Genomic DNA, 57457 nt, shown 5'->3' with positions numbered 1-57457 from the left:
AAAGGTGTTGATCTGGTCGACAGCAGTATTTGCTGTATTTACCTTATGTACCGTCTGGGTGAATAGCTTTAACAGCTTGCTGGCAGTGCGTTTTCTGGCCGGGGCCGGTCTGGGCGGCGCGATGCCAATTCTGATTACACTCGCTTCTGAAGCTGTCTCTCCACAAAACCGTGGCCGTGCAGTCGGCTTGATGTACTGCGGCATGCCAGTCGGCGCAGCAATTTTATCTTTAATTGCGGCGACTGAATTTGGTGCCAACTGGAAGAATGTTTTTTATCTCGGTGGTCTGTTACCGATTTTTGCCATTCCGCTGATGATGCTATTTTTGCCTGAGTCGAAGGAATACCTGAAAGCACAGAACAAAACTGCAGCAGAACTTGCCGTTACACCGAAGGGTTCATTCAAGGACCTGTTTAATTCGGACAACCTGTTGCGTACGCTATGTATCTGGGTGAGCTACTTCTTTACCTTGATGGTGGTTTACATCATGTTGAGCTGGCTGCCATCATTATTTATGGAACTTGGCTTTACCCGTAAGGATGGTTCAACCGCACAGTTCTACTTCATGGTTACAGCGACGATTGGTACGATTATTCTGGGTATGCTGACCGATCGCTGGAAGAAAGCCTATGTGATCCTGTTGATGTACGGTGGTATCCTGGCAGGTCTACTGGCGCTGAATGGTGCAAGCTCGCTGAACCAGATGTATATGGCAGCCGCATTGGCCGGGGCTTTTGTCATTGGTTGTCAGGGTGTACTGTATGCCTTTGGCAGTATCGTGTATCCGACAGAAGTGCGTGGGACCGGTGTCGGTGTGGCATCGGCCGTTGGTCGTATTGGTGCCATGCTGGGTCCAGTCATTGCCGGTCAGTTACTGACGGCTGGTTTTGGGGCTGCGGGAGTCATTACCGCTGCGATCCCATGTATCATTATCTCTGCATTATGTATGCTGTTTTTAGTGAACCGCACCAAAGTATAATGTTCAAAGATTTAAAAAAGCCTGCAATGAGCAGGCTTTTTTATTTTTGGAATTTAAGAACGAGCCAGGGCTATATGATTAAAAATCCGGATGCCTTATCTGCGACAATCTAGAATTCATTTTTGTACAGGTCTAGATCGGTACACATCCGCAACTCATCCCATATTTTCAAAAAGAAGAAGTCTCTCGATCTGCTTCTATGAGAGCATTCAGAATGCACAGTCATGCCATTTTTAACCGTAGGGCTAAAAATCCTAGAGTATTTTGCGCTATGCTTGGGTATAAATCGAGATTTCAATGGATGAAAACAGATGCAGAATAATATCGCTTTACTGGTCGTGGACGTACAGAGAGGATTTACCCCAGGAGGTAATCTGGCTGTAGCCAATGCTGACCAGATTATTCCAAATATCAATCAATTGGGACAGCATTTTAAGCATATTATCCTGACTCAGGACTGGCATCCGGACAATCATATTTCTTTTGCAGATAACCATCCTGGCAAAGCAGCCTATGACAGTATTCAGCTGGATTATGGCACTCAGGTCTTATGGCCAAAACATTGTGTGCAAGGGACACTCGATGCCGAACTGCATCCGGATTTGAATTTACCGCAAGCACAACTCATCATTCGCAAGGGTTTTCATGAGCAGATCGACAGTTACTCGGCCTTTATGGAAGCTGACCGGAAAACCATGACGGGTCTTGCTGGCTATCTGCGTGAGCGTGGGATTGATACCGTATTTGTGGTCGGGATTGCCACGGACTTTTGTGTGGCCTGGACTGCCATTGATGCCTGCAAACTGGGCTTTAAAACCTATGTGATTGCCGATGCCACCAAGGGCATTGATCTGAATGGTTCCCTGCAACATGCCTGGCAGGATATGCTGTCGCATGGAGTGAAACGGATTTATGTCAAAGATATCGTCCAGACAGTTTAAAAGCTTACAAGAATAGGCTTTAGATATCTCGTTAATTGTCTTTGTATTTAAATCTATAAACTCAGGTATCAAGAGATACCTGTTTTATTTAATCTCCCTTGATATCATACCTGGATGAAACCCATGTCAGCCTTGCTCCAGTTTAGCCAATTTATCCAAAAAACCTTTGCGCTATGGGTCGTGCTCTTTTCTGGCATTGCCTTGCTGGTTCCTGAAGCTTTTGTCTGGTTGAGGGCTTATATTCCGTGGATGTTGGGCATCATCATGTTCGGCATGGGTATGACCATGACGGTAGGCGATTTTAAAAGTGTGCTGCAAAGTCCGAAAGCTGTGGCAATTGGTGTCGTCGCCCAGTTTGTGGCGATGCCAGGCTTGGCTTATCTGCTGTGCAAACTGTTTCAGCTACCGCCAGAGATTGCAATCGGGGTGATATTGGTGGGTTGCTGTCCGGGCGGAACGGCATCCAATGTGATTACCTATATGGCCAAGGGCAATACCGCCTTGTCTGTCGCCTGTACCTCGGTTTCGACTTTACTGGCGCCCATTTTTACTCCGGCCATTTTCTATGTGTTGGCCAGTCAGTGGATTGAGATCAATGCCTTCTCCATGCTGGTATCAATCTTACAGGTGGTGTTATTTCCGATTGTTCTGGGCTTAATGGTACGAGCGCTACTCAAGCAAAAAGTCAGCACCTATATTCAGGTCATGCCCTTGATTTCTGTAATTGCGATTGTGGCAATTGTCGCGGCGATTATTGCCGGCAGCAAAACCCAGATTTTACAATCGGGGCTAATAATTCTGGGGATTGTAGCCTTACATAATGGCTTGGGCTATCTGCTGGGTTATTGGGCCAGTCGCATGTTCAAGCTGGCAGAAATAGACTGTCGTGCAGTATCGATTGAAGTGGGGATGCAAAACTCTGGTCTGGGTGTGGCCTTGGCGGCAACTCATTTTGCTGCTTCTCCATTGACGGCTTTACCAAGTGCCATTTTCAGTCTGTGGCACAATATTTCAGGTCCTGCATTAGCCACTTACTGGGCTGCCAAAAGTAAAGACAGTGCCTCAGTGCCAAAGCAGAATCTGGATACAGACCGCTAGAATTTTAAAAAAGTTCATGTCTAAATTCTGCTGAGAAGCTAAAAGCAACATCCAGCCAGTGAAAATTTGCAGAACCAAGCTATAAAAAAGCCCGATTCAATATCGGGCTTTTTAATTTAAAAAATTTATGAAGCTTTGGACTGTTTGGATTTTAAAATCTCGGTTCTAAAAGTCTGTGCCAGCTCTGCCGTTTCTGCATCCATTCCGTTCACCACAAAGGCATGACGGGTCAGGACATTGGTTGGATTAGGCATACTCACCAGCTGGAAGTGATCACTTACATCTTTTAGCAAATGATTCGGTACATGCAGGGCACTTTCTTTCGAGACCAGATGCTGTGTCAGACGCTCAGAGGCTTGTACTGAGCTGAGCTGCATCTCCTCGACTTTAGAGGCAATTGCGCTGCGGGTTTGCAGCACAAAACGTTTTTCTTCCCGGTAACGTTTATACAGTACTTCGGACAGCAACTGGAACACGGCACTGATCATGGTCAGGCAAGCCAGGGCATTTGGTTTATCTGCTGCAATACTGATCGTGGCCCCTTTTTCATCAAATTTATGTACGGTACAAATATCAGAACTATTCAATTTATAACGTTGTACACAGAGTTCAGTGGCTTTGTTCAGAAAAATCTGACAGAGATTGAAATAAGGTACCGAAACGGTTTTATTGACGCTATCCAGTAACTGTTTTGGATCATAGAACTGGATATTTAAGCTCAGGCTATCCTGCTCCAGGACCGCCGGCTTATGTTCTTTTTCTTTGGCTTTGTTTTTCACTGCCTGTTGAGCCTGGGCAATGGCCAGTGCTGCATTATGCTTTTCCTGCTCCAGTGCCTGGGTCAGGGTCTGAATCTCAAATTTTAGCCGCGATTCGTTATTGATGCGCGCCAGATATTCGGTGCGGCTTGGACGTGCCACAGCACGATAAGCAACCCAGAGCAGGGCATGAATGATGAATGAGAACAGAATCGCCAGCCATTGCGTTCGTAGAATTTCACCAATACTAGGCTCAATCAGCGTAATTTCAATCACACCGACTTTTTTCTCGTTTTGCAGGGCATCACGGACAAAAACTTCACCTTCCCGGGTTTTGGTCAGTCCACCTGTGGCTAAAACCTGACCTTTCGCATCCAGGATCCGAATTGAAGCTACGCTTGGATTGGTGGCGTAACGATTTGCCAGTAAAGCCAGAGATACACGGTTAGGCGGTTCAAGCTCGGACAGGCTGTCTGTCACCAGCTGAGTGGTCATCAGCTGTCCCTGATTGGCACGGTTTTCATTCAGTTGGTGAGTGGTTGCCAATACCAGTAAAAAGGTATGCAGAGCAAAACTTATAATCAATAGGCTAGCAAATAGCCCTTGTCTAGGCGCATTCAACGTAAACTTCCAAGGCAATTCTGTTCAATTTCGATTATGATTCTAACAATAGTTGTAGCTCAGACCCGAGTCAATTCATGCGAGAAATCATTCTTATATCATTCTTAGGACCTGACCAGCCTAATCAATTTACACGATTAATGCAGGTTTTGTCCGCCCATTCCCTACAGATTTTAGATGTAGGGCAAGCGGTTATTCATAATCAGTTAACCTTAGGTATTGTTGTAGCCTCTGAAGACCAGACAGCGACAGCATTAGCCATGAAGGAGATCCTGATTCTAGCACATGATATCGGGTTAACTGTGCGCTTTAAACCGATCTCTGCGACTGAATATGATCAGTGGGTCAAAGAGGGTGGACGCACACGTTATATCGTAACGGCATTGGCTCCTGAATTAAATGCCTCTCATCTGCAAGCCGTGACCCAGATTGTCTCGGCTCAGGGTTTTAATATTGAAACCGTGACCCGTCTGTCTGGCCGTCCGGCTCTGGATGGTCACAGCAGCGGGCCGAAACGCGCCTGTGTGGAGTTCGGTTTAAAAGGACAGATGCTCGATGCAGCCGCAATGCGTGCTGCCTGTTTGCGTTTATCCACTGAACTTAATGTCGATGTCGCGGTACAGGAAGACAATGCCTACCGCCGTAACCGTCGTCTGGTGTGTTTCGATATGGACTCGACCCTGATCGAGCAGGAAGTCATTGACGAACTGGCAATTGAAGCCGGTGTCGGTGCACAGGTTGCAGAAATTACCGAACGTGCCATGCAAGGCGAGCTGGACTTCCAGCAAAGTTTCCGTGCGCGTGTCGCCTTGTTAAAAGGAATGGACGCATCGGTACTTCCAAAAATTGCCGAGCGCCTGACCATTACAGAAGGTGCCGAACGTCTGATTTCAACTTTAAAAGCATTGGGTTACCGTACCGCAATCCTTTCCGGCGGTTTCCAGTATTTTGCTGAATACTTGCAAAGCAAACTGGATATTGATGAAGTACATGCCAATGCGCTCGATGTTCAGGATGGGGTCGTTACCGGTGAAGTCAAAGGTCATATCGTTGATGGCGCGCGTAAAGCATTCTTGCTCGGTGAGATTGCTCAGGAGATGGGAATTTCTCTGGAACAGACTATTGCGGTCGGTGATGGTGCCAATGACTTGCCCATGTTATCCATTGCAGGACTGGGGGTGGCTTTCCGGGCCAAGCCACTGGTTCGCCAAAATGCCAATCAGGCGATTTCTAGCGTCGGTCTGGACGGAGTGCTATATTTGCTCGGTGTCCATGATAAAGACCTGAACCGTGCATAAATCAAGGCTTTAACAGATTTTAAAGGCGACCTCAGGGTCGCTTTTTTTATCCTGAATGAAATGGCTTAAAGGCGTGAAGGATGAAACTTGACTACAAAAACATCGATCATCTTAAACGGAAAAATAATTTTTTCCCTCAAAAAAAGCACTGATAATTTTGTAATGACACGCCAACATTGGCGCAGTCATTAATCCACAAAAATGTGAAAAGCAAAAATTGTAATGACAATATAATATCGCGACAAAGTATGTCGTTAGGCTGGATGGCAGGACTTTTTTTATGCAAAAAACTCAGCATAATGCAGACATAGAGATACAAATCAACAGATTCCATTTTATTGATGTAACGAAATTCAATAGATAGAAACTTTGCAATATCAGGCGGAAAACTATCTATCTGGATGGAGGGGGTTATATGGTAACAGCGAATTTAACAACGATTGTGGGCTTCAGTTTAGTCGCTGTAGCTGTGCTTGCTGTATTCTTCTCGCCTTATCGTCGCTGGTTAAGCTTTATGGCTGCCGGGATGCTGGTTTGGGGCCTGATCGAGGTGATTCGTATAGGGACTCAGACCTGGTTTGAGCTGCCAATGACGTATAGTTATCTGAGCGCATTAACTGCGGTCATGCTGGTGGTGACCTGCCTGTTATTGCGTGAAGATCGTCGTGCCGAGCGTGCTTTGGCAAAACGTCGCTATATCGAACACACACCAGTCTATGAAGATGACCAGCAGCAGCTTTCTAGCCGTTAAGTTCTCTAATATCAGTGAAATAATGCACCTGCGGGTGCATTTTTCGTTTAGAAATATGATACAAACTGCTGCATCCACCTAACCCGGAACTATGCTAGGATATTTGTCAATTTTCGTACAATTAGAATAGGCATCCTTCATGAAACTGTCCTCCATTCCTGTGTTAAAACTTCCTCTTGTTGATGTAAGTACAGATCCGCTGGACTTACTGGTCGCAGGTTTAGCATTACGTATGAAGCAGTTGGCACGTACCAGCCCAAAATTCATCGAACTGGTACATGGGCGTCAATTCCGCATCCAGATTGGTACGGATGAGGGTATGGCACGTCAGATCATTGTGAATAACGACCATATCGAGACCGTTTCTGGTGATGCTGAAAAAGCAGATTTTGTTTTGCAGTTTGCTGATAGTGAGCAGGGCGTAAAGACTTTAATTAAAGGTGATCCGACCGCATTTATGACCGGCATGCAAAGTGGCACCATCAAAATGGAAGGTGACTTCGGTTTGCTGGTCTGGTTTAACCAGGTGGCGAAGATGATTCCACCAAAACTGCCAAAGCCAGTCAAAGAAAAAGTGAAAATGGTACGCCAGTTTATTAAAGAAAAAACTGGTAAATAAGAAACTTCCGCTTAGTTCCCCCTCCTTTTTAAAGGAGGGGCTAGGGGAGGATTAAATAGAAAAAGCCCTCAAATATGAGGGCTTTTTGAATTCTGAAATAATTAAAACTTATTCAACTTCTAAATTAAATGTCACAGGTCCATCATTGACTAGATGTACTTTCATGTCGGCGGCAAAAATACCGGTTTGCACATGTTCAAACTGGCTTCGGGCATATTCCACCAGCTGCTCATATAAGGCTTTTGCTTCAGCCGGTCGCATGGCCGGACCAAAGTCGGGACGCAAACCTTTCTGGGTTTGTGCCATCAGGGTAAATTGTGAAACCAGCAATATACCACCGCCCACCTGGGCAACGTTCCAGCCCATTTTGCCCTGTTCATCATCAAAAAAGCGGTATTTCAATATCTTATCAATCAGCTTTTTGCCTTTTTCCAGATTATCGTCTTTGCCCAACCCCAGAAAAACCAGAATTCCTTTTTCAATTTCTCCGGTAGTTTCACCCTTGACCACGACTTTAGCTTCTAAAACTCTTTGTAATAAGGCACGCATTTTACATATTGACTGAAAACCACAGATAGACGTGATTGTAGCAAGAAAAAAATCTGGAGCAGTATGAGATGCTGTTTTTATGAACTTTAAATATCTGAAAATCAATTGATTAATTTTTATAAATTCATTAAAGCGATTGAATTTATAAAAATAATCTGTTTTATCTATTTATTGTGCTCGCGTATCTTAGTCTGTGCAGGAAAGGTAATAAATTAAGAGATTTAGAAATGTTTAAGCGTTCATTACTGGTTGCAATGCTTGCAACCGTCACAGCCGCACAAGCTGCTCCTTTAACGAAAGACAATGGCGCGCCAGTGGGCGATAACCAGAACTCGATCACTGCGGGTCCAAATGGTTCTGTACTCCTTCAGGACGTTCAACTGGTACAAAAATTACAACGTTTTGGTCGTGAACGTATTCCTGAGCGCGTGGTACATGCACGTGGTACGGGTGCCTATGGTGAGTTCGTCGCAACCAAAGACCTTTCTGATCTTACCCTTGCTTCATTATTTAAAGCCGGTACTAAAACTCCAGTTTTCTTACGTTTTTCTACCGTAATTCACGGTAAGGGTTCACCCGAAACCCTACGAGATCCGCACGGTTTTGCAGTGAAATTCTACACTCAGGAAGGCAACTGGGACTTGGTCGGTAACCAGACCCCGGTATTCTTTATCCGTGATGCGATCAAATTCCCGGACTTCATTCATGCCATGAAGCCAAGCCCGGTGACGAATGTTCAAGATGCCAACCGCGTGTTTGACTTCCTGTCGAGCCAGCCATGGGCCAGCAACATGCTGACTTATGTGTATGGCAAGCAAGGTGTTCCAACCAGTTACCGCGAACAGGACGGTTTTGGGGTACACGCTTACAAACTGTATAACGACAAAGGCGAATACAAATACGTGAAATTCAACTTCCGTTCAAAACAGGGCGTGAAGGGCTTGAACGTAAAAGAAGCGGCTGAGCAGCAAGGCAAAGATTTCAACCACTTGACCAATGATCTTTATCACAACATCTATGCAGGTAATTTCCCGAAATGGGACCTGTACATTCAGGTGATTGATCCTAAAGACTTGGGCAAGTTTGATTTCGATCCGCTAGATCCAACCAAAATCTGGCCAACCGAGCTGGTGCCGGAAACCAAAGTCGGCACCTTGACCCTGAACCGTATGCCGAAGAACTTCTTCAACGAGACTGAACAGTCGGCATTTGCGCCAGGTAATCTGGTACCAGGTATCGAGCCGTCTGAAGACCGTCTGTTACAAGGTCGAATCTTCTCTTACTCAGATACCCAAATGTACCGTCTGGGTGCGAATCACCAGCAAATTCCGGTAAACCGTCCAGTGGTGAATGTGAACAACAATAACCAGGATGGTTACATGAATATCTCTGAGCGTGACTCGGATGTGAACTATGAGCCAAGCCGTAAAGAGCCAAAAGCTGCTACTGAAAAAGCACGTGCAGTACAAACTCCTTTAACTGGCCATATTCAGCAGATCGGGACCAAAGAGCAGAACTTCAAGCAGGCAGGTGAGCTGTACCGTTCATATACGGCCAAGGAAAAAGATGACCTGATCATGAACCTTGCTGCTGACCTTGGTAATGTCAAAGATTCAGAAACCAAGCACATCATGTTGTCTTATTTCTACAAGGCAGATGCGGACTACGGTACCCGCATGACCAAGGCAGTGAACGGTAACCTGGCGACTGTTAAAGCCAAAGCTGCAAAGTTAAAAGACTGATTTCGATTGGTCTTGAGGAACTGGTGATTAGGGCATAGCGCATCACCTCCGAAAAGTCCTGTAAAACTCCAAACCTTTCCTGCACCCTAGGGGGAGTTTTACAGGCACTTCGTTTTTTATCTCATCTCAGGTGAATATGGTCCTGAGTGACTGAAATTTTCTTTTCGATTTCTGTTGGAGTTCATCATGAACGTTATGCCACACGCATTTTTAGCCAGTATTCTTGCCTTCAGTTCTATATTCGCAACGGCTGTTGAAGTGAAGAATGTCTCCCTTGCAAAAACAGCGGCAAGCATTCAGATGAACTCACAACAGGAATTGGTCAACCTGTTCTTTGCTGCGGCTAAAGTTGGCAATAGTGAAGTTATCAACGAATTTCTGAAACATGGCTTCCCGGTCGATGTACGCAATAAAGACGGTTATACGCCGCTGATGATGGCGACTTATTATGGCCATCAGGAGATTGTCAGCAGTTTGCTTAAACATGGTGCTGACCGCTGTGCCCGGGACAATCGAGGCAATACGGCCTTAATGGGTGCCTTGTTTAAAATGGAATTTGCCATTGCCAAGCAGCTGCATCAGGCTGACTGTGATGCCCAGGCCCAGAAAACCGGGCAAAAGACTACTGCTGAGTTTGCCAATGTGATTGGTCAGGAAAAACAGTTACAGCAATTGATTCAGGAGCAGGAAAAAACCCAGGTCAAAACCCAGAAATAAGCCGGTTTATGTTGGGATACTGTTGTTGAAAATCCGGCCGGCTGTACGTAAATCCTGCAATATTGCATGACTTTTTATGCTTTAATGCAAAGATAAGCACAGCGATATTCCTTTAGTTATGGCTCCAATTATCCATTCTCTGTTAGATACTGACTTGTACAAATTCACCATGTTGCAAGTGGTCTTACACAAGTTTCCACAAACGCATAGTGTCTACCATTTCCGTTGTCGTAATCTGGAAGATACAGTTTATCCCCTGACGGATATTCTGGATGATCTGAACCATCAACTCGATCTGCTGTGCCAGCTTAAATTTAAAGAAGACGAATTACAGTATTTACGCAGTCTACGTTTTATCAAAAGTGACTTTGTTGACTATCTGGAACTGTTCCAGCTGAAACGCCGTTTTATCAAGGCCAGTATTGACAGTCAGGGGCGTCTGGATATTGTGATAGAAGGTCCGATGGTTCAGGCCATGATGTTCGAGATCTTTGTCCTTTCCATTGTCAATGAGCTGTATTTCAGCCGGATTCGTACCCCTGAAGTGCTGGTCGAAGGCGAGCGCCGTTTAAAGGCTAAAGTGGAGCTGTTAAAACAGTATGCTGCCGCACAGGACCCAAATGATCCCCCATTTCTGGTGTCGGACTTCGGTACCCGCCGTCGTTTCAGCTTTGCATGGCAGAAGCATGTGGTTGAAGAATTTAACAAAGCTGCACCTTATGTGTTCCGTGGTACCAGTAATGTACTGCTGGCCAAAGAGTTGGGCATTACTCCAATTGGCACCATGGCGCATGAATTTTTGCAAGCTTTTCAGGCACTGGATGTACGTTTGCGGAATTTCCAGAAAGCCGCACTGGAAACCTGGGTACAGGAATACCGTGGTGACCTGGGAATTGCCCTGACTGATGTGGTGGGAATGGATGCTTTCCTGCGTGACTTTGACCTGTACTTTGCCAAGCTGTTTGATGGCCTGCGTCATGACAGTGGTGATCCTTACGAATGGGGTGATAAAGCCTATGCCCACTATAAAAAGCTGAAAATAGACAGCAAAACCAAGATGCTGACTTTCAGTGATGGCCTGAATCTGGAAAAAGCCTGGAAATTACATCAATACTTTAAAGACCGTTTCCAGGTCAGTTTTGGAATCGGGACCAATCTGACCAATGATATGGGACAGACACCACTGAATATTGTCCTAAAACTGGTGGAATGCAACCGTCAGTCGGTGGCCAAGATTTCAGACAGTCCGGGCAAAACCATGACAGATAATGATACCTTCCTGGCCTATTTACGTCAGGTGTTTAGCGTTACAGAAACTGCTTAACAGGGACACATTCTATTTAAAAACTGCTTCAGTATTGAGGCAGTTTTTTATTTCTGAGTCAGCTTTTTCTACTTTTCCTTAGCTAAAATTATGCTAAGGATCTTGATAAAAATATCATAATTGAAAAAATGAGCTGTGCTAAGATCAGATAGATTTGACCGTGACGACACCTGATAATGATGACAGCTTCAGCCTTGGATTTTGGCCTGCTGATTGAAGCAGAAGACCTGGTTCCGTATCTGGGACATGAGAAACTCAGAATTGTGGATTTAAGCCGGGCTTCGGTCTACGAGCAATTGCATATTCCACATGCCCTACATTTAAAGCCTAAACTTCTGGTGCGCCAGGAAGAAACGGCGATGGGACTATTACCGGATACCGAAGGCTTACAGGCTCTCATCAATTATCTGAATATTTCTCCAGAACATCATGTCGTGGCTTATGATGATGAGGGCGGTGCGTGGGCAGGGCGTCTGCTCTGGAACCTGCATTGTCTCGGCTTTGAAAATACCAGTTTACTCAATGGCGGGATTCATGCCTGGCTTGGTGCCAGTCTGCCTACTTCATCTGATCAGGAAACTGTTCAGCCGGTCGAGCATTTAGTTCAGGTACAACTCGAGCACAAGGCCCAATTCCAGATTGGCTATGAGGAATTAAGACAACAGGTTGAAAATGAAAATATTCAGCTCTGGGATTGTCGTACAGAAGAAGAATATACCGGCCTGCGTCTGGCAGCGCGACGCGGTGGTCACATTCCAGGTGCACGTCATTTTGAGTGGAGTACTGCCCTTAACCGGCAAAATCATTTAAAATTACATCCTTTACCACGTACACAGCAGCGTCTGGAACAACTGGGTTTTGATTTGAATCAACCGGTTGTAGCGTATTGTCAGTCCCATCACCGTTCAGGTCTGGCTTATATTCTGGGCCGGTTATTGGGCTGGAATATCCGGGCCTATGATGGTGCGTGGAGTGAATGGGGCAACCGCCTCGATAGTCCAATCGCTACAGGAGAGGTGCCATCTTGAGCATCACATCGCGTCTAAAACAACAACTGTTTATCCAGGCCCAAAAAGTGGTGCCGCAGCATCGCCTGTCACGTGTGGTAGGAAAAATTGCAGCCAGTGAAAATCCGATTGTAAAAACAGCAGTCATTACAGCATTCAAGACCAAATACGGGATTGATATGTCGATTGCTGAGCAAACTAATGCACTGAAGTTTAATTCATTTAATGACTTCTTTACCCGTGGTCTGAGAACAGGTGTACGTGCGGTAGATGCGGATTCAACTGCGATTGTTTCTCCTGCGGATGGCGCGATTTCCCAACTGGGTAAAATTGAAAATGGCGATGTATTTCAGGCCAAAGGGCAGAAGTTCACTGTTGAAAATCTGATTGCCGATCCGCAACTGGCCGAACCCTTTAAAAATGGTGAATTCGCGACAGTGTATCTGTCACCACGTGACTATCACCGTGTACATATGCCATTTGCCGGAACACTGACTGAAACCCTGTATGTACCGGGTGAACTGTTCTCGGTTAACCAGACGACAGCAGAAAACATTCCGGGCCTGTTTGCCCGTAATGAACGTATGGTCTGCCTGTTTGATACAGAACTCGGCCGTATGGCAGTGGTATTGGTGGGTGCGATGATCGTCGCAGGGATTGAAACGGTTGCTACGGGTAAGGTGAAACCGTCTGGGCGTATCGAACTGAATCAGCATGATTTATTTCTAGAAAAAGGTGCAGAGCTGGGCCGTTTCTACCTCGGTTCAACCGCAATTATCCTGTTTGAAGAAAATAAAATGCATTGGGATGAAAAGTTTAAAGCCAATTCAACTGTATTGATGGGCGAAGCACTCGGGCATACGGTTTAAAAATTTTAGCTTCCCTTTTGAAAAAGGGGAAGGTTGCCTCTCCTTGTAGGAGATGAGCAGCACTGCTGCGCAAGGGAGAGGTTCAAAAAAAAGCGCCATCAGGCGCTTTTTTATTGTTAAGGTTTATCGTTTTACGACGATTGAATCGATTCCGCTATTTTGCAAGGTTTGCTGCGCGAAGATCGCAGCTTCTGCTGAATCGTAAGGACCAGAAACCACGCGATACCAGACTTTGCCATTTTCCACACTGCGTACCACATCGGCAGATAAGCCATTAAGAATAATTTCTGCACGGCGAGCATCCGCCTGATCTGGGTCATCAAAACTGCGCACCTGCAGAATATAACTGGCCGGTGCGGCAACAGGAGCTTCACTGGCTTCCAGGCCAGGCTCAGTTGTGGTCGCCTCAGGTTCAGCCGCTTCAGGGCGGGGGGCTTCTACAATGACTACCGTATCCTGCTTTTTGTTTTCAGGAACTGCCTGTTCAGGAATTGGCGTCACTTGCTGCTGTGGTAACAGGTCATAAAAACGGTAATCTTTGTTGGTGTCTTCTTCTTGGACAGATTCACTGGTTTGAGTCTTCGGTTTGACTGGTTCCCATGGCTTCCAGAGCATGAGTGCCATCAAAAAACTTAACACGATTAAAATGATCACGAGTGTGCCGAGCCAGGTTGGAATAAGTGGCTTTTTAGGCTTATTCGGTCTTTCAGATACACCGCGCTGCGTTTTTCCAAACACTTGGGATTTTCCTCTTATTAATCGGGACATATAGAAAAGGCATAACAGCAGTTATGCCCCTACTATCATTTCATCCTATGTGATCAGAATCTAAAAGTCATCCTCTAGATCACAAATCACACAGAATTTTAATTTATCTGTATCTTCAAGCACATAGCTAAAGTTACAAAATATCTGCTCAGCAGATAAACGGTAAGGCTTTGCTTACATGCTCTCAGGAGCAGACACACCTAAAAGCTCTAAACCATTACGTAATACCTGGCGAACATTCACAGATAACAATAAACGTGCCTGAGTCAACTCAGCATCATCACCCAGAACCTTATTGTCGTTGTACCAGCCATGGAACAGCGCAGCCAGTTCTTTCAGGTAATTGCCAATCTGATGTGGTTCATAACTGTTTGCAGCACGCACCACGATCTCCGGATATGCTGCCAGTTTTGCCAGGATTTCAGTTTCCGCTTCCAGCTCGAGTTTAGCTGCCAGACTGCGAGCGGTCGCTGCATCAAAGTTTACACCGATAGAGGCTGCCTTTTCTAACATACGGCAGATCCGGGCATGTGCATACTGGATGTAATACACTGCGTTGTCCTTACTTTGTGACACGGCAAGATCCAGGTCAAAGTCGATGTGCTGTTCAGACTTGCGCATTACGTAGTAGAAACGTGCTGCATCATTACCGACTTCTTTACGCAGGTCACGCAAGGTCACGAACTGGCCTGAACGGGATGACATTTGTACCATCTCGCCACCGCGCCACAGGCTGACAAACTGAACTAAAAGTACAGTCAGTTTCTTCGAGTCATAACCCAGCGCATCAATGGCCGCTTTGACACGTGAGATATAACCGTGGTGGTCTGAACCCCAGATATCAATAATATCGGTATAGCCACGTTGCAACTTGTTCAGGTGGTAGGCAATGTCAGACGCGAAGTAGGTGGTCTGGCCATTACGGCGTTTCACCACACGGTCTTTTTCATCACCAAATTCAGTCGACTTGAACCAGATGTTGCCATCTTTTTCGTACAGGAAACCGCGCTGATCCAGAGTTTGTAAGGCTTCTTCAATTTTTTCAGTGAGAGAAGCTTCGCTGAACCACTGGTTGAAAGTCACTCCGAACTCACCCAGATCGTCTTTAATGTCATCCAGAATGGCTTTTAAAGCAGCCTGATGGAAAACACGGTAGCCTTCATTTAATAAGGTTTGTGAATTGAAGATCAGGCCATCGATATGCTTTTCTTTATCGCCAGAAACAACGACTTTATTGCCTTCAGCATCGGGCTCTGCAGCATATTGCACATCTTCCGGTACATCTTTATAAACATCTGCAACAGGGCGGACATAGGCATCACCATCCTGGTCAATAATGCTTTGCGCGATTTCTTTAACGTAGTTGCCCTGGTAAGCATTTTTCGGAAAGACCAGTTCCTGACCGGTTAATTCTAAGTAACGCAGGTAAGTAGAAGTCGCCAGAATATCCATCTGACGGCCAGCGTCATTGACATAGTATTCACGGTCGACTTTGGCACCGGTCGCTTCAAGCAGATTCGCCACCGTCATACCATATGCAGCACCACGGCCATGACCCACGTGCAGGCTAGAGGTTGGATTGGCAGATACGAACTCAACCTGGATACGTTTGCCGGCATTGACCTGGGTACGACCATACGTTGCCTGTTGGGCCTGAATTTGATCTAGGACTGCAAAGCGCTGGACGGCATTCAGAAAGAAGTTAATAAAACCGGGGCCGGCAATTTCTGCCTTGCTGATATCTGCCACTTCAGGTAGGGCAGCAAGAATCTTTTCTGCTAAATCACGTGGCTTCATACCTGCAGCTTTCGACGCGATCATGGCAATATTCGACGCAAAGTCACCATGGCTTCGGTCTTTGGTACGCGTCAAATTACTTGTATTATTCCAGTCAGATGGGAGTACGCCTTGTGCCTGTAGAGTGTGCACTGCATGATCGAGAGCTGCTTGTATTGCCGTATTCATAATCAGTCGAAAATAGAGATCGCAGAAAAACAGCAAATATAGCAAATTTCCGGCTGTTTAGGTAAAAGCATTTATAGAGAAGAAAAACTATACAATTAACCGTCATGAATTTTCTAATTAAATCAATAGAGAATAACGGGATAAATCTCATGAAAATTGAATTAATGTCAGGCAAAACTATCTGAATAAAAAAATCACTCAGCCAAGTCTGAAGATTTGGCTTATATTGTTGGTAGTCGAAGAACAAACAAAAAAGAGGCAGTATGGCTTCACTACAACGTCCAACTATTATCGGGAACATTCCTAAACTTCCTGCAAAATGGGCACTGATTATTGTGCCTTTTATCCTGTCCTGCCTGATGAGTGGTATTATTTCCATGATCAATATGCTGCGTACCCTCGGCTGGACTGAAGGATTTATCGCTCTCTGGTTTCATAACTGGATGATTTCCTGGGCGATTGCTTTTCCAATTGTGGTGACCTTATTGCCGTTTGTACGTAGATTTACTGGGCTATTGGTAGACATGTCCGGACCTCAGCCACCCAAATGATCATTTTTAAATTTACTCGGGTGGGGAATGGCTCTCTGACGACTTAAAAGCTGGGCTGTATTGAGCAAACAGCCTCACCTTTAAATTAAATGCTCCACCGCCGCCCGGATGATCCCGAGCACCAGACCGATACAGGCCCCAACTACCACGCCATTGACCCGGATCATATGCAGGTCACCACCGACCTCATTTTCAATCTTGTCAATCATCTCGCTTGAATCCCATTCGTGGATGCGCTCGCTGATAAAACGGATGACTTTTTCACTGTACTGGTCGCTCAGGTCCACCGCGATTCCGCTGAGACGTTTATTCAGCAGCTCACGAACTGAGGCGTTCGAGATAATATTTTCTCCGACCTGCTGGATAGCAATCCTGAGATTTTCCGCAATACCCGAGTCTGGTTTTTGCAAGTCTTCCTTGATTGCATCACATAAAATCACCACGGCACCGCTGATAAAATTCAGCACTTGTGGACTATCCAGTAAGGCATCTTTGGTTTCATTCAGACGCTGGCTGGCTTCACTGTCATTATCCGACAGCTGTAACATCCAGTTATGTCCCATTTCCTCAATTTTAAGTCGCCATGGATGATCTGGATCGGCCAGCATGGCTTCAACCCGCTGAATGACAGAGTCGATACTGCGTTGCTGCACATCAATCCCGATCCAGCTGGCACCTTTGGCCAGTTTCCACACGCCCATTTCCTTAAACAGGTTACGGGTCAGTTCCCGGGTCTGTTCGGGATGAGAGGTCATCCAGGCATGTACCACATCCAGTCCGCGCTGTAGCACATCCTGATGGAAATCATTGTCCAGTACTGCGCGTAGCATTTCACTGGCCAGGGTATTGATCTGGGTGTTTTTGACCCATTGCACGCTATTGCTCTGGATAAATCCGGCAATCTGTTCCTGCCCGACAAATTCAAAGATTTTCGGAGCCATCTGCTGGATGACCTGAGTCACCTGGACATTGTTCTGTGGGTTGGCCAGCCAGCGCCCCGCGGCCAGACTGAGGTCGGTACTCTCCAGACTGCGCTGTACAATTTGTGGAGAAAGAAAGTTTTCCTGGACAAAACGGCCCATCGATTCTGCAATCCGGGCCTTGTTGCGTGGAATAATTTCGGTGTGGTCACGTAAAAACTTGGGAATAGGCAGACGGCCAAAGGGATTGCGGAACAGAACCGTAATCGCATACCAGTCTGCCAGACCACCAACTACCCCCGCTTCTGCCGAAAGCATCAGGATCTGAAGCAGCCAGACATATTCCGGCAGCAGTTTGGCTGCCACCATCAATGCCAACCAGATCAGAACCGCAACCACCAGGGCAATGGTCGCGAAACGTTTACTGCGTTGTAGGCTCGGGGAAATACGCTCTGTCTGCATGAATCATCCTGTCAGGAGGGATTGGCCGGTTGCGGTTGCAGCACTGCACCAGATGGACTTAAACCATATTTAGCGCCAAGTGACTGTAAAATCAAGCGGGCATCAAAAGCATCTTGAGGTGCCTGATTGGCCTTGAAGCATTCAATAGTATAGGCCACCTGGGCAGGATCCAGAGTCACGGTATAAGGACGGTCATAGAATGGGTCAGGCCAGAAACCCGGATAACGGCGGTAATAACCAAACGGATAGTAGCTCGGTGCTGGATAAACCACGGCCTGCCGCGGCGGTTGGGTCCGGTTACTTGGATCATTGAGTACCCTGAAGAACTGAAAGCCATTCTGTACGGTGGTCTGGGCGGCTTTGAGCAGGGTAATTTCTTCCGCTGTACCAAAACTCATATTGGGGCGTGCCTGAAAGCTGATGCGATAGGTATTGGCATTCAATGGCGTGGTGCTGTACTGGCCGAGCTGGTCAAAGGTCAAGGGTTTAGAAGGTGTGGTGGCACAGCCCGTCAGGCTAAGGGCAGCAACTATACCTAATCCCAGTAGTGTATTTTTCATGTTCGGTCTCCTGATGCAATGATCCAGTCCGGACAGCCTGTTAAAAAATCTTAAAAGCTGCTGTCAGGCTGGGTCAGGAAAATAAGTTCTTCATTGGTCGATTCACGGCCCAAGATTTGATTTCTGTGCGGGTAACGTCCAAAGCGGTCAATAATGACCTTGTGCTTTTTCTCGAATTCCAGATTGGTCGGATTACCCAGACGCTGGAAGAGTTTCAAAGCGAATTCATGAATCAGTCTGGATTCACTGTGCATAAACGGCATATAAAGAAAAGCACGCTGTTCCGGACTGAGCTGTTGATCCAGGTTCAGGCTGATGGCTTCCTGAGCCAAAGCCAGTGCCAGACTGTCTTGGGCAAAAGCCTGGGGAGAATCCCGGAATAAATTTCGTGAAAATTGATCCAGAACAATAATTTCAGCCAGACGGCCTTCTGCGGTTTTACGCCAGGCCCAGAGTTCAGCTTGGGTTGCCTGCCGATGGGTGCTCATGAACTGCTGTGCAATACTTTGGTCGAATTCATGACTCTGGCTAAACCATAATGGCTGGCTGTCCGCATGAAACCAGAAGTCTAAAATATCTTGATAATTCATAATATTTACAATTCATTAGCATCTATTTGTTAATAAAATCACAAATTATCCATGTCTTATAGAGGAAGTTTGTGTTAAATATTTGCCAAATTAAAAATCAAAGGTTTGCCTGAAAACTAGGCAGCCTGTCATATGCCGGCATGAAATCGCGTTATACTGATTAAACTGATGATTTTAATTTATTTAATAGTTTAGCCCCCTTAAGCGAGATTGTAATGAGTCAACCTGAATCGACTTCCCTAAATGTGTTACCGACCTGGGTCGAGTCGTCACTCATCAAAGGCATGCTGCGTGGTATTGAGCGTGAAAGCTTACGCATGCAAAGTGATGGATTCCTGTCACAGGCAGCGCATCCTCGTGCCTTGGGTTCAGCCTTGACTCATCCCCATATCACGACGGACTATTCTGAAGCATTGATGGAGTTCATTACTCCGCCACAAGACAGTATTAAAAAAGCGCTAGATTATCTCAGTGATATTCATGCGATTGTGCATCACCATCTGGAAAATGATGAAAAACTCTGGCCCTTGTCGATGCCGTGTATGCTGGACAGCAGTGATGACAGCATTCCGCTGGCACAGTATGGCAGCTCAAACATCGGCCTATTCAAGACCTTGTATCGTCATGGTCTAGGTGTACGTTATGGCCGCCGTATGCAGACGATTTCAGGCGTGCACTATAATCTGTCTTTTCCGGATCATCTGTTCGAGGCCTTACAGCAGCAGGAACAGGACGAATCTCTCAAGGCATTAAGCTTGCAGGATTATCGCAGCCACCGCTATATGGGGCTGATCCGTAACTTTATCCGCCTGACCCCACTGGTCATGTTCCTGATCGGGGCCAGTCCGGCAGTCTGCCAGTGCTTCATGACCGGCCGTGACCATTTCTTGTTGCCATTGGTCAAAGGCACCCTATATTCTCCATATGCGACTGCACTGCGTATGGGGCGTTTTGGTTATCAGAACTCTGCGCAGAAACAGCTCGGTATTCACTACAATAATTTGCAGGACTATCTGGATGGACTGCAAAAAGCCGTCAAAACGCCCTATGAGCCGTTTAGCCGTTTAGGATTGGACGATGCAAATGGTCAGCCGATCCAGATCAATGATCATGTGCTGCAAATCGAAAATGAATATTACAGCTTAGTGCGCCCGAAACAGGTACCGCAAGCGGGCGAAACACCCTCCCAGGCCTTGGAAAATCGCGGAATTGCCTATATCGAGTTGCGTGCAGTCGATGTCAATCCTTATAGTCCGACTGGTATCAATGAAGATACAGCCGGTTTTCTTGAAGTACTGGCCCTGTACTGTCTATTACAGGACAGTCCGGCACTACTCGGTGATGAACAGGACCTCATTGAGCAGAATCAGGCCGAGGTCGTCAACCGTGGCCGTGCACCTAATGCAGCGATTATAGAAAATGGCCAGTCTTATCTGATTGAAGACTGGTGTGGCATGCATTTGCAGCGCATGCTGCCCCTGGCCAAGCTGCTTGATTCGACCTATGACATCACCGTGTATACCGATGCCCTCAAAACCATGATGCTCCGGGTCGATGAAGTTGATGCTACCCTGTCTGCCCTGGTGGTCGGGGATATACGTAAACAGGGCGGTATGTGGCATTTTGGCCAACATCTGGCACAGCAGCACAGCCTGGTCTATGAAGAACATCAGCTCAGTCCCGAAACACTGGCTTATTTTGAAGAAATGTCACAAAAGTCATTGCAGCAGCAACAGCAACTCGAGCAAGATAGCAGCATCAGTTTTGCTGATTATTTAGCCCAATATCGATAAAAAACAAGAGGATTCACCATGCAATGGGGTTATCGCTTCGTGAGTGGGGTGTTGTTTCTGGCTGCTGTCATCGGCATGGCATTTGCCTTATATCTTGAGCATGTACAAGGGCTTGCACCTTGTCCGCTCTGTGTGTTTCAACGTGTCGGATTAATCGGACTGGGGATTATCTCCCTCATTGCATGTCTGCATAACCCTGCATCCAATCTCATGAAACGGTTTTATGCCTTGCTGGGTTCGCTCAGTATTTTGTGGTCTGTGGGGGTGGCGGCGCGGCATGTCTGGCTGCAGAACCTGCCCCCAGATCAGGTGCCGAGCTGTGGTCCCGGTCTGGAATACTGGCTGGAAACCTTGCCGTTGCAGTCTGTATTACAACAGGTGCTCAATGGTTCAGGGGAATGTGCCACGGTTGACTGGACCTTCCTGGGCCAATCCTTGCCTGTCTGGTCCTTGATCTTTTTCAGTATTTTACTGCTGGTCAGTGTATGGCAACTGCTGCGTAAATATAAAACCGTACCGGTTAAACGACTGAGAGACAAATATTAATTCAGTCAGTCATAAAAAAGCCCTTAATCGAGGGCTTTTTTATGTGCTTGAGTTTAGGTCAGGGCAATGCCTTCCAGGCTGTCCAGGTCCATTAGATATTCATGAATCTGATCAAAGGCTTCATCTTCTACACTTGGATAAAACCAGCGTACGATCTGTTCGGCCACCAGTGGATGATACTGAATTTCAAAATGGTTCAGGCCATAGAAAATAGCCTTATGTGCATCCGGGACTTTGAGCTGGAAACGAGGATTAGGGTGCTCGCCCAAAGCACTTTTCAAACTGACCAGATAATCGCCAATCATATGCAAGGTCTTGTTCTTGCGGTGTTCAAACTCAATGGTACCTGCAACCAGATAGGTATCGATATGAGAGGGAATCGGGGCAGGTTTGCGGTGATCATCCATAAGGCCGATACGAAGCGGATTATGCTCCCAGTCATCATCACGAACACTACCATGGCGTAAATCCAGAATCCCGTTACTGCGGATATTGACCAGATGGCCAATTAGCCGGATCAGTGGAAAATGTCCAAGTTTGTCCTGCAGGCTAAAGCCAAAACGTTCCAGTACCGCACCATGATGCGGTGAACCCAGACAAACCAGATTCTCCACCATGTTGACCCAGCCATACATATTTTGCTTGCCATAGAACAGTGCACTGCGTGAAACCAGTCCACCCATACTATGTCCAATCAGGTCAATACTGGTAATTCGCGGATTGCGGGTGACCAGTTCCTGTAAGGTATTTGCCAGACTGCGACCATTGGCAGAAATCCGGCGTCCGGTATTGTAGTTCAGGTAGAGCATGGTATTGCGGCTGCGCTGCGCCAGTAATTTTTCCCCGATTCCTTCATATTTGCGATTTGACCAGTCTAAATGGTTCATGCACAGGCCATGTACAAACAGGGTAATACGGCCGCTCAGCTCACCTTTTTGCAGCGAGCCATAATGGTCATAGATCACCATCGGTAGGGCGAGAGGGTTTTGATATTTCAGCAGGTAGTCCCCGATAATGCCATTTAAGGCACTGACCAGGAAATGCAAGGAAGGGGTCAACGGTTTGTTGTGCAGTTTTGGAAACCGTTCAATGATCTGGCGCAAAGCGGGAGCAATCAGGGTATTGCCATAATGAAACAGCATGTCATAAGACATTTGGTAGAGCCGCACAATCGAAGGAATATTCTGAATTTTCTGTGAATTGTTTTCACTTAAACCAAAAATACTCATTAAAATTTCGCGTTGAAGACTTTTGACCAGCTCCTGGATCACATCATTAAAGCGCATCGTGACCAGCTGCGCCAGACCTTCCAGTACATCGGCCTGACTCGGCGGGGTTCGGTCCCAGCGACAATAGGTTTCATGTAACGGTGTCAAACTTGGCATCTGATCCTGTCCTTTCATTGAGCCGCGTGTAGTACTGTCTTTCTTTTTAAAGAACTTCGCGGTATAAATTCTTTTTCTTGTTGGGTTTCCAGATTTTTAAGAGCCTTCGATTAAAATAACGAGAATGAGAAAAGATTTTGAGCTTTTTTGTCAGACAATTTAAGCAATTAACAGGTTATAAAAAGTAGTGTACTTCACATTTTTAAATTAAATTTTGATGATTGATGGGTTTTTTGTTGATAGTTGATGAATATCATTTATTTGCATGGATTTAAGAGTAATTCGAACTCGATCAAGGGGAAATTGCTGCAACACTACTGTGCACAGTATCCAGAGATCCGGGTACATTTACCTGATTTAAACATGCCACCGAATGCTGCCATTGCACATGTGTCCGCGCTGATTGAGTCAATGCAAAAGGTCGCATTGCTGGGCAGCAGTCTCGGGGGATTTTATGCGACACATCTGGTCGCACAGCATGCTGTGCCTGCTGTACTGATCAATCCGGCAATGCGACCATGGCAACTGTTTCGTGAACTGTTTGATGAGCAGTTACCTTATCAGGTACATCCAAACTGGTGTCTGGATGAAGTAGATCTGACACAACTGCAACAATTGGCCCTGCCGGTTGCACAAGATGCAGACAAAATACTGGTTCTGCTGCAACAAGGTGATGAAGTTTTGGATTATCGTGAAGCACATCGTTATTATAGTGCTGCGCATCCCCCGGCTATGCTGATGACTGAAGCGCATGGCAGTCACGGGATGGATGATTTTGCGGAAAAAATTCCGTTCGTCTTACAGTTTTTATTGGACTGCATAAAAAAGGAAACCGAATAACGTGTCTCAATATACGGCTCAATCTCTCGAAGTTCTGTCTGGTCTGGACCCGGTCCGTCGTCGTCCGGGCATGTATACCGATACTTCTCGTCCCAACCATTTGGCCCAGGAAGTGATTGATAATGCTGTCGATGAGGCACTGGCAGGGCATGCCAATAAAATTACCGTCACGGTCTATAAAGATGGTTCTTTGTCAGTCGAAGACAATGGCCGTGGTATGCCGGTAGATATACACCCGGAATATGGCCAGAGCGGTATTGAAATCATCATGACCAAACTGCATGCCGGCGGCAAGTTCAGTACCGATAACTACCAGTTTTCCGGTGGCTTGCATGGCGTCGGGATCTCGGTGGTGAATGCACTGTCGACCCGTGTTGAAGTTGCGGTACGGCGTCAGGGTAACCTGTATAAAATGGCCTTTGAAAATGGCGAACCGGTTGCACCACTTGAAGTACTGGCAGGTAAGGCACCAAAACGGGTATCCGGGACAACAGTTCACTTCTGGCCAGAAGCTAAATATTTTGATTCGCCTAAATTTGCCTTAAAAGCGTTAAAACATAATCTCAAAGCCAAAGCTGTTCTGGCCGCAGGTTTACAGATCAATTATATTGATCAGATCAATGATGAAAAGATCACCTGGCAGTTTGAAAATGGTCTGGTTGACTATTTGATGGATGAGTTGGAAGACCGTGAAATTATTCCGGCACCAGCTTTTGTCGCCACAGGTGATGCAGAGCGCGCCAGCGCAGAATTTGCGATTTGCTGGAATGTTGAAGGTGGTGAAAGTGTTCAGGAATCTTATGTCAACCTGATTCCGACCGCGCAGGGCGGCACCCATGTGAATGGTTTGCGTTCAGGCGTGACTGATGCGATGCGCGAGTTCTGTGAACTGCGTAATTTGCTGCCGCGGAATATGAAACTCTCTGCCGAAGACGTCTGGGACGGCGTGAACTATATCCTGTCACTGAAATTCCAGGAGCCGCAGTTCTCAGGTCAGACCAAAGAACGTCTGTCGAGCCGTGAAGCAGTAGGGATTGTGCAGAATATTGCCAAAGATGCCTTTGCATTATGGTTGAACCAGAATTCTGACATTGCCATGCAACTGGCTGAAATGGCCATTTCCAAAGCCGGTCGCCGTCTGAAAGCGGCCAAGAAAGTTGAGCGTAAGAAGATTGTCGCGGGTCCAACTTTGCCGGGGAAACTGTCGGATTGTGTAGGCCATGATCTAGACCAGTCAGAATTGTTTATTGTGGAAGGGGATTCTGCGGGCGGTTCGGCCAAGCAGGCGCGTGACAAGAATTTTCAGGCGATCATGCCAATTCGTGGCAAGATTTTAAATACCTGGGAAGTCTCTTCTGATGAAGTACTGGCATCTCAGGAAGTACACAACATCGCGATTGCCATTGGCGTGGATCCGGGTTCAGATGATCTGTCTGAGCTGCGTTATGGCAAGATCTGTATTCTGGCCGATGCCGACTCGGATGGTCTGCATATTGCGACCCTGCTTTGCGCCCTGTTTGTGAAGCATTTCCCAACTCTGGTCGAAGAAGGGCATCTGTATGTCGCCATGCCGCCTTTATTCCGGATTGATGACAACAAAGATGTGCACTACGCTTTGGATGAAGACGAGCTGAACAGCATCCTGAAAAAATGCAAAACCAAGAATCCGCAAATTACCCGATTTAAGGGTCTGGGCGAGATGAATGCCAGCCAGTTGCGTGAAACTACACTTGATCCGAACACGCGCCGTCTGGTGCAGCTGGATCTGGATGATGCGCATTTTACCGCAGGTCTACTGGATAAACTCTTGGCAAAAAAACGTGCCAGTGACCGCAAAGACTGGCTGGAGCAAAAAGGTAATCTGGCAGATTTGGTGGTTTAAACTATCGAATTTGAGCAATCAAAAAATCCCGCAAGCGCGGGATTTTTTGTTTTAAAACAGTGCAAAAAATATTCAATGAGCTGCACTTTTTTTGTACACGCTCTTCCGTTTTAGTTTGATCATATTTTCATTGGTCTTTACCAAAGCTATTTAAGGATGGATTGGGGCTCAGTATTTAAATAGACCATGATTTCTTTTCAGTATTACTAAATCTATGATTAATAATACAAATAATGAGGTAGGTTAAAGTAATTTTTTTATTTTTCGAAGTCTTGGCACAGAAATTGAATCACTCCAAGCAGATGTAAAACAAGACAAGCATGAAACATGCACCATTATAAAGTTTGGAGAAAATCTGATGTTCCAACGCAATTTATTTTCAAAAAGTATTTTAGCCGTAACTATGGCAGGGGCTGTTACATTAACAGGATGTTCAAAATCAAATGATGCAGCACCAACAGGTGAGAGTGAGCCAAAAGCAGCCGCCAGTGGTGACACGATTAAGGTCGGTATCCTGCATTCATTGTCAGGCACGATGGCAATCTCCGAAACATCACTCAAAGATACTGCCTTAATGGCTATTAAAGAAATTAATGCCAATGGCGGTGTGCTCGGTAAAAAATTAGAGCCTGTGGTCGTTGATCCTGCATCTGACTGGCCGCTATTTGCAGAGCAAGCACGGCAGTTGATTACCCAAGACAAAGTTGCGGTGATTTTTGGTGCATGGACATCGGTATCGCGTAAATCTGTTTTGCCCGTTGTTGAAGAACTCAATGGTTTATTGTTCTATCCCGTACAGTATGAAGGCCAAGAACAATCAAAAAATATTTTTTATACCGGTGCTGCACCAAACCAACAGGCCATTCCTGCGGTGGAATACTTGATGAGTGAGGAAGGAGGTAAGGCTGAGCGTTTTGTATTGCTCGGTACGGACTATGTGTACCCACGGACCACCAACCAGATTTTACGTGCTTTCTTAAAGTCTAAAGGCGTTGCAGATGCCGATATTATGGAAGAATACACTCCATTTGGTCATAGCAACTATCAAACTATTGTGGGCAATGTGAAGAAATTTGCAGCCGGTAAAAAGACTGCCGTGATCTCCACCATTAATGGTGACTCGAATGTACCGTTCTATCGTGAATTGGGTAATCAGGGCATTAAAGCTTCTGATATTCCAGTGATGGCGTTCTCGGTGGGTGAAGAAGAACTGCGTGGTATTGATACCAAACCATTGGTGGGACATTTAGCCGCATGGAACTACTTCATGTCAGTGAAAAATCCAGGTAATACTGAATTTATGAACAAGATGAAGCAGTATGCGGTGGAATACAAACTGCCAAATGCAGCCAAGTTTGTGACCAATGACCCCATGGAAGCGACTTATGTCGGTATCAATATGTGGAAGCAAGCGGTTGAAAAAGCGGGCAGCACAGATGTCGATAAAGTGCGCGAAGCGATGGCAGGTCAGGAATTTAAAGCACCATCGGGTTATACCCTCAAAATGAATGCAAGCAACCATCACTTACACAAGCCAGTCATGATTGGTCAGATTCGTGGTGATGGTCAGTTTGATGTGGTCTACAAAACATCTCAAACTATTCAAGCAGAGCCTTGGAGCCCGTACATTCCTAAATAAGACCTATCTTTTGCCTGCTACAGCCGTAGCAGGCATTCCCTGATTTTTTTCTTACTCTCCACGGAAAACTTCCAATGGAATAGGGGTGTATATAATGAATATTCGTGTGAATATCGCCACTATTTTTCTGTTTTTTATACAAATATTTTGTATGCAAATGGCAACAGCAGAAACCTCTTTACAAGACAATAATTCAACCATAGCGATACAACAACAAGATGCGATTCAGCAATTTGTGCAAGGTGATTTTGCTCAACGTCGTGCTTTACTCAATCAATGGCCAGGCAGTATTGAACAGTTAGATCAGCTTGCAGAATATGTTGAAAACAACCAGCTTTATAGCGGTTCTCAAGGACAAACTTATATTTTAGAAGCCGATAATCAGTTGCTCAGTTATCCAAGTTTAGATGTCGTTGCAGATTGGCCAAGTGACCTTGCACAAGTCACTTTGGTGAATACCTTGCGTAAAGCACTGACCTTTGGTTTGGCACAAAGCAAGTTGAAGTCGGATGATGCCTCTGAGCGTTTAGAAGCGATTGATATTTATGAAAGCAATCTTGCAGAACTTGATATAGCACATATCAATGCGCTGTATTTAAAAGAACAAAACAATAAAGTCAAAGCCCGTTTGGCACAGTTGAAAGCGCGTCTGGATTATCAAAACTCAGATGTGCTCGTCAAAATTCAAGCCGCAAAAATTTTACAAGATTCTAATCGTCCTGATGTCTTGGCGATGATTGACAATGAGTTGGCACAGCCGAATATCCATCCTGAACTGAAAGCGGCTTTGCTTGAAGCGAAAAGCAGTATTAAAACCCGTATTCAAGCCAGCGAATGGACAGGACATTTATTTTCAGGTTTAAGTACCGCCAGTATTTTGTTGCTTGCTGCACTGGGTCTTGCGATTACCTACGGTTTGCTCGGTGTCATCAATATGGCACATGGCGAGCTCATTATGATTGGCGCCTATACCACTTATGTGGTGCAAAGCCTGTTTAAAAGCTATTTGGGCAGCTATGTCGATTGGTACTTAATCGCCGCGATTCCTGCGGCATTCTTGGTAAGTGGGCTGATCGGTATGTTGATTGAACGTACCGTGATTCGTCCACTCTATGGTCGCCAGTTGGAAACCTTGCTTGCCACTTTTGGTGTCAGTCTCATTCTGATGCAATTGGTACGGATGACTTTTGGTGCACAAAATGTTGAAGTATCGAACATTTCATGGCTGTCGGGCGGGATCTCTATCACGCCTAGCTTAATGCTGCCCTATAACCGTATTGCGATTATTGTCTTTACCATTGCAGTGCTTTTACTGTTGGTTTACCTACTGAATAAAACCCGTTTTGGTCTATTCGTTCGTGCGGTGACACAAAACCGTCAAATGGCGCGAGCAGTCGGTATTCGTTCTAGTCGTATCGATATGATGGCCTTTGGTTTAGGTTCAGGTCTTGCAGGACTAGCCGGATGTGCTTTGGCACAAGTCGGTAACGTCGGGCCGGATTTAGGGCAAAACTATATTATTGATGCCTTCTTGGTTGTAGTTGTCGGTGGTGTAGGTCAGGTGTGGGGTGCAGTCCTTGCAGCGCTTGGTCTAGGTATTAGCGGTACCGCCTTGGAAATTGGCATTGGTGCGGTACTGGCAAAAATTGTTCTCTTGGTGCTTGTGATTTTGTTTATTCAAAAACGTCCACAAGGTTTGTTTGCCATCAAAGGTCGTTTTGTGGAGTAAGCACATGAAGATTAAACAATTATTATCCGACAAACCACATAGCGGGATTGCCATAGCCGTGTGCTTTGCCATCTTATTGGCATTGCCATGGCTACATTTATTACCTGCCGATTCAACCCTGCATTTATCTGCTTATTGGGTTACCTTGATTGGCAAAATCATGTGCTTGGCCTTGGTCGCTTTGGCACTGGATTTAGTCTGGGGCTATGCCGGCATTTTAAGTTTGGGGCATGGTTTGTACTTTGCCCTTGGCGGTTATGCCTTTGGGATGTACCTGATGCGCCAGTCTGCAGGGGATGGCATTCCTGACTTTATGCGCTTCCTCAGTTGGACGGAAGTGCCATGGTTTTGGGTGGGTACGGAGTACTTTCTTTGGTCGCTCGCACTTGTAGTGTTAGTGCCGGGCATCATTGCCTTTATTTTTGGCTTCTTTGCTTTCCGCTCGAAAATTAAAGGCGTGTATTTCTCGATTATTACTCAAGCCATGACTTTTGCAGCAGCATTACTGTTCTTCCGTAATGAAACCGGTTTTGGGGGTAACAACGGCTTTACCGGTTTTAAAACTATTTTAGGTATGGACATTACCTCGGCATCGATGCGGGCAAGTTTGTGCTTTATCACGGCATTGGTGTTGTTGCTGTGCTTTATCGGCTTACGTCATTTGATGAATAAACCTTATGGTCGTGTACTCGGTGCCATTCGTGACAGCGAAAACCGTCTGCAATATTTGGGCTACCGCACGCTTTGGTACAAGCTCTCGGCATGGGTGCTGTCTGCGGTGATTGCAGGGATTGCAGGGGCGCTGTATGTGCCACAAGCCGGCATTATTAATCCAGGTGAAATGAACCCGGTGAACTCGATTGAAATGGCGGTTTGGGTGGCAGCGGGTGGACGTGGCACACTGATTGGTCCATTGATTGGTGCAGGTGTCATTAACGGGGTAAAAACCTATTTCACCTCGGCTTATCCTGAAGCATGGTTACTCATTTTGGGTGCGCTATTTATTGTGGTCACCATTTTCTTACCGAAAGGCATTATTGGTCTGTTTGACCGTTTTAAAAAGGAGCGTAGCGAATGAGCGAGATCCTACAACCTCATGGTGGTCATGCTTCTGAAGGCTATGGTCGTCCAAGAGAACAAGGCGCAGACTTTACTCACGGCATTGCGTTATATCTGGAAAAAGTCAGTGTATGGTTTGATGCCTTTCGTGCCCTAAATGATTTGTCGTTGTATATCGAAGAGGGTGAATTGCGCTGCATCATCGGGCCGAACGGGGCAGGGAAAACCACCCTCATGGACGTGATTACCGGCAAAACCCGACCAACCGAAGGCAGCGCTTTTTTTGGGCAAAACTATGATTTGTCGAAAATGAGCACCGAAGAAATTGCCGAAGCTGGTATTGGGCGCAAGTTTCAAAAACCAACAGTGTTTGAAAATTTCACAGTGATGGAAAATCTGCTGCTGGCTGCACCCAAAGACAAGCGGGTGAAAAAGAGTTTCTTTAGCAAGCTCGATCCTGATGCACAAAATGCTTTAGATGAGTCCTTAACGCAAATTCGTCTGCAAGAATTTATTAATAAACCTGCTGGCTTACTGTCACATGGTCAAAAGCAATGGTTAGAAATCGGCATGTTGCTGATGCAACGTCCAAAACTGATTTTACTGGATGAACCTGTAGCAGGCATGACCGATGCAGAAACTGAACGCACGGCGGAGCTGTGTTTAGAACTCAAGAAAAATCACACCCTAGTCGTGGTCGAGCATGACATGAGCTTCATTGATACCATTAGTGAAAAAGTCACCGTGTTGGCACAAGGCGCAATTTTAGCAGAAGGCACATTGGCAGAAGTACAAACCAATGAAGATGTCATTGAAAAGTATTTAGGACGTTAAGGAGACCGCGATGTTAGAAGTCAAAGACGTCAATCAATTTTATGGTGGCAGTCATATTTTACGTGATGTGTCGTTGGCTGCACCTGTGGGTGAATGTTCGGTGGTACTTGGACGCAATGGTGTGGGGAAAACCACGCTCCTTAAATGCCTGATGGGTATTTTACCGATTAAATCCGGACAGATTTTGCTGGATGGTAAAGACATATCCAGGCTCAGTCCTGAACAGCGTGTACGTGAAGGTTTGGCTTATGTGCCACAAGGTCGAGATATTTTTTCAACGCTGACGGTGGAGGAAAATATTCTGATTGGCATGGCGAAATTTAAAGGAGCAAAGACACGTAAAGTGCCTGAGCATTTGTATGAAATTTTCCCTATCTTGGAGGAAATGAAGCACCGCCGCGGCGGAGATTTGTCCGGTGGTCAGCAGCAGCAGCTTGCCATTGCACGAGCCCTTGCTTCTGAACCGCGTGTGCTGATTTTGGATGAACCGACTGAAGGTATTCAGCCATCCATTATTAAAGACATTGGCCGGGTCATTCGTAAACTGGCGGATGGTGGTGAGATGGCGATTGTGCTGGTTGAGCAGTTTTATGACTTTGCTGAAGAACTTGCCGATGGTTATACCGTGATGGCACGTGGGCAAGTCGTGGCGCAAGGTGTAGGCAGTGAAATGCCGGAGAAGGGAATTCGGGAGTTGGTGGCGATTTAATGCTTCTGAAGCCTCCCTTTTTTAAAGGGAGGTTTGGAGGGATTAAATTTTAAATCTCCTCTTACCAAGCAGAGTTTCTCATCTCCTAAAGAGAGAGGGGAAATCTTCTTTTAAATAATGGAGGGATTAGATTTCTGTATTTTCATCCCAAAGGAAGTACATGCCAAATTGTCCGGTTCTAAATTCACCGCCTATCGCTTTGCCCGTATCAGCCATATTTTCCCTATAATATTTTGAATATTATGTTTTTTTATAGGGCAATAAGATATCGCTGAATCGGCAATCACTCAACCTTTAAATACATGCCATCCGCCGAGACATTATGCCCAAAACCGCAAGACATCGGATTTCTGCTATTGACCATAATCTGTTGTCCAATTTGAGCGTTAAACTGAAATTTCAAATCAATTCTGCAGTCGTCATAACGATATTGGGTATGTGTTTTGTTCAGTGGCATGCGGGTTGAAAATTCTCCCATATTAGGACCATAAATCAGACTGCGTAAACCCATATAGAGTCCATTAAACTCAATCTGGTAGGCATTCGAAGCCTGTTTAACTTCCATCGTATTCCACTGACCAAAACCTGCATAGCGGACATATTTCCCTGCAAGACTCTTCGGTTTTTTTGGTACAGGTAACTGTTTTAGATTGAACTGGCTGGCTTTAGCATTCGGGAAAACGGAAAACCAGGCGCGTGCCCATTGCGGCTTTCCAAGCTTGGTATAACTTATGCCGACATTATTAAACGCCGTGGTGATATCACGTTCAGAAAAAGCTTTACCACCGTCTTCTACATTCATCGCACAAAAGGATGACCAGGCCGCTTGTTGCTCAAATTGCGCTATGGCCTTTTGATATTGTTTTTGGTCGTAGAATTTCTTGCCATTATTTGCATAGTTTTGGACTTGGCTACAGCCTGAATGCAATTCTTTCTCGAACTCTGAATCAGCAAAAGTGGGCGTGCTTATACTTAAAAGAATAATAGGAAATAGAGATTTGTACATGGTGTTATTCAGTATGATTTTGAGCTGAATACAACATAGCAAGTCCGGGAAGTAAATAGAATATCTGTTTTGATCAGACTAGTAATGAGCTAACATTAAAGAAGAATTTAATATAAGACTGAATCAAGCCAGATCCAGATTGAGTTGTAAGAGGACCAAATCACGCCATTGCCCAAACTTCTGTCCGACTTGTGGCATATACGCAGTTTGAATAAAGCCCAGTTTTTCATGCAGGCGAAGTGACGAGGTATTTTCTGAATCAATTGCGGCAACCATAATATGCAATTTCTGTACTTGAGCCTTTTCAATTAAATACTGCAATAATTTAGAACCCAGACCTTGTCCTGCATAATCCGGATTTAAAAAAATGGAATGTTCAACCGTCTGTTGAAAGCCCTGAATACTGCGAAAATGATCATAACAGGCATAACCAGCCACGACCTGATTTCGAGTATCTTCAACCACAAAAACTGGAAAATTCTGATTTTTAAGCTGCTTAAACCAGATTTTGAAATAGTTCAGATCAAAAGCCGTTCTGTTCCAGGTCGCAGTGCCATAGAGCACTTCCTGATTATAAATCTCAAGGATGGTTTCAAGATCAAGTTCGGTCGCAGGGCGAATGTCAAAATCAGGCATATTCTTGTTCTGTTAGGGTAAAGCTGAAATTATGGTTTAAAAAAAGCAGAACCGAAGTTCTGCTTTTGATCATACATCAATTAGAAGTGATACTTCACAAGGGCACTGACATTGTTTTCGTCCGTACCTTTCACAGCATATTTGTTATTCCAGACAGAATGTTCAATACCCAGGTATAGACGGGTTTCTGGAGAGATATGTTTGCCCAGATTCCACTTGTATTGGGTAGTCCAGTTAAGCTCGCTCGCATGACCATTTTTTTCAGCAGTAGACCAGTCAAGGAATCCATCAACAAGAAAGTCTTCGGTGCCAACTTTGAAAGGAATAGCGTACACCACAGTCATTTGGTAATCGTCTTCAGAGCCTTTTTCATTATCGGCCTTGTAGAAGTTTAGCTGAGTATACTGAAAATACGGAATTTCAAGGTCAAAGCCAACACCATACAGATAATTGTTAAAATCACTGCCAGGATAGTTAGCGCTATTGCCTTCCCATGTACCCGCAATCAATACATCTTTAATCGGTCCAAGTTCAAGCTTTTGACCGGTGACAGCACCCAGACTCAAACGAGGTGATACTTCAAAATACGTTGCATTACCTGAGTCATTATGAGTACGGTCAGCAAAACCGAAGAAATCCCCGTAGTTCAACTTGGCAGCATATTCAAAGGTTGCAGTGGTTTGCTGGTTATCGTCACCTGCACCCGGGAAGGCATAGTGTTCACCATAAAGACCAGTAATGCTGAAGTCCTGCCATACAGGTTTTGCTTGAGCAAATACTGCAGTTGAAGCCAATGCACAAAGTGCTGCGAGTTGTGTAAATTTCATTTAAATCTCTCCCCCAAGAAAGCAGAATAAGCATACAGATTAATAAGTAAAAATAAAGTTAAAATTGCGGATCTAGCCAAAATATTCAGGGAGTCATGACCGCGGAGGAATCAGTCTTATTACTGCTATTCCGGTCTGAATTTTCTAAGTCTTTATTTTAAAAAGTCGAAAAAGAGTGATCTTTGTTTGCTTGTTAAGACGGCAAAACATTATTTATCTATAAACAAGCATAGAACATTCAGTAGGTATAAGAGGCTTATGAGGAGATTAAGTTATTAAAAATAATTGAATTTTTATCATAAAATATTATTTTTAGGTAATAGCAGATGAAAAGAACTCATGGCTTGGCACTTAAATCTTGAAGGTATTGCTCTTTTAGATTTTATTCACCATTGATGTCATAAAACCGGGTCTAAAATTTTAGATTATTGGTTACTTGTCCAGCTTTATTCAGATAAAAAAGTATCTGGATTGTTTAATCTTGCTGCTTAAACAGCCAAAACTAAGCTTTTTGCAAAGCTGTTTCTGCTACGGCACACTAGAATGAAAAAATAATCTGCTTATCCGTAGTGATTCTAAATACAAAATCTATTATTTTTAATAATTTGCTCTCATTTTGTATTCTTGGGGATAATGGGCGGCTGCAAGTTATAAGCAGATTTTATAATGAAGAGTTCAATACCCAGTCACATAAATAATATTGCAACTACACCATAACTCATCAGTTGTTTTTAACTCGGTAAGTACTTGTCACAATCAATTATTCTTTTGCTAAAAATCCAAAATACCACTTGCATATTTTCCAGATAGGGCCGATATTCTAGATATAAGGACACGATTCTGCAGACTCAAAAAATGTGTTCATCATTCAAAGTGGAGGTTAGAAGTCCAGTCATTTGGAGATGTAAAATGCAATGTGAAACAGCAAGTTAAGAGCGTGCCAAGATAAAGAATTTTGCACTAAAAAAGTTACAAAGATTCGAGGGTGGTAATTTATGAATATTGAAATCCGTACAGATAAGCACATTCAGAATAGCGATCGTTTAATTGAGTATGTACGTGCAGAATTGAATCAGGAATTCCAGCGCCACAGCGAACGTATTACCCATTTTTCAGTCCATCTTAGTGATGAAAATGGCGCCAAAGGCGGTGAAGACGATATTCGCTGCATGATTGAAGCACGGCCTGCAGGATTGAAACCAGTAGTGGTCAATCATCGTGCACCGAGTGTAGCGACTGCGATTAGTGGTGCTATTGACCGGCTGAAACGCAGTCTGGAGCATGTTATCGAGAAAAATGATGACCCTCGTGCAGGTACACTGGAACTTGCAGATACGGATACAGTAGATACAGAAAACTGATTTCGGAACGATTTGAAAAGAGCCCTGCGGGGCTTTTTTCATATTAAAACCAAAATATACTTGCTGGAAATACAACAAAAGCCTCTTTATTCGGCATAATAGTCGAAAACGAATTAAAGTGAGTTCCATCATGTTAACTGCGCAACAACAGCTTTTTGTGCAAGCACTCGAAGAATTGAATCTGGAACAGGTCAAACAGCTGCTGGCAGGTGGACTCAATCCAAATTTTGTAGATCATGACAAAGGTCCGGTGATTTCGGTCTGGTCGGATGGCCTGTTTAAATGGTGGGAAGAGGTGTGCGAGTTGTATGAAGCCGGCACCCCACTTTCAGAAGATGAAAAGCAGGCACGTTTACAAGTGCATTTACAGATTCTGGAAGAGCTGATCCAGGCCAAAGTAAATCTGCATCTCTGGGATGCTGAAGAAATTTATGGTCCGCTTTGGGATGCTGCAAGTGCCGCATGTGCACCTGCCGTACAGCGTTTACTTGATGAAAAAGTAGATCCGAATAGCAAAGATGAAGATGGCATGACAATTTTATCTTCAATTAGTGACCTGTTCTTTGACTGTGATTTTGATGAAATTAACTGGTCAGAAGCCCTGCAAGAAGAAAAACAGACGCTCGAACTACTTCGTAGTCATGGCGCAAAAATGACCAAAGAGCTTGGTTAAATACATTTTATAAAAGAGCCTGGATATGACAACATTAAGAATTTTGGGTCTGATAGCACTGGCGAGTTGTAGTGCCCAAATTTTCGCAGCTGATTTTGAATTTGACCGGCCTGGTGAAGGTCTCGGTACCGGCATCACTCCCGTAGGAAAGGTAGCCTGGGAACAGGGATTGCCCACAGTTCAGTATAGCGATTCAGGCGAGCAGACGATTACCAGACTTAATGCAGATATGTTGTTACGTACCGGGATTGCCAAGGATTTAGAACTACGTCTGGGCTGGGATGGTCCTGGATGGAAGCAAGTAAAATCCAATGGTCAGACCGATGACGAAGACGGCTTGGGTGATATCAGTATCGGTCTAAAAAAAGCCATTGATCTGGATGATGACAAACTGAGTATGGCCTTGCTGGCTGAAGCAATTATTGCGACAGGCAATGCCGGTTTTAGTAATGAAGAGGATATTTACAGCCTCAGTTCTGCAGTTTCTTATCAGTATAATGAGTTGGTAAGCACAGCAATCACCATGCGTTATGAATGGCAGGACAGTCACTGGGCAGTTGTGGCAGTTCCATCTTTAGGCTACCAGATTAAAGATCGCTGGTCAGGCTATTCTGAACTGGTTTACCGTAAGGCTGAAGGAGTCAATAATGAATACGCGCTTGGCACTGGAGTGATGTATGCATTAAACGATCGTGTCCAGTTGGACGCCAGTGTAGGTGTAGATCTGAATGGTATAGATCGAAGCTACTTCTCAGGCCTAGGCTTATCTGTCCTGTTCTAAGCGGTTTAGTTTACAGATGATCAAATACTCGCAGTTTCCGGTCTGGGGGAAAGTACTTGTCCCGCTCATTTTAGGCTGCTCTGTATTCAGTAGTCCTGCTCAGGCGGAAACGGCATTGTTGTCTGCCGAGCAGGCTTTTCCGTTAACTGTGATCTCCACCAGTCAGCAGCAGGCTGAACTGAGCTGGCAGATTCCAGACAATTATTATCTGTATCAGCATAAAATTGAATTGCGGCAGGGCAATCAGGCATTAGTGCTTGAATTGCCGCCAGCTGAAGATTTATATGATGACAACTATGGGCATACCCAGGTTTATTACCAGCAGTTAAAGTTTCAGGTTCCGACCCAGGCGGGGCAATCCTATCAGGTCAGTTGGCAGGGCTGTGCTAAAGACCGGATCTGTTATCCGCCACAAACCATCCAGTTCAAGACTGATTTGTCCGGTCTGGTACAATTTGAAACAGCCGGATCAGGAACAAAACGTTTACTTGATTTGAATAGCGCCTCACCGCAACAAAATACCATGTTTAATACAGCAGATTCCTCAGAGTCTGCTTCAGATAACCTCTCCGCATCAGACCGGCAAACCGGACCCTATGCAGCACAAGACCAAAAATGGTCAGCCCAGCTGCTTGAACGCTCTTTAGGTTATGGGCTTTTGCTGTTCTTTGGTTTAGGAATATTACTGGCTTTTACCCCATGTTCCTTGCCGATGCTGCCGATTCTAACGTCGCTGATTGTACGAGACAGCAAAGGCCTGAAAGCTTGGATGATTGCACTGACTTTCGTCAGCAGTATGGCTGCTGTCTATGCGGTACTTGGCTTAATTGCATCTTCAGCCGGCCTGAACTTCCAGCGCTGGTTGCAGCAACCCGCCACCTTGATCGGGTTTAGTCTGCTATTTGTCCTGTTTGCCCTGAATCTGTTTGGCCTGTTTGAAATCAAACTGCCCCAAGGTCTGGTGCAGCGTCTGGACCGGGCACAGGCCATGCAGCAGGGAGGTAGTCTGGTCAGTGCGGGTATTATGGGAGTGATTTCGGCACTCCTGGTCGGGCCATGCATGACTGCACCACTGGCCGGTGCATTGTTGTTTATTTCCCAGACCCAAAGTCAGTGGCAGGGAGCTCTGCTACTGTTTACCCTGGGTTTCGGAATGGGTGCACCTTTACTACTGGCCAGTATTCTGGGGGCGCGGATTCTACCGAAAGCCGGGCACTGGATGAATCAGATTAAAGTGCTCTTTGCCTTTATCATGCTGGCATTGGCCCTGTATTTTATTCGGCCGCTGATTTCAGAAGCTGTTTTACAGTGGTTATCCCTAGCCTTGGGCATGGCCTTTGTTGCCTATGTACTATTCCGGATTTTCTGGCATCGTACTGGTCTAAGATGGCTGTATATCCTGTGTCTGGCATTGGCCGTGCCTTATATTGCTTATAGCCAATATCAGCATAGTCAGCGGTTTTTTGTGGAGCAGGCGAGTACAGAAGCCAAGTGGCATGTGGCCCGTAATGCGGCCGAATTTCAGCAGATTTTGGCCAAGGTTCCACAAGGACAAAAGGTCATTATTGATGTCTATGCCGACTGGTGTGTCGCCTGTCAGCCGATCGAACACCGGATTTTAAAATCTGCAGCGGTACAGCAGGCCCTTGCGCCATATTTCCTGATCAAGCTGGATTTAAGCCAATATAATGCTTCTCATCAAGCACTATTAAATCAATGGGAAATTCTTGGACCGCCGACGTATTTATTCTTGAATGCGCAGCAGCAGGAAATCCGGGGGTTGCGATTGACCGGTGCATTTAGCGAAGCTGAATTGCTGGCCCAGTTGCAAAATTTGGCGCAAAGCGAAAAGCCTTAGTATTCAATATTATCCAGAAATTTGGCTGTTTAGGAAACTTGCATCTGGGCAGTCAGTGGCTCAACATAGGCTTTGACCAGATTACGTCCATCCGCTTTAGCCTGATAAAGTGCCTGATCGGCCTGACTCAATAATTGTTGTGGGCGTAAATCAGCTGTCGAAATGGCAATCCCGAAACTGGCCGTGACCGGAATCAACTCACCCTCATCACTGAAAATCTGCAATTGCTGAATGGCAATGCGGCAGCGTTCAGCCACTTGTTCGGCTTTTTCCAGACTGGTATTTTTAAGCACCAGAATAAATTCTTCCCCGCCAAAACGGCCGACCACATCACTTTCACGCAATTGCTGGTTCAGCACGGCGCTCACTTCTACCAGGGTTTCATCACCCTTATGATGGCCAAAATGGTCATTAATCTTCTTGAAATGATCCAGATCCAGCAACACCAGGGCATAATTGGGAGTCGCTGCGGCATTCAGTTTGTCCAGACACTGATTGATGCTACGACGGTTAAACAGGTTGGTAAGCGGATCGATCTGGCTCAGCTGTTTGATCAGCTGCTCGCGATGTCGCCATTGACTGAGCAGAATCTCGAATAACACCATGCAGACGGCCAGAATTGGCAAAATGAAATACAGCATCGATAACAGCCAGAAACCATTATAAAAAAGCTCGCCATCGAGATTAAATAGCGGTGAATAAGGCAATTGATGGCTGAAACTTAAATAGGCACATCCACCTAGGAAAATTGACGCTGGAATCAGCATGCTATAGACCAGTGTGCGATGGAACAGCACCAGTCCCACCATAATTAAACAGACATAGGAGGTCGTGGCCACAGGGCTGATCACCCCGACGAGATAGGCGTCACGACACAACGAGATAACAAAAGTACCCACTGCCATGTAAGGCAGATAACGTTCAATCAGCTGATTCCCCTGAAATTTATAACAGGGAAAAATCAGGAGAAATAGAATTACCAGAAAGCTGCTGTTCAGAGTAATTTGTGTATAGACCCGTTCTAGATGAACATATTGCCAATATTCGGGATTTAATAACACGAAAATATCCCAGCCGAGCCAGGTCAGATGTACTCCGCATCCCAATGCCAGCATCAGGATGCACTTTTTTAGAATACTCCAGTTCATCACGACTTCATCTTCGACCAGATATTTCGTGATTTTATGCTTCAGTATTTTTTCTGGTACAGGCGATATTCGCTTCATGGTCCCGGCCTGATTTTAATTGCTATGGCAGTTTTTTTTAAGACTTATCGGATATTTATGGCGTTATTTACATAAGATAACATAAGTTGGAGTACTTGATAAACAACAATATTTAACTCGGTTTGGTTATTTTTATATCTTGTCTGGTGGGCTTTAGCCTGTGATGCAGGCACTCAGTGCTGTGTCAAAGTATCCTTACTTAAAAATCGGAGAGCTTAAGCAGTACACAGTTTTGTTCTAAATTCAGGATGATGTGTTTTATTGGTGCTAATTATTTCATTATGATGAATAGTTAAAATAGCTGGATTAATTATTCAATAGAACCGTAAAGAAAGAGCCACATCATGAAAGTTTTACAGATAGATTCCAGTATTTTAGGAGAAGCCTCAATTTCGCGTCAGTTGACGCAGGCTATGGTAGAGCAATTACAGCAAAAATATGCTGAGGCAATTGAAGTTGACTATCTGGATCTGGCTGCACAGCCCATTCCACATCTGAATGCTGAGATTTTAATGGGTCAAAATGCAGAACAGACTGCCTTAAGTGACAAAATTTTAGAGCAATATTTGCAGGCTGATATCGTGGTCATTGGTGCCGCGATGTATAACTTTGGTTTACCCTCGACTTTGAAGGCCTGGATTGACCGGATCTGTGTCGCAGGACGTACCTTTAAATACACCGAACAAGGTCCTGTGGGTCTGGCGGGAAATAAGAAAGTGTATATTGCCAGTAGCCGTGGTGGGGTTTATGGCGAGCAGAGCCCGGCTGATTTTCAGGAAGCTTTCCTGAAAACCGTATTTAACTTTACTGGTGTAACGGATATTGAAGTGATTCGTGCCGAAGGAGTTAACATGGGCGAAACTGCCAAAGCACAAGCGCTGCAAAGTGCATTACAGCAGGTTCAGGCTATTTAACTCAGCCCTTTCCTTTCTGAATAAAGTCAGCTGCGGCTGACTTTTTTACATGCTGAATTATATTTAATCCCGATCCAGACCATGGGCAAATTCAGCAAGATCACCTAAGGCCTGTTTGGCTTCATCGAACCAAGCACTGAACATCTGGAAATTATGCCACATGCCGGTATACAGTTTGAATTCAACCTCGATACCTGCCTGTTCGGCTTTTTCTTTAAAACGGGTCGCATCATCCAGCAGAATTTCCTTGGAACCCACCTGAATATGGATCGGGGGCAAGCCGTTTAAATCGGCAAAAAATGGGGAAACTTCCGGATCGCCACGGTTAATTGAGCGCGGGACATAATATTCAATTCCGGTTTGAAGTGTTTCCAGAGAAAGCAGGGAATCATGTTTCTGGTTATAGCGTAAAGATTCGCTGGTTAAGGTCAGATCCAGCAGGGGAGACAGGAGAATCAAACCGCTAACCTGTGGGAGATTTTCCTGCTGTATTTTAAGTGCCAGCGCCAGTGCCAGATTGGCTCCACAAGAGTCGCCGGACAGGATGATATCTTTGGCCTGCACTCCTTGATCCAGTAGCAGGTGATAAACATCAAACAAGGCTTCCAGGGCTTCCGGATAGGCAGATTCAGGGGATAGCGGATAATCTACATGTAGGACCTGCATTTGCGTCCGAGCTGCAATTTGCGTCATAAAAGCACGATGGGTTTTTAAGGAGCCTAAATAAAATGCACCACCATGAATATGAAAAATCAGCTGGCTGGATTCCTGCTGTGGTTTGATCTCCTCAGCACGTAGCCCCGCCAGACGTAGGGAGCGAATCTCCACAGTTTTGTCCTGAGGGAAAAGTTTGCACATTTGTTCCAGTGCAAGACGCATGGAACTAGGTGGAAGATTCAATCTGCTCGGGGCACGAATGGCTGTTTTTAAAAAGCTTTCTGTAATTAATTGTTTCGTTAGCGCGTTTATCTTCATTTTCCTTCCATCTTTTTGTGCTTTTATTAATCATGTAGATTATTTACCAACCATATTTACAAGGTTACACTAAATAGTCACAGCTAAAAATTGAAAATTTGTTGTGACTTTTTAATACTAGATTGGTCTATTTTCAGACTAAGGAAATGAAGAAAAATGAAAAAAATAGCGCTTATGTTAGGACTACTAGGCTTATCTGCATTGGCTAATGCTGCGGATCCTTTAAATGGCACGGTATGGAAAACCATTGATGACAAAACCAAGCAGCCGAAGGCGATGGTTAAATTCACTGAACAAAAGAATGGCACTTTGTCAGCCAGCATTCAGTCGGTGTTAACTCCAGGTGAAGAAAATGCCTGTACCAAGTGTGAAGGCCCTTACAAGAACAAGTCACTCAAAGGCTTGACTATTGTCAAAGGTCTTAAAAATACTGGTGGTACCAGCTATGACAGCGGTTCAATCCTGGATCCACAATCTGGCAAAACTTATAAGTTGAAAGGTCAGCTGGCTGATGGTGGCAAGAAGCTTGAGCTACGTGGTTTCATTGGTGTAGCAGCATTGGGTCGTAACCAGACCTGGATTCGTGCCAACTGATTTATTTAAGTAGATATTTAAAAGCCTGACGGATGTCAGGCTTTTTTTATGGCGCTTGTTTAAAAAAGAAATCAAGAATCTAAGTTACGATAGGCAGATTCATCAAAACCGGCAATAAATCCTGCAGAGGTTGCCAAGATAGGGCGTTTAATCAAACTGGTGTGAGTGGTTAATGCATTAATTAAAGCATCTTCACTCGATAAGGCCATCTGTTGTTCTTCTGCGCCGAGTTTACGCCAGGTAGTACCTTTCTTGTTCAACACTACATCCTGACCCAAGGTGTCCAGCCAGATTTTCACTGTTTCAGCATCGATGCCCTGTTTTTTATAATCATGAAATTCATAAGCGAGACCTTGCTCATTAAGCAGATCAAAGGCTTTTTTCATTGAACTGCAATTTTTAATTCCGTAAATTTTTAACATAGCTGTCATCTAGAAAATTTAAATCATGCATTAGCTTAACCAAATTGGCCACAGCAGACCATGTAAAACCCAACCAGGAAAAGGAAAATTTTTTAAGTATCAGTTTTAAATACCTGCCAAGCCCTGTCATTAAAATGACATCAAGCTGCTTTAACATTGGTGGCAAGAAAAAGAATAATCCGCATCATAAAAAATGAAATTGAGGTGTAGCATAAGTAATAAAAATAGAAAACCCGCATTTAATCATCCTGATCATGCGGGTCTCAATCCAACGTCCATTGTCACATCCATGCAAAACAGGCTACATCTATAGTTATAGTCTGTTTTATTTTCGTCCTACGGCGTCCTGTCCTTATATGGTCATCCAGACCTGTCCCTGTGCCGTAGCGCTATAATGCTATGTTATTACATGGAGATAAACCCAAGAAATACGTCATGTCATGTAAGAGATAAACCCTAACTGAGTGAACATATGTTTACTATGTTGCATCGTACGGATTTATAGTTTGTAGTCAATAATCACGGGAGCATGGTCACTAAACCATTGATCTTTATAGACCCAAGCATTCACAGTGCGCTCTTTCCAGTCTGGAGAACAGGCCTGATAATCAATCCGCCAACCCACGTTCTTGGCGCGTGCTTGACCACGGTTTGACCACCAGGAATATAACTCGGCTTCTTTGCGCACTTCACGGAAAGTATCGACATAACCCAGCTCATCGTAGATATGATCCAGCCAGGCACGTTCATGCGGCAAGCATCCTGAAGATTTCTGGTTACCTGACCAGTTTTTAATATCAATACGTTTATGCACGATATTATAGTCACCACAGACAATCACCGACTTATTTTCATCACGCCACTGTTTCAGGATTTTCGCGTATTCTTCCAGAAAGTGATCTTTACGTGCTTGCGCTTCATCTCCTGATGAACCCGAAGGCAGGTACAGTGAACAGATCTGTACAGTTTGCTCTAGACCCAAGTCAAATTCAGCGGCAATAAAACGGCCTTGTGAATCGGCCAGTTCAAAACCCAGGCCATCGGTTAAAGAGACAAAAGGCAGGCGGCTATAAATGGCAGTACCGGCATACCCCGGACGTTCGGCAGGAAACAGGTGCGCGTACCAGCCTTCAGGCTTGAATTTATCGGTCCACTGCGCATGCGTGATCCGACTTTCCTGCATGCAAATTACATCAGCTTCAGACTGTTCCATCCATTCTAATAGACCTTTGGTGACAGATGAGCGTAAGCCGTTGACATTAATCGAAACGACGCGAAGAATTTTTTGATCACCTGGATAGCTACTCTTTGGTATCATGCGCAAGTCTTACCTTAATTAATGGATTTAGGAGCACCTCATGTCAACGCCAGCTCAATTTAACCCGCAAGCTTTTATCGAACTCGCATTATCACGCGGTGTGCTTAAATTTGGTGAGTTTACTTTAAAATCGGGACGTGTGAGTCCCTATTTTTTTAATGCGGGTTTGCTGAATGATGGTGAAGCCTTGACCCTGCTGGCTTCTGGCTATGCTGCGAAACTGACTGAATGTGACCATGTGGAAGTGATCTTCGGCCCTGCATATAAAGGTATCCCTTTTGTGGCAGCTACGGCGGTGGCCTTGTCGCAAAATCATGGGGTGAGTGTGCCGTGGGGGTTTAACCGCAAAGAAGCCAAAGACCATGGTGAAGGTGGGGTATTGGTCGGTGCTTCTGTAGCAGGTAAAAAAGTCTGGATCATTGATGACGTGATTACCGCAGGCACAGCAATTCGTGAAGTCGTTACCATCTTGAAGAATGCCGGTGCTCAAATTGCCGGAGTTTTGGTAGCGCTAGACCGCCAGGAAAAAGGCCAGGGGGATTTATCTGCGATTCAGGAAGTACAGCAAGAGCTTGAGATCCCTGTACATGCCTTAATTACAATGAAAGATTTAATGGACTATCTGGAAGCGAAAGGCGACTTAGATGCGTTGGCGAAAATGGAAGATTACCGGGTTAAATACGGTATCTAAGCCTTAATCATGAGAAAAAAGGAAGTTTTGACTTCCTTTTTTTATTTACAGGTAACAGGACCTACGATCAAAACTATTGCTCAGAAGAAGGAATCAGACCGTACATTTTTATTTTAAGATTCAATTTAATTATAAATTCAGCCACTTAATAGCTATCTAGGTTAAATCAAGTAAAATAACTGAAATTTAAGTTAATCCATTGTTTTATAATAATAAAATAAATTAAAAATACTGGAGATCGAAATTAATATTTCATTATTTTTTGTACGCATTTGCTTACGTTAATTCAGGCACTTTGCATCTATACGAGCTGCCCGTCATTTCCTATGATGAAGTTATCAGGAACAGGATGTTCCATAGAAGAATAACCAGAGATAAATACAAGGAAAGTAAGGTGCGACAGGAGTTATACCAAGCAAATCAACACGAAAAACCCTTGGCAGGATGCTGGGGGTTTTTCACTTTTATCTTTTTATTTTTTATAAAGTCCAACTCAGAACAGCAATGACTCAAAATTATTTATCTTCAGAGCTAAAAAAAGCACCTTCAGGTGCTTTTTTTCATTGTTGGGCTAAATTATAGCGCAACGATATTGATCGCATTTGGACCTTTTTGACCATCAACGACGCTAAAAGAAACACGTTGACCTTCAAATAAAGTTTTGAAACCAGAACTGCTGATTTCTTTAAAGTGTGCAAAAACGTCAGGACCTGATTCTTGTTGAATAAAACCAAAACCTTTAGTTTCGTTAAACCATTTTACTGTACCGGTAACTGTAGTAGACATAATATAAACCTGTTAAATTTTTAATAATTTTAGTCATCGAAATGACTATGGATAACTTGGAAAAACAACAAGAATTGAAATAAAGATCTGAAAAAACTGAGGATTATAAATAATACTGCGGCACTTAAAGAAGTTTAACTAAACAACGCTTTTTTCTAGTTAAAGACAGCATAACCTAAATCATAAAATATTCAAGTTTTTTATATTTATTATTTATTTTTCTTATAAAAAAAGACTCGAATTTTTTGCTTTTAAATTTTGTCCTGATCCGTTTGCGCTTTATGCAGAGCATTTCAGCATCAGCGAATTAAATCCCCTAAATCTATGTTGTGCTTAAGTTGTTTTATGTTAATAAAAATCATTTTTTAAGTAACAATGTTTTTATAAGTATATGTAATTTATGAATTTGGTTAAAATAAGGTTTTTGTCTTTAAGTTAGTTATTGTCATTGCCGAGATATAAGAATCCACCTATATTAAAAATTAATTGGAAAAATTAACTATAAGAATTTCTTAATTTTAATTTAAAACCATAACAAGAGTGAGTCTCATGGATTACTGGAACGGTGTGTTGCTTATATCCATCATCACCATGGTCGGGCTGGCCATGATCATCCTGTTTGTCGGATGTAAAATGTGGAAAAATCTGGTGGTGACTTTGCTGATAGCCACCTTGATCGGTTTTCTGATTATGTGTGCGATCAACTTTATCTTCGGTGACCGTCTGCAATTTCTTTGGGGTGTGCCTCAAAGTCACAATAGTAATTTCATGCTGGAAATGGGTCTGATGAGCCTGTTAATCGGTGGCGTGAGTACTTTTATCATTATGCTCGGCACGCTGGTAGCAAAAAGTAACAATAGAAATCAAAGTGATGAAGACTAGTTTTTCGCAAAATAACAGATATCGGCATAAGCGGGAGTGTACCGGAAAACCCAAAAAGTATAATGAGAATGCTTATAAAATCTAAAATCAAAAAAATTATCTTCAGCCTAAAACACAGCAGCATAGGGCTACGGAGTATGAATGTAGTTTCATCTTCCGTAGCGACATGATTAACCTGTAAAAAATTAAAGTTAAGAAAAACTTAGAACATCATTCTCAGGCCTGCCCCATAGATCCAGCCTTTTTCAGAGTCAGAGCTTTGCTGCCAGTCCGTCTGTTTGTTACCTTTGCTGTATTCATAACCCACTTCCAGATAAGGCATGAGCTTTTTGCTCAGCTCATAACGTGTTTCCAGACCCAAGGTTGCATGACGAAGACCGGTTTTTTTCGCATTCGCTGCCTGATCATTCAGGGTAAGATCCAGCTCGATAAAGGGCTGCATAATCAGTTTCTGCGTCAATAACAGGTCACGTTCCGTTTCCAGCTTTAATCCCACAAAGTCATCTTCACCGATATACAGATAAGCATCAGTTTCAAAAAAGTAGGGGGCCAGGCCATGCAGGCCAAATACAGCATCGAAGCGCTTGTTCTGCTGTCGTGTTGCAGGCTCAGCTAAATTTTCCTGACGGTAACGCACACCGGCCTGTACATCCCAGAAATCGGAAATATTTCGGCTATACAACACTTTGGCCTCATATTCGGCCGGCTGGGATTCATGTTTGTCGGCTTCTAGCTTGAGGAAGATTTTATTTTCATCCGTGCCGACTCTGGCCTGGTTCTTGGACTTGAAGGCTCCATTTCCCTCTGAACTATGCTGCCATTTCTGGTCCAGAATAATCTGGCTATATATCTGTGCACCATGTTCTTTACGGTGGTCATGTTCGTTGGCAGAACTGACTGAATTTTGTGGTGTACTCAGCGCCTGCTGTTGATGCAATAACTTTGGAGGCGGTTGATAGGATGCTTCATCTGCAGTTTCAGTATGCTGTGCGTGGTCATCAGCCATGTTTTGCATGGCATGATGTCCGCTATGATGCTGATGTTCATTATGACCCGTATGCTCGCTAGAAGCTGCCGCAAAAATACTCAGACTGCTTAGGGTAAGCGCACTGCTGAGCACTGACTTTACCAAAAGATTAGTGATGTGCATGGCTTTCTCCTTGAGCTGCTGCTGGCTTTGGCATTTTTTGTGAAGAAGGGTGAGATGCTTGATCTTCGTCAACCTGTGCCACAATCAGCTTGTTCATCATGCCAGCACTCATGTGATAGAGCAGATGGCAGTGAATCGCCCATTCTCCCAGTTCGTCAGCCGTGAGCAGGGTGGTCACTGTTTTCCCGGGCGGCACAATCACGGTGTGTTTATTTGGCATATTTGCAGCAGACTGACCATTTTCCAGCTGCATAAACATGCCATGCAAATGCATCGGATGGGCCATCATGCTGTCATTGATAAATTTCAGCCGGATCCGCTCGCCATATTTCACTTGAAGTGGCTCGGCATCACTGAATTTTTTACCATTAATGGTCCAGATGTAGCGCTCCATGGTTCCACCCAGACGAATCACCAGTTCACGTTCTGCTGCGCGGGTATCAGGTTGCGGTGTCAGGGCTTTGAGGTCTTGATATTGCAAGGCTTTGTGCCCTGCAGGCGTAGACATATTGGCCCAGCCCTCAACCGGCTGATGAGGCTGATTGGTCCCGGATATGGCACTATGACTTGCATGCATGTCGTGCTGGGCATGATCATCATGTTTAGGCGTATCTGTTGCAGATTGTGTGGTCTGACTGCTGTGTGTGTCATGTGACATGTCATGTTGTCCGCCATGTCCCATATCTTGCATGGTCAATAAGGCACGAGGGCGCGGTGTTAGTAATTGAACCGGAGCCGGGGTTTTGCTTGAATCAGTTGCCTGATGCAGACTGCCAATAGCAAAGCCTGATCGGTCGATCGATTCCGCTTCAATCTGGTAATGCGCTGTAGTGGGTTCCACAATCACATCATAGGTTTCAGCAGTTCCAATCCGGAATTCATCTACAGTGACCGGCTGCACAGCTTGTCCATCGGCACTGACCACAGTCATTTTCAGCTGGGGAATACGCACATCGAAAAACGACATGGCTGAGGCATTAATGAATCGCAGGCGGACTTTTTCATTGGGCTGGAACTGGCCACTCCAGTTCTGTTGCGGCGTTTTTCCATTGACCAGAAAGGTATAACCGGTAACATCAGACAGGTCGGTTTTCAGCATGCGCATCTGGTTCCACATCTTGCGATCTGACCAGGTGGCCTTGAGGCCGTCACGTTTTATCTGCTTAAATACATCGCCTACGGTTTCGCGCTGGTTCTGATAATATTCGGCCGATTTTTTTAAATTGTTCTGAATCTGCTGGCTGCCCTGTTCGTGAAAATCCGACAGCATCACCACATAATCCCGCTCGGTCTGTTCATGTGCAGGTAGCAATGTCTGGGCTTTGGGGCGAATCACCAATGCGCCATAGAGGCCGTCCTGTTCCTGACCTTTGGAATGTGCGTGATACCAGTAGGTGCCGTTTTGACGAACCTTGAAGCGATAAGTAAAAGACTGTTTCGGTTTGATCCCCTGAAAACCGTTAAATCCGGGGACGCCATCCATCAGCCCGGGCAGGAGCAGGCCATGCCAGTGCAGCGAGGTATCCTGATTGTTCAGGTTGTTTTGTACATGAATGACTGCATCATCACCTTCTTCAAATTCCAGCAAGGGTGCAGGGAATTTTCCGTTTACAGTGATACGCTTGACCGTCTTTCCGGTGAGATTGATCGGGCTTTCATCAATGACCAGATGATATTCTTTTACGGCTGCAAACAGGGCAGACGACGAGATGAGACCGAAGCCCAGACACAGGCTTTGACTGATTTTAAGCAACATAACTTAATCCTTAATGAATAAAAAAATTTAAAAATTCAAGATCAAGCTTTGGGTGGGCGTAAGATTTCTTGCCAGTAACCGGCAAGGTGCTTGGCATGGTAAGCAGGGAGGAGGGTTTTTTCCGGATAACCGTAATCAGGCACGCTTAACTCGGGCGTTGCAATGGGCAGGCTGGTGACCAGGTTCTGGCAGGCCATAGTGCCACAATCCAGACAGTCTGATGACTGCTGGGTGCTGTCACTGACACAATCCGGTTGTACCAGAATCTGATCTTGATGATGATCAGTCTCATGCAGCGAGTGAGAAGCAGATGGTTTTTTCATTTCCAGACAATGACTGCTCATTTTTTCAGTCGACATGACCAGATGCATGGTGTTTACAGATGCGACAGACACACTGCTCCAGCCTATGGCAAAAACCACAAGCATCACCAACCAGATCTGTTTGACGAGCCGTATGAGCAAAAGTACACCCTGAAAAAATGCGCTGCATGTTTGAGCAATAAAAGCATAAACGCAGTAACTCAAATTAGCAAATTCTGGACAAGATTATTTTTTAGGTCACCTACATACTACTTTTTTCATAGGTTCAGGTTTCAGTTTCGCACTTTTCACACTTTTTACAATCCAGCAGTATCCCGATCTTTTCCTTGCGCCCTTGCTCGGTCATCACCCAAGGACGGTTTTGCCATGGCGGGGTATGCCGTACATGCTGGCCATGTCCGCAGGCCAGCCCTGCAACCCAATGCTGTTCTTCATCCAGATGAAAACTGATAATGGCCTGTTGCATGGTATACCTCCTGTGAGTTCAATCTGCCTCAGTATTGTTCTAAAAACCTATATAAATAAGTCATGCAAAATCCCCATAAACAAAAGAATCGACACAAGCTATACTGCTTGCCAAGTCATTTTTTGAAAAAGAGCAGAGACACATGCGCGTACTTGTTGTGATGGATCCCATCGAAAATGTAAACCTGAAGAAAGACTCGACCATGGCCATGCTATGGGCAGCGGCACGTCGCGGGCATGAACTCGGTTATGCATTGCAGCAAGATTTATATATCGATCAGGGCAAGGCCTTTGGTCTGATCGCACCGTTACAGGTATTTGAAGACTACGACCATTATTATGAACTTGGCGAAAAACAAAAAGAGTCGATCGCTGCTTATGACGTGGTCTTGATGCGTAAAGATCCGCCTTTTGATATGAACTTCGTCTATACCACTTATATTCTGGAGCAGGCAGAGCGCGAAGGAGCATGGATCATCAACAAACCGCAAAGCCTGCGTGACTGTAATGAAAAACTGTTCGCGACCCAGTTCCCGTATCTACAAGTTCCGACCTTGGTGACTTCACAGCAAAGCCTGATTCGTGAATTTCTCAAAGAACAGGTCGATGTCATTGTAAAACCGCTGGATGGCATGGGCGGCACCGGGATTTTCCGCCTGTATCAGGACGGGATCAATATCGGTTCAACCATTGAAATGCTGACCAATAACGGCACCCAGCCGATTATGGCGCAGCGTTATATTCCGGAAATTGTCGAAGGTGATAAACGCATCCTGATGATTAATGGCGAGCCAGTGCCGTATTGTCTGGCCCGTATTCCACAAAATGGTGAAGTGCGCGGCAATCTGGCCGCGGGTGGCCTAGGCGAGGCACGCCCACTGACTGAAACTGACAAAGCCATTGCAGCAAAAGTAGGGCCGTATCTCAGAGAGAAAGGTCTGGTTTTTGTGGGGCTGGATGTGATCGGAAATTATGTCACTGAAATTAATGTAACCAGTCCAACCTGTATCCGTGAAATTGATATGCAGTTTGGCACCTCGATTGCGGATGATCTGTTTGCCGTGCTGGAAGCGGGTCAGGCCAATCAAGTATAAAGGTAAAATCAGGTGAAAGAAGAGTCTGCTTGCAGGCTCTTTTTACCTTTTTATTTCGGGTAACGCTTAAATAAATATGCCGTCATTACCATGCCTAGCATCGAAAGGCAGACGGTGATAATGGCGAGATTGGCCCAGTATTGGGTGGCAGATATCAGCGCAGCGCTCAGGGTCGGTATAAAAAACTGTGCGCAGGCTGAAATTTGTAAAACCAGACCCACACTGGCCGCTGCTGCATAGGCGCGTGGTGCATAATGCAGGGTAATCGCAAAAACAGTGGTCGGGATCATCCCGCCAATCAGTGAAAACAGCACGGCACTGACAACCTGCAATTCAAATGAGAGCCAGGAATTTGCGGCAAATACCAAGCAACTGCTACAGAGCATTGCCACAAATCCGGTACTCAATAAAGTGCGCGGTCTATAACCCTGTTGCAGCAACATGCCTGCGCCAAAAGTACCACCCAGATTGGCCAGAACGACCATCGAGACCAGCATCCCTGCGCGTTTTAAGTCCAGCCCCTGTTCAACATACAGTGTAGGCAGGAAGCCCGTGACAGTAATCCATTGACTGGTATAACACGCAAAAATAATCGCCAGACAGATAATGGGAGGATGGGTCAGGGTAATTTGAACAATCTGCCAGAATGAGGTGTTTTCCGTAGCTGCCTGGGTAGAGTCTGGCTGTGTTACCAGGGCAGGTTCAATATTTAAATATTGTTTGATCATGCCAGCAATGACAAGGCACAGGCAGCCCAAAATGGCCCAGATCGTTTGCCAGTCCAGATATTCAAGCAGGAGAGGAATCATCAATACGGCCAGACTGACACCGATGCCCATATAGGAACTCCAGAGTCCCATCTTGAAATTCAGTGTTTCAGCGCGGCTGGTACGTTTTAAAATTGCTGGCGCACACAAGGAGATGGTTAAAAACCCGATTCCTTCCATAAAACGCAATACATATAAAGTGGCAGGCTGCGTAATCCAGAGCCCGGCAAGACTGCTCAGCCCTAAAATGATTAAGGCCATGATCAGGCAGCGCTTTAATCCCATTTTTTCCGAGAAGGCGCCAATGCATAGCGCAAACAGCATTCCGGCGGCCTGCACCAATGCTAACGAAAAACCAGCCTGAGTAAAACTCAGGTTTAAATCCTGCTGCAACACAGGAATCACGGCCGAAAGTTTGCCCACATGGATCGCAGCCAGATAACCGGCCAAGATAATCCATACATCACGCAATGAGATTTTTGACATCTATCCGAACTGAGTCCATTTAAAGCATCTGCTTGTACATCAAGCATCATTCATATATAGATATGAATAACATGAAAGTTTTATAAAATTTATAGGTTTTAAGCCTAAGCTCATTAGTCGATGATAAGACATGGATTGACCGGGAGTGAGCTGTAAATGGTTCTAAATAAAGCCCTATCCGGGGCAAGATCATTGATAATATAATGAAAAGTGAGTTTAAAATTGATATGATATGTCACTTAAGTCGAAGGAAAAGTGCAGACCTTATAAATAAAACGAGTCCAAACTTGAAATTTGCGTGAAAAAAACAATTAAAGCCTTGTTGAAATAAAGTAAATAAACTTTCATGGCCTGAGGTTTGTGATTACAATTGATTACTTAAATCAGATTTCCTGCTCCATTTTTAGTATTGAAGAATTAAACCGTGACCGACGCTCAGCAAAAACAGCCTAAACATGTCATGATGATGGCCGCAGGTACAGGTGGACATGTGTTTCCAGCGTTAGCTGTTGCCAAAGATTTACAACAAAAAGGTATACAGGTTTCATGGTTAGCCACCCCCACAGGCATGGAAAACCGCCTGTTAAAAAACCAGAATATTCCCATTTATCACATTGATATTCAGGGTGTGCGTGGCAATGGTTTCTTACGTAAAGCCTTGGCGCCTTTTAAAATCATGAAAGCCACCTTCAGTGCCATGAAATTCATGAAACAGCTTCAGGTCGATGCCGTGGCAGGCTTTGGCGGTTATGTGGCAGGCCCGGGTGGTTTGGCCGCGCGTATCTTAGGCATTCCGGTGCTGATTCATGAACAGAATGCAGTCGCCGGTTTTACCAATACCCAATTGTCGCGTGTGGCAAAGACGGTGTGTCAGGCTTTTCCAAATACCTTTCCGGCCCAAGAAAAAGTCGTGACTACAGGTAATCCGGTACGACAAGAAATTAGTGAAATTTTAAATCCGTCCTGGCGTTATCAGGAGCGTGACAAGGCAGGACTGCCCTTACGTATTCTGATCGTTGGTGGATCTTTGGGGGCGCAAGCCTTAAATGAACGGGTTCCGAAAGCTTTAAAGCAACTCAATGTGCCATTAAGCGTCTATCATCAGTGTGGGCAAAACCATGCCGAGTCGACACGGGCACGTTATGAAAATGCACCAGCCAGTTTGCAAGTTGAAGTACAGCCCTTTATTGAAGATATGGCCAAAGCCTATTCTGATGCCGATCTGGTGATTTGCCGTGCCGGAGCTTTGACTGTAACTGAAATTGCCACTGCCGGCGTAGCTGCGATTTTTGTGCCGCTTCCAAGTGCAGTGGATGATCATCAGACGGCCAATGCCGGTTTCCTGGCCAATATCAATGCGGCAAAGATTTGCCCGCAGGCCACAATGACCCCGGAAAGTTTAAAAACATTATTAGAGCCGATGCTGAATCGCCAACTGTTAATGGAAATGGCCGTGAAAGCACGCCGACAGGCTCAACCCGATGCGACTCAACATGTGGTCCGTTTAATTCAAGAATTGTAATCCGAGTAAACTATGTCTCCAACAACCCCAGCTGAACAAGCGAAAAAGTTAATTAAAGTGCCAGAAATGCGCCGTATCAAACACATTCATTTTGTGGGGATTGGTGGCGCAGGCATGTGTGGTATTGCGGAAGTGCTGAAAAACCAGGGCTATAAAGTTTCCGGTTCAGATATCAAGACATCCAATACCACCGCACAGCTGGAAGCGAATGGCATTAAAGTCTATATCGGACATACTGCAAATAATATTAAGGGCGCCAACGTGATCGTGGTCTCTACCGCGATTGATAAGGAAAATCCGGAAATTAAAACCGCGATTGAAAACCGTATTCCTGTGGTTCGCCGTGCGGAAATGTTGGGTGAACTGATGCGTTACCGTCATGGTATTGCCGTTGCCGGCACGCATGGCAAGACCACGACCACCAGTCTGATCACCTGTATGCTGGCTGAAGAAAACATGGATCCAACCTATGTGATCGGTGGTTTGCTGAACCGTACCGGTATGAATGCAGCCTTGGGCGCCAGCCGTTATATTGTGGCCGAAGCCGATGAGTCAGATGCTTCTTTCCTGCACCTGGAACCAATGGCTGCCGTGGTGACCAATATTGATGCCGATCATATGGATACCTATGGCGGTAGCTTCGATGTCCTGAAAGATACTTTTATCCAGTTCCTGCAAAAACTGCCATTTTACGGCTTGGCCGTAGTCTGTGGTGATGATGCCAATATCCGTGAAATCATGCCGCGGATTGCACGTCCATTACTGACTTATGGCTTCAATGAAGACAATGACATCCGCGCAGTAGATGTTGATCAGGATGGCATGCAAACCCACTTTACCGTATTGCGTAAAGAGCGTGAGCCATTGCGTGTAACGGTCAACCAGCCAGGTTTGCATAATGTGCTGAATGCCTTGGCTGCGATTGGTATAGCAACTGATGAAGGCGTGTCTGATGCTTCAATCTGCCGTGCACTGGAAGGTTTTAGTGGTGTGGGTCGCCGTTTTGAAGTTCAGGGTGAGTTTGCGATTGAGGGCGGTGACGTGAAACTGGTGGATGACTATGGCCATCATCCAAAAGAAGTCGAAGCGACGATTAAAGCTGCGCGTCAGAGTCATCCGGACCGTCGTCTGGTAATGATGTTCCAGCCACACCGTTATAGCCGTACCCGTGACTGCTTTGATGATTTTGTGGAAGTACTTTCGACTGTAGACCAGTTATTGTTGCTGGATGTTTATCCTGCTGGCGAAAAACCGATTGTCGGGGCGGACAGCCGTACTTTGGCCCGCAGCATTCGTCTACGTGGTGAAGTCGAGCCAATTCTGGTCGATGCGGCGGACGGCAACCTGAATCAGATCATGAGAAAAGTATTGCAAGCAAATGACTTGTTATTAACCCAGGGCGCAGGTAATGTTGGAGCAATCTCAGTCGAACTTGCACAAAATCACTTATATATAAAATAGTCATCTTGTGTGACTGAATTGAATTGACCAGATTGAAAAAAGTTTAAGGATATAAACGTGTCAAATGCTTCAAAATTCGGAAAAGTTGCCGTGTTGCTTGGTGGTAAATCTGCAGAGCGTGAGGTTTCTCTAGACAGTGGTACGGCGGTACTTGAGGCATTAGTGCGTTCAGGGGTCAATGCGGAAGCGTTTGACCCGCAGGAGCGTAGTGTCACAGAATTGGTGAATTATGATCGTGCATTCATTGTATTGCATGGTCGTGGCGGGGAAGACGGCCAGATCCAGGGTGTGCTGGAATGGCTAAACGTACCGTATACCGGTACGGGTGTACAGGGTTCTGCCATCGGCATGGACAAGGTCAAGACCAAACAGGTCTGGCAGGGCTCGGAATTGCCGACAGCACCGTATCGCATTGTTACCAAAGATTCCGATGCGGCTGACATTGTTAATGCTTTAGGCTTGCCTTTGATTATCAAGCCGGTGCATGAAGGTTCCAGTATCGGTATGAGCAAGGTCGAAAAAATTGAAGACTTTGCTGAAGCGATTGCCAAGGCAACTGAACACGATGCCGTGGTGATGGCAGAAAAATGGATTACCGGTCGTGAATTCACCATTGTGATTTTAAATGGTCAGGCGCTGCCGGTGATTCGTCTTGAACCGCCTCAAGATGTCGCCTTCTACGACTATGAAGCTAAATATAACCGTAATGATGTGCAATATGGCATTCCATGTGGTCTGACTGAAGCTGAAGAGCAGCAGTTAAAAGCCTTGAGTTTGCGCGCATTCCAGGCAGTTGGTGCCAGCGGTTGGGGCCGGATTGATGCCATGCAGGATGAACAGGGTAATTTCTGGCTGCTTGAAGTCAACACCGTGCCGGGTATGACCAGTCATTCTCTGGTGCCAAAAGCAGCAGCTGCAGTCGGATGCAGTTTTGATGAGCTGTGTGTTGCGATTCTGGAACAGACTCTGACCGGTTCGGCACACTAAATATGGCTCAGCTTCCTGTTTCCATGCGCCGTAAACGTGCTGCAATTACCTCGATTCACGACAAGCCGCCAACACGCAAAGAAAAGCTGGCTAATTTTGGTGGTTGGTTATTGTTGTGTATCGCGGTGCTGGTACTGGCCGCTGGAGTATGGGGTTTATATAAAGTCATGACCAATACTGATGTGGCAGAACTGGGCGTGGTAGGTACGCGCTCGGCTGCTGAACAGCGTCAGGTCATGCAATATGTATCACCGATTGTGACCGAAAACTATTTTACTTCGGATCTGGAAGCGATCCGCGACCGTACCCTGGAATTGTCCTGGGTAGACCGGGTCGTGGTTTCTCGAGCCTGGCCAAATGGTATTCGGGTCAGGGTCATGCCGCATCATGCAATTGCACGTTGGGGAACAGGGCGTTTACTAAGTGACAGTGGTGTGATTTTTACGGAAGTCACACCCAAGAATTATCAGGCATTACCGTTGTTACATGGACCGGCGAGCCATGCGGAAACCATGATGCGTCGTTATAATGAAATTAATCAGTTATTTTTACCACAAGGTATTCGTCTAAAAGAATTATACCTCACCGAGCGAATGACCTGGTTTATGCAGTTTGATTCGGGTTTAAGAATAATTGTGGATAAAGATCAGACCATGAGCAAATTACAGCGTTTAAGTCAGCTATCCCAGCGTGATTTGAAGCCGGTCTGGTCTAAAATCTCGGCTATCGACCTGCGTTATCGCAATGGATTGTCGATACAGTGGAAAAATTCAATTCCGCCTAAAATTGTAAATGGACATTTTATTGTAACCATTAATGACATGGGCGTTGAGAATAATGTAACAGTAAAGCCATAATGACCGGCTTTAAAAAATAGAGGCGTTTAAAGCCATAAATCTAACAAACACGTAATGGTAGTAGTGAATAATGAGTGAAGCTGTTCCCTCGGTTGTGGCGATTGACATTGGGACACACAAAGTTTCAGTTTTGA

Annotated in this window: 56 protein-coding genes (2 of these 56 only partly in view); 35 read left to right on the top strand and 21 right to left on the bottom strand. The window is 45.1% G+C overall.

Annotation, left to right across the window (positions count from 1 at the left end; genetic code table 11):
• The 3 genes from mhpT to VXQ11_RS07055 form a co-directional block, all read left to right on the top strand.
• Positions 1–979: the 3' portion of a 3-(3-hydroxy-phenyl)propionate transporter MhpT gene (gene mhpT, locus VXQ11_RS07065; protein WP_064095126.1), read on the top strand. The gene continues 227 nt to the left of window position 1, outside the view; the window shows 979 of its 1206 coding nt (coding positions 228–1206); its start codon lies off the left edge, out of view; the stop codon is at positions 977–979.
• Positions 980–1290: 311 nt separating this feature from the next.
• Positions 1291–1920: a bifunctional nicotinamidase/pyrazinamidase gene (gene pncA / locus VXQ11_RS07060; RefSeq protein WP_064095125.1), complete on the top strand. Its 630-nt coding sequence runs from the start codon at positions 1291–1293 to the stop codon at positions 1918–1920.
• Positions 1921–2043: 123 nt separating this feature from the next.
• Complete coding sequence (locus VXQ11_RS07055) at positions 2044–3018, top strand: bile acid:sodium symporter family protein (RefSeq protein ID WP_416705728.1); 975 nt, start codon at positions 2044–2046, stop codon at positions 3016–3018.
• 125 nt (positions 3019–3143) lie between these two features.
• Here the strand turns inward: VXQ11_RS07055 and VXQ11_RS07050 are convergent, their stop codons facing one another.
• On the bottom strand, positions 3144–4397 hold the full coding sequence (locus VXQ11_RS07050; protein ID WP_064102578.1) for a hypothetical protein: 1254 nt from the start codon (positions 4395–4397) through the stop codon (positions 3144–3146).
• A gap of 77 nt (positions 4398–4474) precedes the next feature.
• On the opposite strand from VXQ11_RS07050, the gene serB reads away from it, so the two are divergent.
• The 3 genes from serB (at position 4475) to VXQ11_RS07035 (ending at position 7065) form a co-directional block, all read left to right on the top strand.
• On the top strand, positions 4475–5695 hold the full coding sequence (gene serB, locus VXQ11_RS07045; RefSeq protein ID WP_064102579.1) for a phosphoserine phosphatase SerB: 1221 nt from the start codon (positions 4475–4477) through the stop codon (positions 5693–5695).
• Between the two features lie 415 nt (positions 5696–6110).
• Positions 6111–6446: a ciprofloxacin tolerance protein AciT gene (gene aciT / locus VXQ11_RS07040; protein WP_416681544.1), complete on the top strand. Its 336-nt coding sequence runs from the start codon at positions 6111–6113 to the stop codon at positions 6444–6446.
• A gap of 139 nt (positions 6447–6585) precedes the next feature.
• The gene (locus VXQ11_RS07035; protein WP_064095120.1) at positions 6586–7065 is read left to right on the top strand and encodes an SCP-2 sterol transfer family protein; all 480 of its coding nucleotides are present in this window, start codon (positions 6586–6588) and stop codon (positions 7063–7065) included.
• Between the two features lie 108 nt (positions 7066–7173).
• On the opposite strand, the gene dtd is transcribed toward VXQ11_RS07035, so the two are convergent.
• Positions 7174–7614 (bottom strand): D-aminoacyl-tRNA deacylase, encoded by a 441-nt coding sequence (dtd, locus tag VXQ11_RS07030; RefSeq protein ID WP_416705727.1) that lies wholly within the window; start codon positions 7612–7614, stop codon positions 7174–7176.
• A gap of 227 nt (positions 7615–7841) precedes the next feature.
• Between dtd and VXQ11_RS07025 the strand changes: the two genes are divergently transcribed.
• The 5 genes from VXQ11_RS07025 to asd all read left to right on the top strand — a co-directional run bounded on the left by VXQ11_RS07025 (position 7842) and on the right by asd (position 13273).
• Complete coding sequence (locus VXQ11_RS07025) at positions 7842–9356, top strand: catalase (protein WP_416705726.1); 1515 nt, start codon at positions 7842–7844, stop codon at positions 9354–9356.
• Positions 9357–9542: 186 nt separating this feature from the next.
• Positions 9543–10073, top strand: a complete 531-nt coding sequence (locus tag VXQ11_RS07020; protein ID WP_191731003.1) for an ankyrin repeat domain-containing protein — start codon at positions 9543–9545, stop codon at positions 10071–10073.
• Between the two features lie 118 nt (positions 10074–10191).
• On the top strand, positions 10192–11397 hold the full coding sequence (gene pncB, locus VXQ11_RS07015) for a nicotinate phosphoribosyltransferase (protein WP_064095116.1): 1206 nt from the start codon (positions 10192–10194) through the stop codon (positions 11395–11397).
• A 179-nt stretch (positions 11398–11576) separates the two neighbouring features.
• Positions 11577–12425, top strand: a complete 849-nt coding sequence (locus VXQ11_RS07010; RefSeq protein WP_064095180.1) for a sulfurtransferase — start codon at positions 11577–11579, stop codon at positions 12423–12425.
• On the top strand, positions 12422–13273 hold the full coding sequence (asd, locus tag VXQ11_RS07005; protein ID WP_064095115.1) for an archaetidylserine decarboxylase: 852 nt from the start codon (positions 12422–12424) through the stop codon (positions 13271–13273). Before VXQ11_RS07010 ends, asd begins: the two co-directional genes overlap by 4 nt.
• A gap of 123 nt (positions 13274–13396) precedes the next feature.
• On the opposite strand, the gene VXQ11_RS07000 is transcribed toward asd, so the two are convergent.
• Both VXQ11_RS07000 and argS read right to left on the bottom strand, forming a co-directional pair.
• The gene (locus VXQ11_RS07000) at positions 13397–14011 is read right to left on the bottom strand and encodes an SPOR domain-containing protein (protein ID WP_416705725.1); all 615 of its coding nucleotides are present in this window, start codon (positions 14009–14011) and stop codon (positions 13397–13399) included.
• 204 nt (positions 14012–14215) lie between these two features.
• The gene (gene argS, locus VXQ11_RS06995) at positions 14216–16006 is read right to left on the bottom strand and encodes an arginine--tRNA ligase (protein WP_416705724.1); all 1791 of its coding nucleotides are present in this window, start codon (positions 16004–16006) and stop codon (positions 14216–14218) included.
• A gap of 263 nt (positions 16007–16269) precedes the next feature.
• Between argS and VXQ11_RS06990 the strand changes: the two genes are divergently transcribed.
• Positions 16270–16557 (top strand): DUF2798 domain-containing protein, encoded by a 288-nt coding sequence (locus tag VXQ11_RS06990; protein WP_416705723.1) that lies wholly within the window; start codon positions 16270–16272, stop codon positions 16555–16557.
• An 80-nt stretch (positions 16558–16637) separates the two neighbouring features.
• Here the strand turns inward: VXQ11_RS06990 and VXQ11_RS06985 are convergent, their stop codons facing one another.
• From VXQ11_RS06985 to VXQ11_RS06975, 3 genes are read right to left on the bottom strand one after another with little or no spacing between them, the layout of a single operon-like run.
• Positions 16638–17939, bottom strand: a complete 1302-nt coding sequence (locus VXQ11_RS06985) for a DUF445 domain-containing protein (RefSeq protein ID WP_416705722.1) — start codon at positions 17937–17939, stop codon at positions 16638–16640.
• A gap of 11 nt (positions 17940–17950) precedes the next feature.
• Complete coding sequence (locus tag VXQ11_RS06980) at positions 17951–18499, bottom strand: CC0125/CC1285 family lipoprotein (protein ID WP_064095110.1); 549 nt, start codon at positions 18497–18499, stop codon at positions 17951–17953.
• A gap of 50 nt (positions 18500–18549) precedes the next feature.
• Positions 18550–19089: a DUF924 family protein gene (locus VXQ11_RS06975; RefSeq protein WP_416681522.1), complete on the bottom strand. Its 540-nt coding sequence runs from the start codon at positions 19087–19089 to the stop codon at positions 18550–18552.
• Between the two features lie 215 nt (positions 19090–19304).
• Between VXQ11_RS06975 and gshA the strand changes: the two genes are divergently transcribed.
• On the top strand, positions 19305–20882 hold the full coding sequence (gene gshA, locus VXQ11_RS06970; RefSeq protein ID WP_416705721.1) for a glutamate--cysteine ligase: 1578 nt from the start codon (positions 19305–19307) through the stop codon (positions 20880–20882).
• An 18-nt stretch (positions 20883–20900) separates the two neighbouring features.
• Entirely contained in the window at positions 20901–21428 is a 528-nt protein-coding gene (locus VXQ11_RS06965; protein WP_144724134.1) for a disulfide bond formation protein B, read from the top strand.
• A gap of 53 nt (positions 21429–21481) precedes the next feature.
• Here the strand turns inward: VXQ11_RS06965 and VXQ11_RS06960 are convergent, their stop codons facing one another.
• The gene (locus VXQ11_RS06960; RefSeq protein ID WP_064095179.1) at positions 21482–22813 is read right to left on the bottom strand and encodes a hypothetical protein; all 1332 of its coding nucleotides are present in this window, start codon (positions 22811–22813) and stop codon (positions 21482–21484) included.
• A 246-nt stretch (positions 22814–23059) separates the two neighbouring features.
• Between VXQ11_RS06960 and VXQ11_RS06955 the strand changes: the two genes are divergently transcribed.
• From VXQ11_RS06955 to urtE, 7 genes are all read left to right on the top strand, one after another.
• Positions 23060–23653, top strand: coding sequence for a YqiA/YcfP family alpha/beta fold hydrolase (locus VXQ11_RS06955; protein WP_416705720.1), 594 nt, complete (start codon positions 23060–23062; stop codon positions 23651–23653).
• A gap of 1 nt (position 23654) precedes the next feature.
• Positions 23655–25535, top strand: coding sequence for a DNA topoisomerase IV subunit B (parE, locus tag VXQ11_RS06950; protein WP_064095105.1), 1881 nt, complete (start codon positions 23655–23657; stop codon positions 25533–25535).
• 358 nt (positions 25536–25893) lie between these two features.
• On the top strand, positions 25894–27174 hold the full coding sequence (gene urtA, locus VXQ11_RS06945; RefSeq protein ID WP_144724135.1) for an urea ABC transporter substrate-binding protein: 1281 nt from the start codon (positions 25894–25896) through the stop codon (positions 27172–27174).
• Positions 27175–27268: 94 nt separating this feature from the next.
• Complete coding sequence (urtB, locus tag VXQ11_RS06940; protein ID WP_191731004.1) at positions 27269–28903, top strand: urea ABC transporter permease subunit UrtB; 1635 nt, start codon at positions 27269–27271, stop codon at positions 28901–28903.
• 4 nt (positions 28904–28907) lie between these two features.
• Positions 28908–29981: an urea ABC transporter permease subunit UrtC gene (urtC, locus tag VXQ11_RS06935; protein ID WP_144724137.1), complete on the top strand. Its 1074-nt coding sequence runs from the start codon at positions 28908–28910 to the stop codon at positions 29979–29981.
• Positions 29978–30796 carry an urea ABC transporter ATP-binding protein UrtD gene (gene urtD, locus VXQ11_RS06930; RefSeq protein ID WP_144724138.1) on the top strand — a complete coding sequence of 273 codons (819 nt, stop codon included), beginning with the start codon at positions 29978–29980 and terminating at the stop codon, positions 30794–30796. Before urtC ends, urtD begins: the two co-directional genes overlap by 4 nt.
• A 10-nt stretch (positions 30797–30806) precedes the next feature.
• Positions 30807–31505, top strand: a complete 699-nt coding sequence (gene urtE / locus VXQ11_RS06925; protein WP_191731006.1) for an urea ABC transporter ATP-binding subunit UrtE — start codon at positions 30807–30809, stop codon at positions 31503–31505.
• 283 nt (positions 31506–31788) lie between these two features.
• Here the strand turns inward: urtE and VXQ11_RS06920 are convergent, their stop codons facing one another.
• The 3 genes from VXQ11_RS06920 to VXQ11_RS06910 all read right to left on the bottom strand — a co-directional run bounded on the left by VXQ11_RS06920 (position 31789) and on the right by VXQ11_RS06910 (position 33974).
• A complete protein-coding gene (locus VXQ11_RS06920) occupies positions 31789–32511 on the bottom strand; it encodes a hypothetical protein (protein WP_416705719.1) in 723 nt (240 codons plus the stop codon).
• Positions 32512–32634: 123 nt separating this feature from the next.
• Positions 32635–33147 carry a GNAT family N-acetyltransferase gene (locus tag VXQ11_RS06915; RefSeq protein ID WP_416705718.1) on the bottom strand — a complete coding sequence of 171 codons (513 nt, stop codon included), beginning with the start codon at positions 33145–33147 and terminating at the stop codon, positions 32635–32637.
• A gap of 80 nt (positions 33148–33227) precedes the next feature.
• Positions 33228–33974 (bottom strand): outer membrane protein OmpK, encoded by a 747-nt coding sequence (locus VXQ11_RS06910; RefSeq protein WP_064102593.1) that lies wholly within the window; start codon positions 33972–33974, stop codon positions 33228–33230.
• A gap of 995 nt (positions 33975–34969) precedes the next feature.
• Here VXQ11_RS06910 and VXQ11_RS06905 point away from each other — a divergent pair.
• The 4 genes from VXQ11_RS06905 to dsbD all read left to right on the top strand — a co-directional run bounded on the left by VXQ11_RS06905 (position 34970) and on the right by dsbD (position 38647).
• Positions 34970–35335: an HPF/RaiA family ribosome-associated protein gene (locus VXQ11_RS06905; protein WP_064095089.1), complete on the top strand. Its 366-nt coding sequence runs from the start codon at positions 34970–34972 to the stop codon at positions 35333–35335.
• A 130-nt stretch (positions 35336–35465) separates the two neighbouring features.
• Complete coding sequence (locus VXQ11_RS06900) at positions 35466–36008, top strand: hypothetical protein (protein WP_064095088.1); 543 nt, start codon at positions 35466–35468, stop codon at positions 36006–36008.
• A gap of 25 nt (positions 36009–36033) precedes the next feature.
• A complete protein-coding gene (locus VXQ11_RS06895; protein WP_191731008.1) occupies positions 36034–36789 on the top strand; it encodes a transporter in 756 nt (251 codons plus the stop codon).
• Positions 36790–36805: 16 nt separating this feature from the next.
• Complete coding sequence (gene dsbD / locus VXQ11_RS06890; RefSeq protein WP_416705717.1) at positions 36806–38647, top strand: protein-disulfide reductase DsbD; 1842 nt, start codon at positions 36806–36808, stop codon at positions 38645–38647.
• A 29-nt stretch (positions 38648–38676) separates the two neighbouring features.
• On the opposite strand, the gene VXQ11_RS06885 is transcribed toward dsbD, so the two are convergent.
• Complete coding sequence (locus tag VXQ11_RS06885; RefSeq protein ID WP_064095085.1) at positions 38677–39873, bottom strand: GGDEF domain-containing protein; 1197 nt, start codon at positions 39871–39873, stop codon at positions 38677–38679.
• Between the two features lie 344 nt (positions 39874–40217).
• Between VXQ11_RS06885 and VXQ11_RS06880 the strand changes: the two genes are divergently transcribed.
• Positions 40218–40787, top strand: a complete 570-nt coding sequence (locus VXQ11_RS06880) for an FMN-dependent NADH-azoreductase (protein ID WP_416705716.1) — start codon at positions 40218–40220, stop codon at positions 40785–40787.
• 63 nt (positions 40788–40850) lie between these two features.
• On the opposite strand, the gene VXQ11_RS06875 is transcribed toward VXQ11_RS06880, so the two are convergent.
• Positions 40851–41762, bottom strand: coding sequence for an alpha/beta hydrolase (locus VXQ11_RS06875; RefSeq protein ID WP_064095083.1), 912 nt, complete (start codon positions 41760–41762; stop codon positions 40851–40853).
• A gap of 156 nt (positions 41763–41918) precedes the next feature.
• Here VXQ11_RS06875 and VXQ11_RS06870 point away from each other — a divergent pair, with 156 nt between their 5' ends.
• Positions 41919–42356, top strand: coding sequence for a DUF2147 domain-containing protein (locus VXQ11_RS06870; protein ID WP_064095082.1), 438 nt, complete (start codon positions 41919–41921; stop codon positions 42354–42356).
• A gap of 71 nt (positions 42357–42427) precedes the next feature.
• Here VXQ11_RS06870 and VXQ11_RS06865 read toward each other — a convergent pair whose 3' ends face one another.
• Together VXQ11_RS06865 and VXQ11_RS06860 are read right to left on the bottom strand one after the other, a co-directional pair.
• Positions 42428–42778, bottom strand: coding sequence for a Spx/MgsR family RNA polymerase-binding regulatory protein (locus VXQ11_RS06865; RefSeq protein ID WP_416705715.1), 351 nt, complete (start codon positions 42776–42778; stop codon positions 42428–42430).
• Positions 42779–43277: 499 nt separating this feature from the next.
• Positions 43278–44096 (bottom strand): exodeoxyribonuclease III, encoded by an 819-nt coding sequence (locus VXQ11_RS06860; protein ID WP_064095079.1) that lies wholly within the window; start codon positions 44094–44096, stop codon positions 43278–43280.
• Positions 44097–44136: 40 nt separating this feature from the next.
• Here VXQ11_RS06860 and pyrE point away from each other — a divergent pair, with 40 nt between their 5' ends.
• Positions 44137–44787: an orotate phosphoribosyltransferase gene (gene pyrE, locus VXQ11_RS06855; protein ID WP_064102598.1), complete on the top strand. Its 651-nt coding sequence runs from the start codon at positions 44137–44139 to the stop codon at positions 44785–44787.
• Positions 44788–45363: 576 nt separating this feature from the next.
• Here pyrE and VXQ11_RS06850 read toward each other — a convergent pair.
• Entirely contained in the window at positions 45364–45573 is a 210-nt protein-coding gene (locus VXQ11_RS06850; protein WP_004281299.1) for a cold-shock protein, read from the bottom strand.
• A gap of 549 nt (positions 45574–46122) precedes the next feature.
• Here VXQ11_RS06850 and VXQ11_RS06845 point away from each other — a divergent pair.
• On the top strand, positions 46123–46455 hold the full coding sequence (locus VXQ11_RS06845) for a hypothetical protein (RefSeq protein ID WP_416681480.1): 333 nt from the start codon (positions 46123–46125) through the stop codon (positions 46453–46455).
• A 202-nt stretch (positions 46456–46657) separates the two neighbouring features.
• Here VXQ11_RS06845 and VXQ11_RS06840 read toward each other — a convergent pair whose 3' ends face one another.
• The 4 genes from VXQ11_RS06840 to VXQ11_RS06825 form a co-directional block, all read right to left on the bottom strand.
• Entirely contained in the window at positions 46658–47605 is a 948-nt protein-coding gene (locus tag VXQ11_RS06840; protein ID WP_191731012.1) for a copper resistance protein B, read from the bottom strand.
• The gene (locus VXQ11_RS06835) at positions 47592–49361 is read right to left on the bottom strand and encodes a copper resistance system multicopper oxidase (protein WP_416705714.1); all 1770 of its coding nucleotides are present in this window, start codon (positions 49359–49361) and stop codon (positions 47592–47594) included. The genes VXQ11_RS06840 and VXQ11_RS06835 overlap by 14 nt, the downstream gene beginning before the upstream one ends.
• A gap of 41 nt (positions 49362–49402) precedes the next feature.
• Positions 49403–49825 (bottom strand): hypothetical protein, encoded by a 423-nt coding sequence (locus VXQ11_RS06830; RefSeq protein WP_416705713.1) that lies wholly within the window; start codon positions 49823–49825, stop codon positions 49403–49405.
• A 124-nt stretch (positions 49826–49949) separates the two neighbouring features.
• On the bottom strand, positions 49950–50150 hold the full coding sequence (locus tag VXQ11_RS06825; RefSeq protein WP_064102602.1) for a DUF3565 domain-containing protein: 201 nt from the start codon (positions 50148–50150) through the stop codon (positions 49950–49952).
• Positions 50151–50292: 142 nt separating this feature from the next.
• Between VXQ11_RS06825 and gshB the strand changes: the two genes are divergently transcribed.
• Positions 50293–51243 carry a glutathione synthase gene (gene gshB, locus VXQ11_RS06820; protein WP_416705712.1) on the top strand — a complete coding sequence of 317 codons (951 nt, stop codon included), beginning with the start codon at positions 50293–50295 and terminating at the stop codon, positions 51241–51243.
• Positions 51244–51293: 50 nt separating this feature from the next.
• On the opposite strand, the gene VXQ11_RS06815 is transcribed toward gshB, so the two are convergent.
• Positions 51294–52496, bottom strand: coding sequence for a CynX/NimT family MFS transporter (locus VXQ11_RS06815; RefSeq protein ID WP_064102604.1), 1203 nt, complete (start codon positions 52494–52496; stop codon positions 51294–51296).
• Between the two features lie 424 nt (positions 52497–52920).
• On the opposite strand from VXQ11_RS06815, the gene murG reads away from it, so the two are divergent.
• From murG to ftsA, 5 genes are all read left to right on the top strand, one after another.
• The gene (gene murG / locus VXQ11_RS06810) at positions 52921–54018 is read left to right on the top strand and encodes an undecaprenyldiphospho-muramoylpentapeptide beta-N-acetylglucosaminyltransferase (protein WP_416681468.1); all 1098 of its coding nucleotides are present in this window, start codon (positions 52921–52923) and stop codon (positions 54016–54018) included.
• Between the two features lie 12 nt (positions 54019–54030).
• Positions 54031–55479, top strand: coding sequence for a UDP-N-acetylmuramate--L-alanine ligase (gene murC, locus VXQ11_RS06805; RefSeq protein WP_064095069.1), 1449 nt, complete (start codon positions 54031–54033; stop codon positions 55477–55479).
• A gap of 57 nt (positions 55480–55536) precedes the next feature.
• Entirely contained in the window at positions 55537–56466 is a 930-nt protein-coding gene (locus VXQ11_RS06800; RefSeq protein WP_416705711.1) for a D-alanine--D-alanine ligase, read from the top strand.
• A gap of 2 nt (positions 56467–56468) precedes the next feature.
• Positions 56469–57323 carry a cell division protein FtsQ/DivIB gene (locus tag VXQ11_RS06795; RefSeq protein WP_416705710.1) on the top strand — a complete coding sequence of 285 codons (855 nt, stop codon included), beginning with the start codon at positions 56469–56471 and terminating at the stop codon, positions 57321–57323.
• Positions 57324–57393: 70 nt separating this feature from the next.
• Positions 57394–57457: the 5' portion of a cell division protein FtsA gene (gene ftsA, locus VXQ11_RS06790; RefSeq protein ID WP_064095066.1), read on the top strand. The gene runs 1199 nt beyond the window's last position; only the first 64 of its 1263 coding nucleotides appear in the window; its start codon is at positions 57394–57396; its stop codon lies beyond the right edge, outside the window.

The sequence above is a fragment of the Acinetobacter sp. 197 genome (genome assembly GCF_048148385.1).
GTDB classification, from domain to species: Bacteria; Pseudomonadota; Gammaproteobacteria; order Pseudomonadales; family Moraxellaceae; genus Acinetobacter; species Acinetobacter pecorum.
This window is presented reverse-complemented; position numbering and strand designations above follow the sequence as displayed.

What these genes read in the sequence shown, in the direction of transcription:
- pncA (WP_064095125.1), top strand. Translation starts at nt 1,291, where the DNA reads ATGCAGAATAATATCGCTTTACTGGTCGTGGACGTACAGAGAGGATTT.
- VXQ11_RS07055 (WP_416705728.1), top strand. Translation starts at nt 2,044, where the DNA reads ATGTCAGCCTTGCTCCAGTTTAGCCAATTTATCCAAAAAACCTTTGCG.
- serB (WP_064102579.1), top strand. Translation starts at nt 4,475, where the DNA reads ATGCGAGAAATCATTCTTATATCATTCTTAGGACCTGACCAGCCTAAT.
- aciT (WP_416681544.1), top strand. Translation starts at nt 6,111, where the DNA reads ATGGTAACAGCGAATTTAACAACGATTGTGGGCTTCAGTTTAGTCGCT.
- VXQ11_RS07035 (WP_064095120.1), top strand. Translation starts at nt 6,586, where the DNA reads ATGAAACTGTCCTCCATTCCTGTGTTAAAACTTCCTCTTGTTGATGTA.
- dtd (WP_416705727.1), bottom strand. Translation starts at nt 7,614, where the DNA reads ATGCGTGCCTTATTACAAAGAGTTTTAGAAGCTAAAGTCGTGGTCAAG.
- VXQ11_RS07025 (WP_416705726.1), top strand. Translation starts at nt 7,842, where the DNA reads ATGTTTAAGCGTTCATTACTGGTTGCAATGCTTGCAACCGTCACAGCC.
- VXQ11_RS07020 (WP_191731003.1), top strand. Translation starts at nt 9,543, where the DNA reads ATGAACGTTATGCCACACGCATTTTTAGCCAGTATTCTTGCCTTCAGT.
- pncB (WP_064095116.1), top strand. Translation starts at nt 10,192, where the DNA reads ATGGCTCCAATTATCCATTCTCTGTTAGATACTGACTTGTACAAATTC.
- VXQ11_RS07010 (WP_064095180.1), top strand. Translation starts at nt 11,577, where the DNA reads ATGACAGCTTCAGCCTTGGATTTTGGCCTGCTGATTGAAGCAGAAGAC.
- argS (WP_416705724.1), bottom strand. Translation starts at nt 16,006, where the DNA reads ATGAATACGGCAATACAAGCAGCTCTCGATCATGCAGTGCACACTCTA.
- VXQ11_RS06990 (WP_416705723.1), top strand. Translation starts at nt 16,270, where the DNA reads ATGGCTTCACTACAACGTCCAACTATTATCGGGAACATTCCTAAACTT.
- VXQ11_RS06985 (WP_416705722.1), bottom strand. Translation starts at nt 17,939, where the DNA reads ATGCAGACAGAGCGTATTTCCCCGAGCCTACAACGCAGTAAACGTTTC.
- VXQ11_RS06980 (WP_064095110.1), bottom strand. Translation starts at nt 18,499, where the DNA reads ATGAAAAATACACTACTGGGATTAGGTATAGTTGCTGCCCTTAGCCTG.
- VXQ11_RS06975 (WP_416681522.1), bottom strand. Translation starts at nt 19,089, where the DNA reads ATGAATTATCAAGATATTTTAGACTTCTGGTTTCATGCGGACAGCCAG.
- gshA (WP_416705721.1), top strand. Translation starts at nt 19,305, where the DNA reads ATGAGTCAACCTGAATCGACTTCCCTAAATGTGTTACCGACCTGGGTC.
- VXQ11_RS06965 (WP_144724134.1), top strand. Translation starts at nt 20,901, where the DNA reads ATGCAATGGGGTTATCGCTTCGTGAGTGGGGTGTTGTTTCTGGCTGCT.
- VXQ11_RS06960 (WP_064095179.1), bottom strand. Translation starts at nt 22,813, where the DNA reads ATGCCAAGTTTGACACCGTTACATGAAACCTATTGTCGCTGGGACCGA.
- VXQ11_RS06955 (WP_416705720.1), top strand. Translation starts at nt 23,060, where the DNA reads ATGAATATCATTTATTTGCATGGATTTAAGAGTAATTCGAACTCGATC.
- urtA (WP_144724135.1), top strand. Translation starts at nt 25,894, where the DNA reads ATGTTCCAACGCAATTTATTTTCAAAAAGTATTTTAGCCGTAACTATG.
- urtB (WP_191731004.1), top strand. Translation starts at nt 27,269, where the DNA reads ATGAATATTCGTGTGAATATCGCCACTATTTTTCTGTTTTTTATACAA.
- urtC (WP_144724137.1), top strand. Translation starts at nt 28,908, where the DNA reads ATGAAGATTAAACAATTATTATCCGACAAACCACATAGCGGGATTGCC.
- urtD (WP_144724138.1), top strand. Translation starts at nt 29,978, where the DNA reads ATGAGCGAGATCCTACAACCTCATGGTGGTCATGCTTCTGAAGGCTAT.
- urtE (WP_191731006.1), top strand. Translation starts at nt 30,807, where the DNA reads ATGTTAGAAGTCAAAGACGTCAATCAATTTTATGGTGGCAGTCATATT.
- VXQ11_RS06920 (WP_416705719.1), bottom strand. Translation starts at nt 32,511, where the DNA reads ATGTACAAATCTCTATTTCCTATTATTCTTTTAAGTATAAGCACGCCC.
- VXQ11_RS06915 (WP_416705718.1), bottom strand. Translation starts at nt 33,147, where the DNA reads ATGCCTGATTTTGACATTCGCCCTGCGACCGAACTTGATCTTGAAACC.
- VXQ11_RS06910 (WP_064102593.1), bottom strand. Translation starts at nt 33,974, where the DNA reads ATGAAATTTACACAACTCGCAGCACTTTGTGCATTGGCTTCAACTGCA.
- VXQ11_RS06905 (WP_064095089.1), top strand. Translation starts at nt 34,970, where the DNA reads ATGAATATTGAAATCCGTACAGATAAGCACATTCAGAATAGCGATCGT.
- VXQ11_RS06900 (WP_064095088.1), top strand. Translation starts at nt 35,466, where the DNA reads ATGTTAACTGCGCAACAACAGCTTTTTGTGCAAGCACTCGAAGAATTG.
- VXQ11_RS06895 (WP_191731008.1), top strand. Translation starts at nt 36,034, where the DNA reads ATGACAACATTAAGAATTTTGGGTCTGATAGCACTGGCGAGTTGTAGT.
- dsbD (WP_416705717.1), top strand. Translation starts at nt 36,806, where the DNA reads ATGATCAAATACTCGCAGTTTCCGGTCTGGGGGAAAGTACTTGTCCCG.
- VXQ11_RS06885 (WP_064095085.1), bottom strand. Translation starts at nt 39,873, where the DNA reads ATGAAGCGAATATCGCCTGTACCAGAAAAAATACTGAAGCATAAAATC.
- VXQ11_RS06880 (WP_416705716.1), top strand. Translation starts at nt 40,218, where the DNA reads ATGAAAGTTTTACAGATAGATTCCAGTATTTTAGGAGAAGCCTCAATT.
- VXQ11_RS06875 (WP_064095083.1), bottom strand. Translation starts at nt 41,762, where the DNA reads ATGAAGATAAACGCGCTAACGAAACAATTAATTACAGAAAGCTTTTTA.
- VXQ11_RS06870 (WP_064095082.1), top strand. Translation starts at nt 41,919, where the DNA reads ATGAAAAAAATAGCGCTTATGTTAGGACTACTAGGCTTATCTGCATTG.
- VXQ11_RS06865 (WP_416705715.1), bottom strand. Translation starts at nt 42,778, where the DNA reads ATGTTAAAAATTTACGGAATTAAAAATTGCAGTTCAATGAAAAAAGCC.
- VXQ11_RS06860 (WP_064095079.1), bottom strand. Translation starts at nt 44,096, where the DNA reads ATGATACCAAAGAGTAGCTATCCAGGTGATCAAAAAATTCTTCGCGTC.
- pyrE (WP_064102598.1), top strand. Translation starts at nt 44,137, where the DNA reads ATGTCAACGCCAGCTCAATTTAACCCGCAAGCTTTTATCGAACTCGCA.
- VXQ11_RS06850 (WP_004281299.1), bottom strand. Translation starts at nt 45,573, where the DNA reads ATGTCTACTACAGTTACCGGTACAGTAAAATGGTTTAACGAAACTAAA.
- VXQ11_RS06845 (WP_416681480.1), top strand. Translation starts at nt 46,123, where the DNA reads ATGGATTACTGGAACGGTGTGTTGCTTATATCCATCATCACCATGGTC.
- VXQ11_RS06840 (WP_191731012.1), bottom strand. Translation starts at nt 47,605, where the DNA reads ATGCACATCACTAATCTTTTGGTAAAGTCAGTGCTCAGCAGTGCGCTT.
- VXQ11_RS06835 (WP_416705714.1), bottom strand. Translation starts at nt 49,361, where the DNA reads ATGTTGCTTAAAATCAGTCAAAGCCTGTGTCTGGGCTTCGGTCTCATC.
- VXQ11_RS06825 (WP_064102602.1), bottom strand. Translation starts at nt 50,150, where the DNA reads ATGCAACAGGCCATTATCAGTTTTCATCTGGATGAAGAACAGCATTGG.
- gshB (WP_416705712.1), top strand. Translation starts at nt 50,293, where the DNA reads ATGCGCGTACTTGTTGTGATGGATCCCATCGAAAATGTAAACCTGAAG.
- VXQ11_RS06815 (WP_064102604.1), bottom strand. Translation starts at nt 52,496, where the DNA reads ATGTCAAAAATCTCATTGCGTGATGTATGGATTATCTTGGCCGGTTAT.
- murC (WP_064095069.1), top strand. Translation starts at nt 54,031, where the DNA reads ATGTCTCCAACAACCCCAGCTGAACAAGCGAAAAAGTTAATTAAAGTG.
- VXQ11_RS06795 (WP_416705710.1), top strand. Translation starts at nt 56,469, where the DNA reads ATGGCTCAGCTTCCTGTTTCCATGCGCCGTAAACGTGCTGCAATTACC.